The sequence below is a fragment of the Hominimerdicola alba genome (assembly GCF_900112155.1).
Lineage (GTDB): Bacteria > Bacillota > Clostridia > Oscillospirales > Ruminococcaceae > Hominimerdicola > Hominimerdicola alba_D.
In genome coordinates this window covers 1-57,671 of record NZ_FOKQ01000022.1, presented here as the reverse complement: position 1 = coordinate 57,671, position 57,671 = coordinate 1, and the positions used below count along the sequence as shown (strand labels likewise).

Genomic DNA, 57,671 nt, shown 5'->3' with positions numbered 1-57,671 from the left:
TTTCTGGCGTTGTCCTTGTCTTCGTCCTCAAAAAAAGCATAGCGAAGCTTTTCCTTTTCCACCGCCGCAGAACGTTCATCGTAGTCGCCGTCATTATAGGCTATGCTGCCGTCACGCATCTCAACGATGTTGTTTGAGAAAAATCGCCAGTGCTCCACCGAATCATTATAAGCCACACCTCTTTCGCGGCTTATGCGCCAGCAGCCGTCAGCGCCGTCATCTTCACGAAAGCCCTCAGCCATTTCACGGATAGTGCCGAGGAATGGCAGTGCATACTCATATCCCAGTGCTTCAAGGGCTGTTACAAGCTCTTCAAGCTCTTCCTCAGACTGTACGTGTATAACGAACTCAGCGCCCTCGTTTTTCTCAAGAAGTTCTCTGAAATTGTGTATTGCCATTTTATCTGTCCCCGCGGCGCAGTTTCTTAAAGAAATTGCCTGTCTTAACGGGCTTTTCTTCGGGGGTGCGAAGTTCTTTCAGATCAAAGTCAAATATCATACAGCAGATGTTATCGTCCTTGTCAAATCCCCAGTATATCGGGTGATGTCCGCCGCCCTCGCCGTTGAAGAATATGGGGAAATGAGCGTCATCGACTTCAAGATAAAAATCGATAAGACCGCTGCAAAGGGGCTCTTCGGGACAGGTGCTGTTTTCCAGCAAAAGCTTTTTGCCCTCTTTTTCATAGTAATCATTATCACCGTAGTTTTCACTGAGATGTTCCAGCAGATCGGGCATAAGACCCTGATCGGCAACGATTATGGGAGATGCGGTGCAGGATTCATAAAAAGGGATACAGCCCACTTCAAGATCGCTTATGCAGTCAAGTTCCTCAGCAGTGCCGATGAGTGCCAGTTCGTACCGTAGGGCGGGGGCTTCGGAGAATACTATCCTCACAGCCGCGTTCCTGCCTGTGGAAGACTTTGCCAGTTCCACGGGATGTGTACCCGCAGGGGCTCTGTAATAATACTCTATATGTCTGCTTTCGTCCCCGATGCTTTCAATGGGACAAGCAACTATCCTTCCCGATGTAAGTGTGATACTGCCCGCATTTTCAGTGCCGAGGGTCTGAAAAAGCTCTTCATAATCCTTGACTGCCGCGATTTTTTTGCGGTGCTTTTTTACCATCTTCATATATATTTCTTCATCTACCATGATGATCCTCCTCTATGTTGTGGGTCATATATCATGCTATATAAACCGAATAATATCCGTCTTTTATCTCGGCGCTTCCCGAAGTTCTGTTATGCTCTCTGAAAGGCAGTTCGCCCACTGTCACGGAAGATTCGGCTGAATAACTTACGCCGTTTTCAGATATCGTGAAGTCGATATCCGCATCCACCCTCTCGTACCAGTCAAACTTCATAACGCGAATCTCTAAAGGCTTGTCTGCGCCGTCTATCTTCAAGAAATATTCGCCGTACTCGCTTGCTTTTGCCGATATTTCGACAGTATCGCCGTTAGCTTTTACGGTAAGATCATCTTTGCCCGGGACGCGGTTATCCATACTTATTTCGAGGGTATCGGCTTTAACGCCCTCGACCCGTATCTTCAGCTTTATCCTGTCACCTCGGTAAAATCGTGGCATAGTCAGCACCCCGACGACCGCAAGCACAAGTATTATCAAAACTACCGAGATAACTATCGTTTTTTTCTTTGATCTCATTGTTTTCTCCGTGAAAAGCTCTATATCTTTGAACTGCATAACTATCTCATATGCCGAGCTTATTATGCTGTGATTCTAGTTATTAAAATTGTAAAAAAAGTATAGCTATATTATAATGTATAAATTTCGTTTTGTCAATATATTACAACAGTCATCAGTGCCTTACTATGCAGAACGTCAGTTTTTTATGGCGAAAAAACACGCGGTTTATGCGACTGCGTCGGCATATGACTCTCGGTCAGGGTGCAAAAGTGATGTGGCAAGAGTGCTGTAAATAAAAGAGCGAACTTCCCGACCTGTAAAAACAGCGAGGCACGTGGTCGACGCAGTCACCGCTAACAAAAATTCGAGCGTATGCAAAACTAATGCATACGCTCAAACTATGTCCGTAAATTATTGCCGAGCCTACTTGGTCGAAAGTTCGCTGTTCTCTTATAGTTCGCTTTGCATTTTGGTTTCAAACCTTGATGCGAGTGCTCATCCGCAAGCCTGCTAGCGCGAGGCATATGCCGACGCAGTCGCATAAACCGCGCGCTTTGATTCGCGGCATAGTTTGTTTGATGCACTGGTTTGTCGCCGCCAATGCTTGAGCCAAAGCTCTCTTCTTTGGCAGTTTTACGCCCTGTTATGTCATCGCGTTTACTGTTTTTTCGCAGTGATGATATATCCTCCGCAGTTATCCAGCGAGATATCGCAGGTACAGTTTTCGGGCAGCAGCAGTGTATCGCCTTTCTGACGGGTTATGATATAATCCTCATATGCATAGAAACTGCCGTACTCCAGACCGTCGATATATTCTTCAAAGGTCAGACCGTTAGCAGTGATTATCTTTGCATGTGGCTGACCAACGTACCTGAAATGCCACGGCTCGTAATCTATGCCTGTAACGATCCTGCCATAGGATGGGTATCTCACGATGAAGCCATATTCGGGAGCGTGTTCGGTAAGGTATTTGCCTGCGGGGCATTTGTTGATGCTGCTGCCTGCAAATCCGCTGAAATAGAGATCCTGTGCAAGACCTGTCTCGTGCTCGGAGCAGTGTGCAGGCATAGCTTCGTTACTGCCCTGATTTTCATAAAGTTCCTGCTGTTCCTCGGGTGTGCGGTAGGATGACATCACATACAGCGGTTCACCGCAGTTATCCATAATAGCTTTCGACAGTGCCGCATAGCTGTCAACGGAAGCTGTTGACATCATCACGCCCGAATCCTTATATTCGCATATGGAAGGCTTATAATACTGATCCAGAGGGTGGTCTTTATTTACCAGAACAAGTGTATTACCAATTTTAAGATCTTTCACAGATGCGCTCTTAAGCGTAAGTTCATCGGCAGGCACCTCATCAAGATGATACTCTACCCTGCCGCGGAAAAGCGCAGTTACCTTTCCTGCAATGTTGAATTTGTCGGGCTTGATGATGACCACCATCGCCGCTAATAAAATGAGTACAATTATCAAGACCGTAACAAAAGGTGTTACAGCCGATCTTCTTTTTTTCATAATGTCGTCTCCGTTTCTTTGTTCTTATATAGTATCTTTTTCTTCGGGTTCTTCTTTATTTATAAGAGGCATGGACATGATGGCTTTGAACATATCGCCGTCCAGCTCTATCTCAAATCTTCCGCCGCAGGCTTCGGTAAAGCTTTTGGCTATTGAAAGTCCGAGACCGCTTCCGCCGTCTGTCCTCGACTTGTCACCGCGGACAAATCTTTCTGTTATCTCGTCCGCGGTAAAGTCGATAGGGTAAGAAGAAATGTTCTTGGCGGTAAAAACAATGTTTTCGCCGTCACGTGTAAGCTCCAGGAAAATGCGCGAACCGTCCATTGAGTATTTCAGCGCATTGTCGATAATGTTTTGCAGCACGCGGTAAAGCTTGTTTCCGTCGCCCATAACAGGGGCAGAATCCTCGGTGACGTTTATCTTGAACGTCTTTTTGCTTTCTTTTATCTTGTCGTCCGCGTCTGCAAGGCTCTGGTTGAAAAGCCTTACTAAATCAAGCTCCTCCATATTGACATCAATGCCGCTGGTCGCCTTGGCAAGGCTGAAAACATCGGCTACTATGCCTTTGAGCTTCTGGGATTTCTTATCAAGTATCTGAACATAGCCCATGGCCTCATCATCAAGCTCAGTCTTTTTAAGAAGGTCGATATAGCTTATTATGGAAGTCAGAGGTGTTTTCAGGTCGTGGGAAACATTTGCCACCAGTTCTATCTTCATGCGCTCGGACTTTATCTGTTCCTCCACCGCATCACTTACGGTATCGGATATATTTTTCAGCATATCCGAAGGTCTGCTTAGTTCCGAAAGAGGCGATATCTCTTCCTCAAACGGAGTGTTGCGGTTGAGTTCCGTGATGCGTCTGTCCAGCTTTGTAAGATCACACGAGAGAAGCATAGCCCTTATCTGCGAATAAATAAAATACAGCGAAGATATGCCGCATATCAAAGAAGCCGCTATCAAGTATGACTCTTCATTTTCACCTATCGCAGCGGGAAGTACCGCCGCCGACACCAAAAATGCCGCAAGGCTCACTATCGAGCGACGCATAAGACCGCTTCCCGCAGGTCTGTTCCTGCGTGTTTCATACATTGATGTCGAGAGATATTTCTCACTCAGCTTTTTCATCAGCTTAGGTAGTATAAAACTGCTTCTGAGTTTTCTTTGAGATCTCAGCTTGATGCCGTGGGTGATGCTGTGTACAGCCACACCTGTCATCACAGCATATGCCGCCCCAAGTACCATATATCCGAAACCCGTGTCATCATTCAGCACATCGGAAGCTTCATTCATCCTCCAGTACAAAAATCTCATCTCAGATGATACCACCATTATTAAGAACCATGCCAGGATGTAAAATTCACATGGTATCATATCTGCAAAAGAACTTGTATGTTCTTCTGCCAGCCCCCTGACAACAGCCGCTGCAATAAGATAAGCTATCAGCACCAGTGCCAGTACTCCGCATTTGATCGTAAGCGCTCTTGTTTCGTAATACACATCCCACAGATCATTGTACTTGCCGGTCAGGGACCTGAAATAACTTTCACGGGGCGATATGAACACCGTCAGCCCCTCGGTATCTCCGGCAACAGCAACATAATCCGGCATATCACATATAGGCAGGGTCGAATAATATATACCCGAACCTTCTGCTGTGTTTGACTCTATATCTACCCATTCACGCCTTGCCGTGAATCCCACCTCTGTGTTTTCGGGATATTCATAAAATTTTATTGGTGACTCATTGCAGAAATTAAAAACATACCTTCCGTATGAATCGCTGTACCATCCGCCCAGCGGGAGATAGTTTTCAGGATAGGATTCATTCACATCCCTTAGTTTTCCATTCTCTTCAGCGACCTGATAGCTGTAATAATCCATCGTCCCGGATGATTGCATCTGCGATGATATAAAATCACCCGTGCGCAGGATATAGGTATATTTTTTCGATTTCAGCGCATCCAGTCTCTGTTTCTCGGTCTTGCTTTCACCAAATATTTCAGACGAGATATTAGTGACGTAATGTACATTTTCCTCACCCGACACTGTTTCCACCGATGTTGTCTCCTCATCGGTCACAATTTCGTCCGCCTGTATTTCGGGCACAGTGTAGGACACATAGTAATCAAATGTATCCGAATACGGCACTATGCCGTCATCTGTCTTTTTGTAGCTGTATCCATTGTAATCGAAATAGTACAAAAGATCGGACTTTACATATTTATTGCCTATATAGTTGCCACTGCTGTCAGTATTTGCAAGCTCGCACACACCCAGTATGCAGAGCTGTTCATACATATTTTTCAGCTCTGTACAGTATTCATCCGAGCTGTCAATACTTCCGTCCATATTCCAGCCCAGATCCGACAGCCTGCCATTTATACGGCTCATATACATTTCACCGAACAGCGCTACACCCGCTGCCACACAAGCCGTAATGAACGCCGTCACCCTGGCTGCCTTAGGAAAAAATTTAGATATTTTTTTCGATCTTGTACCCAATGCCCCACACCACTTTCAAATAACGCGGCTCCTTCGGGTCGATCTCTATCTTTTCCCGAATGTGCCTTATATGTACCATTACTGTGTTCTCCACCGCATAAGCGTCTTCGTTCCACACCTTGCGGTATATCTCTTCTGCGGAAAATACGTGACCTGCGTTCTCCATCAGCAGTTCAAGTATTTTCAGTTCCGTTGCGGTCAGCTTTACCGGCGAGCCGTCTACCGTGATAGATTTTTCGCCCTTATCCAGCATAAGACCGCCTATTTTAATAACGTCCGTTTTATTTATGCCGCCTATGTCCCCCAGCTGCATATACCGCCTGAGACTGCTCTTAACGCGGGCTGTCAGCTCCATAGGGTTATAAGGTTTGGTGATATAGTCGTCAGCGCCCATTGAAAGTCCGAGTATCTTATCTGTATCTTCGGATTTTGCTGACAGAACTATTATCGGGATATTCCGCCTGTCTCTTATCTTCATTATCGCTGACAGTCCGTCAAGTCTGGGCATCATAACGTCTATCAGTATAAGCTGTATGTCGTTCTCCGAAAGCTTCTCCAATGCCTCGATGCCGTCATACGCCCTGACAGTTTTGTAGCCCTCAAGCTCCAGCAGCTTCGCGATAGCTGCCACGATATCTCTGTCATCATCTACGACAAGTACTGTTGCTGAAATATCTTCCATATCTTTTCCTCTCCTTGTATGCTTATATAATAATACATCATTCTTAATTTCAGGTGAATGTAATTCTTAAGATTAACTTAAGTTTGTAGTTCTGACAAAAACTTCACCAGAGCTAATACTATATTAAAGGATAACATATTTTTATGAAAAAAGCAATGCCGCCAAAACTTGATACAGGCAAAAAAATAAAGCCCGACACCAAGCCGAGCCGCCTAAACGTTTATTTGCTTTGTACGCCTGTTTGCGAGCTTTCGCCCCTCGTTCCTCGGGTCGAGAAATCAACGAGCGTACCGCCGTTGATTTCGGGCGCGGCAATATCTCACGCAGACAGAAAGAGCGTGGACGCTTGTTTTGTCCACGCTCGATTCTTTTGTTATTGCCGCGCCTTTTTCGGAAGTGCGCTGTTCTCTTATAGCTTGCTTTGCATTTTGGTTTCTTGCCTTGGTGATTGAGGGCTCTGCCTCTAACAGTCAGCTTTGCTGACTGTGGCTCCCGCAAGCCTGCTAGCGCGAGGCATATGCCGACGCAGTCGCATAAACCGCGCGCTTTGATTCGCGGCATGGTTTGTTTGGTGCGCTGATTTGTTGCCGCGAAATCGAGCTGTCAGTTCGTCAACTTGCTTTATCTTCTTGACTAACTCAATGAAATCATGTATATCCGAGCATTCCTGCTGTCAATAGTTGTGCGAACAAACTCTTCTTCATTCATGGTAACTGTGTCGAGAATCCTGTTCATTTCACTGCCTATCAAACCCATATGCGGTTATTTCCCTAAAACAATGTGCCAATATTGTTGAGTATGAATAGTTTTTCAATGTTGTATCATCTACACTATACTGTAAAAAATCTGCATAAAAACAAGTTGAAATAGAATATACTTCATCTGAATCATCGTATACACCACTGACATCATAATATAGTGATGTGTCGTTTTCGTCAAAATGTTCGACATATTCGTCTTCAACTGAATCGGTAATTCTAAAAGCAGATATATATACAGTAAATTTTTTATGTTTATGATTCGGTGTAATAGAAAGCAGCTTATTATATAGTTCAGCGTATTTATCTATATCTTCAGAGCCATAAATTTCTGTATCCTTTCAGATATCTCAGCAAATTCAGTTTGTTTTAAAATATCATATATAGTCATTTGTGTGTCCTTTCAAAGATTTCCAAAATAATTTATCCATGGCAAGGCAAAATTGCTCGCAATAATAATACGTAGAGACTAGTATATCATGTTCAATATTGAATGTCAATAAAATAACTCACGATTTAGAATTATATACTTAATGTTTTATCCTTATTAGTAATTACAATATAAATTACACAATAAGCTTTATGTACAAAAATATTCGCACTTCACATTTGGCTGAAATTCATCAATCTCGATGTTAATATATAAAAACAGCCACACCCGAAGATGTGGCTGTCGATCCGCTGTTAATCATCTGTATCTGTTTGGTATGGATAGATTACTTCTTTAGCGCTAGTCTGATAAGGTTCCTCTCCTTGGCAGTTTTCAGAAACAAAGCTTAATGATCTCTTTCATCACACTGTTATCATTATTTGACCCCGTGGAGAAATTAGCCGCTTTCTTCACCAGCGAATGGGAATTCTCCATGGAAAAGCTGTAGTAAGAATTTTCCAGCATCTCGATATCGTTGAGATAATCGCCGAATGACATGGTCTCGCCGTAATCAACCCCCAGCCTGTCCTGCATCTTATGAAGGGCAGAACCCTTGGTTATGCCGTGGTTCATGATATCCACCCAGCGGTCTCCCGAAAGCTGAACGTTGAAATAATCGCCGTAGCGGGCACGAAGCTTGGGATAAGCCGTATTTTCGATGCTTCCCTTTCTTTCAAAAACCGCAACCTTGAATATCTCGTCATCAAAAGCGGAAAGATCTTCCATATACTGTTCGTTGACGTAGTACTTGCGTATCTCTTCAAGTTCAGCAGCTTCTCTGCCGTTGTGCCATGTGCCGTGCTTTCCGCACAGAAGTATCAGCAGATTCTGCTCTTCGCAGAAACGCACCATATTATGTACAGCGTCATCAGGCAGTACCGACATCGATACTACCTCGCCCTTATCATAAACATAAGCGCCGTTATCGCAAATAAAAATAAGATCATCCATGTAACTTTTGAACTGCTGTTTCAGCGTACAGAAGCTTCGTCCGCTGGAAACCGCGAAACGTATATTTCTGCTGTTCAGATTCTGTAATACGGTGTCAAAATTCTCAGGCAGGCGCTTGCTGTCATCGAGCATTGTGCCGTCAAGATCGGTGGCTATCAGCTTTATCATGATTACCTCATTTCTGCCCTTAAAAGGGACGTTTCCGCCGTTCGCAAACAAAGATATTATAAAGTATTCCGACAAATAAATCAACACTTTTTTATGCACTTTTCAAAACTTTGTAGACATCTATATATTTGACATCACAAAGCGAAAATAGTTGAATATTTTGCATAAATTCCCACATGGCACATACTATTTATATATAAGAATATTATCCCTGATGTGACAATCTTCTGAAATATGGCTCTAAGTAATTGACATTCGTGAAAAATGTGTTACAATTATTATGATATATATAGCTGTCGGGCTTTTGGGCAATTGTCTAAAACGCTGAAAATAAAAAAGGATTCTTGACAATTGTCACAAATGGGATTAAAATAGTATTCGCAAAAGAATCATAAGAATAAACAGCGTGAGTTTTCATTCAGTCCGTCAAAGCCAAAACCACAGAGAACAGGACATAAATGAGAACTATTTATTTTGTTTATCAACGGTAGATCAAGGAGAATCAGATAATGAAATTTTTGAAGAAAATCGGCAGTAAGCTGAAGAACTTTTGCAAAGATAACCCTCTTCTGCTTTCATTCGTTGCCATTTCGGTGATCAACGCATTTTTGCTGAGAGTATTCACCGTGAAATTTGCTTATAATCAAATAAAACCGCTTCTGGCAGATATCGCAGCGATGCTTCTGATGGGCGCTTTCTCGTTCTGCTTCAAAACGCTGAAAGGGCGATTCAGATATCTTATGACTATGAATGTCATAAACCTGATATTCGTGGCAGGCAATTCGATATATTACTCGAATTTCAAGTCCTTCCTGTCATTCTCGCTGCTTTCCACAGGTTCACAGCTTCCGGGCGTTATGGACGCGGTCGTCAAGAACATCATGGAAGCCAAAGACCTGATATACCTCTGGTCTATACCGGCGCTTGCGGTGGTATACCACTTCTGTAAGAAAAAGACCCGCGAATACGAATCGCAGACAAAGCAGAAACAGAAGCGCAGCAGAAGCTTCGGTTTCACGGCTGTATGCGGTCTGGTACTCCTCGGAATATTCGCCGCTACCCTCACAGGTACAGATTATTCGAGACTTCGCAAGCAGTGGAACAGAGAATACGTACTGGGTACTTTCGGTATGTACGTCTACCAGACCAGCGACGCGATATCAAGTGCATATTCCAGGATAAATATGGTATTCGGCTATGCCGAGAAAAAGGAAGCCTTCGATGAGTTCTACGACGAGAAAGAAGAAAACAGTGCGGAGAACGCCGCAGGTGCAAAGAACGAGTATACCGATATATTCAAGGGCAAAAACGTGATCGTTATACACGCAGAAAGCATACAGCAGTTCTGCATGGATACCTACATAAACGGCGAGGAGCTCACTCCTAACCTCAACAAGCTGGCAAAGGAAGGTCTTTATTTCAAGAACTTCTATGCACAGGAAAGCGTAGGTACCAGCTCGGATTCAGAGTTCACCTTCTCATCGTCCCTGATGCCAGCTTCAAGCGGTACAGTGGCTATAAACTACTGGGACAGAGATTACGCCACCACCCAGAAAATGCTGAAGAATATGGGATACTATACTTTCAGTATGCACGGCAACAACGGCTCCTACTGGAACAGACTGAATCTTCACAGCTCGCTGGGATATGACAAATTCTACAACTACACCGATGATTTTGTGATAGATGAAACTATCGGTCTGGGTCTTTCGGATAAGAGCTTTTTCAGACAGGCTGTGCCGAAGGTCAAGGAGATAGATGTGGAGCATGATAACTGGTACGGCTGTTTCATCATGCTGACAAACCACACTCCATTTACGGATATCGAGCGTGTCAGCGATTATGATATCTCATTCAGATATAAGATGTATAACGAGGATACCGGTCTTTACGAAGATATATCCGCACCTTTCCTGGAGGGTACAAAGCTTGGCTCCTACTTCAAATCGGTTCACTACGCCGACGAAGCCCTGGGACAGTTCCTTGCCGATATGGATAAGGAAGGTCTGTTGGAAAACTCGATAATAGTGCTTTACGGCGACCACGATGCCAAGGTAAAGGCTACCGAGTATGAGTACTACCTCAACTATGATCCATTTAACGAGACCGTCCTCACCGAGGAAGATGCAGGATATATCCCTGTTGATGACTTCTACTATAACATCAACCGCAATACACCCTTTATAATCTGGTCAAAGGGCGGCGAGTACAAACCCAAGCAGATAGATCAGGTAATGGGTATGTACGATATCCAGCCCACCCTGGGAAATATGCTGGGATTCGATAATAAGTACGCTCTGGGTCACGATATATTCTCGATACCCGAAGACGAGGAGAATGTGGTTATATTCCCCAACGGCAATTTCATAACCGATACCATCTACTATGACAGCCAGAAGGCCATGTATTTCGACCTTGAAGACTACAAGAACGTTATGACCCATGCTTCATGCAACCAGGTGTATAAAGATACCCCGAACCCAATATTCGATCCTTTGAAACACGGGCTGTTCAAAGTATCCTCAGACGATGATTACTGTGCTGACACCTGTGAATCACGCATAAACGACGGCATTGTAGACGACGAATATATACAGTCCTACGCAGGCTATGCCGAGGAGATAATAGATATATCCAATGCGATAATCTACTACGATATGATAACAAAGACCGAACAGGGCTTTGAGCAGAGCGTAGAAGCACAGTTTGACAGCGATAGCCGCACAGAACTTTTCACACCGCCCGAAGTTGGCAAGCGCCGCACGGGAATACCGATGTAAAAAGCGATTCGGCGGAAACTGCTAAAGAGACAAAGCGCGCGGTCAAGCGTGGCGCGGCAACAAACCTGCGCACCAAACAAACTGAGCTGCGAATCAAGCTTTTGGTCAAGCTTTTCACGAAAAGCTTGCGGATGAGCACACAGTCAGCAAAGCTGACTGTTAGAGGCAGAGCCTCTCGGTCAAGGCACAAGAGCGACGTGGCAACAAAGCTATAAATAGAAAAGCAACCTATCGACCAATAGGCGCGGCAATAACAAAAATCCGAGCGTGGACAAAACAACAGTCCACGCTCTTTCTGTATGCGTAAATTATTGCCGCGCCCGTCATCGGACAGCGAAGCGTTTCCGATGACTCGCCCCGAGGAACGAGGGACGACACCGCACAAACTAGCAATAGCAGCAAATTATCCGACTACCCCAACAAATCCCGATCTATTACAGCAACAATACTACACCGGCACGAGAGGCGCTCTTTGGTAATGCGGATATCCATAAACATACCTGATAATACCACAGCTATCAAAAGTATGCGACCGCATACCATGGCATACCACCGCATTCTTTCGCATGAGTTTCATTCAACGTGGTATCCGCTCAACGTAAATGCACAAAAAAATACGCCTGCGTAGCAAAACGCAAGCGTACTGTTTACCATTGTTTGCAAGCACAAGCTGAAATTATGCTCTTTCAACCTTGCCCGAGCGCAGACATCTGGAGCAAACGTAAACATGTGTGGGAGTGCCGTTAACAACAGCCTTAACTCTCTTTACATTGGGCTTCCAGGTTCTGTTGGTTCTTCTGTGAGAGTGAGATACCTTTATACCGAAAGTAACACCCTTTCCGCAAACTTCACATTTTGCCATATCGGTGCGCACCTCCTTTGCACGAAATTTAAGCTGACCGATCTAAGCCGACAGCTTAAATCCAATCACATGATACTAGAGTATTATAACACATATCACACAAAATTGCAAGCCCTTTTCACAAAAAATTTAAAAAACTGCCGATTTGATGAAAAATGACAAAAACAGTCCCTTTGCACTTGAAATATTCTTGTAGATGTAGTATAATATATAATGTATTTGTGTATCAACAGACAAGTTCTGCCCAAGCTAAAAAGTATCAGACGGGCAGATATGACAGATGAAATGAGGAAAGTGAAAATGACAATAGACACACTGCTGAAATACGGATCACGTCTTATAATACTTATGATGTGTATACCCATACATGAATTTGCCCACGCATGGGCTGCAACAAAGCTGGGTGACGATACACCAAGCTATCAGAAAAGACTGACCCTGAACCCTCTGGCACACCTTGACCCCATAGGTTCCTTTGGTATACTGCTCTGCGGTTTCGGATGGGGCAAGCCCGTACAGGTAAACCCGGCGAGATTCAACAGAAAGATATCCATGAGGGCGGGTATGGCGATAACTGCTGCGGCAGGTCCTTTATCGAACCTTATAATGGCTCTGATAGGAACCATAGTATATAAATTTCTGCTTGGCGCGGCTTTTTACGGAAACGGCAACGAGGCTATAGGATGGCTGTATCTGATATCGCAGTACTTTGTATTCATAAACATCGGTCTTGCGGTATTCAACCTGATACCTGTGGCACCACTGGACGGTCAGAAGATATTTTCATACTTCCTGCCTGAAAGGATAAATGCCAAGATTGAGAACTATCAGTTCTATATATCAATGATAGTAATGGCTCTTATTCTTTTCAGCGACCTGCTGAACGGTCCTGTATGGTGGATGGAATCAGGTATATTCTGGTTGCTTAACAAGATAACATTCTTTATCGATCCGCTGGTAAACATGATATTCAAATAAGGCAGGGATAGACGATGTCAACAGCCAGATTCAAACTGGATATGTTCGAGGGCCCTCTCGACCTGCTTCTGCACCTTATCAGCAAGCACAAGCTGAATATCTACGATATCGAGATAGCTGTGCTGCTGGAGCAGTATCTGGAATATATGGCAGGTCTTGAAAAAGAGGATTACGAGGACGCAGCCGATTTTCTGGAAATGGCTGCAAGGCTCATATATATCAAGACAGCTTCTCTTCTGCCTAAGGATGAAGAGGGCGAAGAGCTGAAAAAGGAACTTCAGGGCAGCCTGATAGAATATTCGCTGTGCAAAATGGCGGCAGCGCGTCTGAAAGAGCAGTATGCGGGTGGAGATATCTTTGTGAGAGAGCCTGTAAAGCTGCCTGTTAAGAAGACTTTCTCTGGTGAGAAAGACCCACAGGAGCTGCTTGCGGCATATCTCGGCATGAGCGAGAAAGCCCGTCACAGCAAGCCGCTGAAAGCGGAGATGTTCAAGCCTATACTGTCGCGGAAGATAGTATCCGTGACTTCCAAAATAATCCACGTGCTTAAAATGCTGATAACCCGCGGCGAATGTTTTCTGGACAGTATGTACGACGGCTGTGCGGACAAAAGCGAGCGGGTAGCGGTATTTCTTGCAGTACTGGAACTTACAAGGTCAGGCAGGATATTCCTGAACGACGACAATACCCGCGTATACATGAATTCAGCTTCCAAAAAGCGCAAGATATCATCTGACTTTGACGAAGCAGAGATAGCCGCCGAAAACGGCGATGAAAACGCATTCGCGGACGAGGACGAAAAATCTTTCGGTGATGAAACTTCCAAGGACAGCGAGGAAACTATTTCCCGTGAAGATACTCCCGCGATCGAAGAACGCGAGGTATCGGAGGAAGAAAACTCCGACAGAGCTCGTTTCTCAGAGATAAGCCCCTATGGGCAGGATCTTCGTGTGCAGGAGAGCACTCCCCTGCCATATAATAAAATGTACGAGCCACCCGAGAGGACGGTCTACAAGAGCGAAACAAGACAGCGCGGCACTCTGCCCGTGTTGAAAATAGAGCTTTCCCCCGAACTGCAAAGGATAGTAGATTCGGGCAGAAGGGATATGCCCGCGGATATGGCGGAAGAGGAGATCAAGGCGGAGATATCTGCTGAGAATATCGTTCCCGAGATCAGGGCAGAAATAGCCGCTGAGAGTGTTGAAACCGAAATCAAAACGGAGAATGCTGAGCCTGAAATCAAGGCTGATATGGCAGTTGAGGGTGGCGAGACCGAGGTCAAGGCAGAGGTTGATCCTGTGGCTGACGAATCTGGTATCAAAGCGGAGAACACTTTCGAAAACAGTGCTGAGATCACTGATTTGAACGCTGAAACAGAGGTCAAAAATGAAACACCTGCTGAATCAACCGAACCGGTAATCAAAACAGAGGATTCTGCCGATAACATCGAAGCAGAAGTCAGGGCAGAAATACCAACCGACACAGCCAAAACAGAATTCGGTTTGGAAATGCCTGTTGAAACAGCCAATTCGGATATAAAGGCGGAAACAGCTGTCGATACCGCTGTAAATGAGATTCAGACAGAAGCACCCGCAGAAACAATACCTGCGCCAAGCCCCATCGCGGAGATCAACACAGAAGTCCCCGAAACAGCGGCTTACATACCAAACAGTGAGGATATTGCCGATGACGTACCCACTGTTTTCAAGATCAACCGTTTCGGCACGAGGTATTACTGGGGCGCACACAGCTGGGCTGAAGGTCGGCTGAGACTGGGATAAGGATAGATTTATGGAGATACAAGAACTTTCAAATACACTGGAAGCCGTGCTTTTCGCTTCGGGTGAGCCCGTGGAGTGCAAGCGTCTGTGCGAGGCACTGGGCACGGATATCACTTCCATCGAAGATGCTGCGGCGATGCTTGAAGAAAAGTACGCAGATAACAGCGGCATCGAGCTTTTACGTCTGGACAGCGCTTTTCAGCTGGCAACAAAGCAGGAGTATGCACCGCATATAAAATCGGTGCTGGAGATAAAGCGAAACTCCGCTCTTTCCCCTGCGGCTATGGAAGCCCTGACTATCATAGCGTACAATCAGCCCGTTACAAAGGCTTTTGTTGAAAGCGTCCGTGGTGTGGATTCATCGGGCGTGGTTAATTCGCTGGTGGAGAAAGGTCTGCTTTGCGAGGCAGGAAGACTTGATCTTCCGGGACGACCCATAGCCTATGCCACCACCGAGACTTTTCTCAGGGCATTCAGACTTTCAAGTCTGAAAGACTTGCCGCCTCTGCCCGAACAGAGCGGACAGGTCACGATAGATGAAGTTATTGAAGCGGCACAGGCAGCTGAAGACGGGGAATAACCCCCGCACTATAAAGATATAAAGAAAGACAGGCGGTGACAACAACGATCATTTTAAAAATATTACTGATAATAATAGCGGTCATTGTTATCCTGCTGCATTTTTCGGTGATAGTATTTGTGCGCGGCGGGACAAGCGGAAAGTTCGAGATACGGGTGAAGTATATGGGCATAACCCTTTATCCGCGCAAGAAGAAACCTAAAAAGCCCAAGAAACAGCGGCGCAAAAAAGCCCGCAAGGAAGACAAAAAAGAGGAAGATATCCTCGATGAAGCCCTTGAAGAGAGCGCTGAGGAAGTTCCCACATTTGAGGACGTTCAGATAGTGACCGAAGAGGAGGATAACTCCGCGGTTGAAAGTATTTCGGAGGACAAGCCATCGGAAACGGTGACTGAAACCGTGGCGGAAGAATCGGCTGAGGAAGAAACTTCGGCGGAAGAAACAGCTGAAATTTCCGAGGATAAACCCGAAAGCACCGAATCTGACGGCAAGAAGAAAAAACGCCGTAAAAAGAAGAAAAAGGAAAAGAAAAAAGAAGAAAAGCCCAAAGACGATGACTCGGAGAGCGAGGAAAAAGGCAGTAAGCTCGATGGGCTGAGAAAAAAATGGGAATTCATAAAGCCTTATATCCCGCCTGCATTGAAGTACACCAGGAAATTCATGAAAGCGATACGCATCGAGGATATAAGGTTACAGATAGAAACAGGCAAAGAGGACGCCGCGGAGAGCGCCACATTCTACGGGAAATTACAGGCGGCGCTGTTCAATACCCTCAATATGCTGGCGATGATATTCACGGTGAGGGTTAAAGAAGCGAACGTCAAATGTCTGTTCAATGTCAAAAAGCTTGATGCCGAGGGCGAAGCTACGGTGAAAGTAAGACCTTCCACCATGATAGCAATAGCATTCTGCCTGCTGTTCTGTGCGGCCAAGATTTTTATACCCTACAAGATAAAACAGCGCAGAGCCCGTAAAAAGGCGAAGAAAGAAGCAAAGAAAAAAGCGGAAGTTTCTGCCGTGACGGAAGAAACTGCATAAAGAAAGGTTGTTAAATATGAACGAGAGCACTAAGATAGAAGCACTGGTAAATACTGCCATGTCCAAGGTTAAGGAACTTGCTGACGGCGAAGCAATCGTCGGAAAGCCCATAGTTACAGGGGACGGCACTACTATCATCCCTGTATCAAAGGTAAGCATCGGCTTTGCATCGGGCGGTTCCGACCTGCCTACAAAGTCCACAAAGGATACTTTCGGCGGCGGCTCGGGCGGCGGAGTTACCATCACTCCTATGGCTTTCATCGCGATATACAAAGGCGAGGTCAAGCTTTTGCAGATAACCTCAAATTCACCTCAGGGCAACGCTATCGTTGATATGGTGCCCACTGTCATCGACAAGATAACCTCTTTCATCGACGGCAAAAAGGGCGGAAAGAAAGCATCGGAAGAGATAGTTGACGATTACGCTGATTTTGAGGAATAATAAGTAAACGACATTGATACCGCCAACTATTGATATTATCTCTAAGCAGGTTATATAGAATTGTGTGTCAGCGGGATAAACAAAATTTCCAGTGTCGTTTAGTATAAAAACAAATTTTTCCGATAATTTTTCAGAGCGATGCGGATAAACTACTCCCGAAAGAAAATTTCGGGAGAGTGATGATATGAGGCGTGACAGGCTGGGATTCTTTGCAGGCGCGGCGGTGCTGGCGATGCTTATGATATTCACCCTGAGTACGATAGGTGCAAAGGCTGACAGGCTTTTGCAGATATCCGCAAAGGCGGCGATAGTTTACAACGGCAGTACAGGTGAGGTTCTTTTTGAAAAGAACGCAGACGAACGACTGCCAATGGCGAGCACCACCAAGATAATGTCGGCGCTGATAGTACTTGAGCAGGACGGTCTTGATGAAAAATTCACTGTGGACAGCAGTGCTGTAATGACCGAGGGCAGTTCAATGGGACTGCGTGAGGGGGACAAAGTATCTCTGCGCGACCTTGCCTGCGGTATGCTTCTGCCCAGCGGAAATGACGCGGCAAATGCGGCGGCAGTCCGTGTGGCGGGCAGTATCGACGGTTTTGTTCAGCTTATGAACGCAAGGGCTGAAAAGCTGGGTCTTGAAAACACCCATTTTGTCACGCCCTCGGGGCTTGATGATTACACCGATGATCACTATTCCACAGCCAGAGATATGGCGATACTTGCGGCAGAAGCTATGAGAAATCAGGATTTTCGCGACATTTGCGGACTTCAGCGAGTAAAGCTGGAATTCGGCGACCCACCCTATGAAAGATGGCTGGTGAACACCAACAAACTGCTGAAAAACCACGGCATCACAGGGATAAAGACAGGCTTCACCGACAAGGCGCGAAGATGCCTTGTATCATCCTGCATGAGGGACGGCTGTGAGCTTATATGCGTGACCCTGAACGACCCAGATGACTGGAAAGATCATATGGCGATGTTCGACTATGGATTTTCGCAGGTGGAGCAGGTAAGGCTTTGTCCGAAAGATGACGGTGCTGAACTTATGACAGCTGATGGCAGGCGGTTGAAGTGCAAAGTCCCCGAAATGGTTACTGCTATGACCTCAGAGGGTGCAGAGCGTGCCGAGAGCCGCGTATACCTGCCGCAGTTCATCTATGCGCCCGTAGAGAATGGCGATAAAGTCGGGGAGGTAGTTTATCTTCTTGACGGCAAAGAGATAGGCAGGCGGGATATAACAGCGGCTGAGGATATCAGCGCTCCCGCGGCGGAAAACAGCTTCATCATAGTAATTTTCAGAAAGTTCAGACAGTTTACAGGACTGTGATACAAATAGCAAAAGCGGAAGATGAGGGCATTGACTGCCCTCATATGATGCGGTACAGAAAGGCAAGATCATTAAATTATGGGTATTCCCAAAAGAACAAAAAAACTATTCGTTATCCTTATTTTACTCATTGTGTTAGTAGCAGTGTTGTTTTTTCGGTTTTCATCAAAAATCAAAGAAGATCAATGGAAAAAGGCGGAGGATACCGCAAAGCAGAAAACTATCGAATACGTAGAGGATAAATACGGATTTAAAGCTGATGTCACAAATATTATTATATATCACGATGGAACAGTATTTGATGACCAGAAGCACACTACTCCTACAGGAACTGCGCGACTTGAACTGGAACATGACGGCAAGATATTTAACGTTCAGATCAACTACGAAAAGAACATCGGTTATGATGATTACCAGTTTGACGATATAAAACAGGCTTTGGAAGAAAGGCTCAATAGCGAGATACCGGGCGGTGAAGCGGAATCTATCAAAGTTAGTTCCAAAGGCGTTGAAAATGATCCATATTTAGTAGAGCTTGATGGTATGGTTTCAAAAGAAGCCTACTATGACGGTAATGATCTTTCAAAAGTGATAAATAATACAGATATCACCATGACTGCGTTATATACTGATACCGAGTTCCATGAATGCCCACTGTTTGAGGAAATAAAAGCCAATAAGGATAATTCGTTATTTTTGATATCTTTCAAAACCGATGATATAAAAGAAGAGTGTGATAAAAACATTTCTATTCACAGTTTTGAAGATTATACTGCTTATGCACCCTACATAAATGACAGATGGGTAGTGACAGATTCAAAGAGCGAACATCTTGAACCATATTACCTTCGTGACTGCGGTGATTTTCTTTTGTATGGAAAAGATCTCGATGAAGATGCTGAGGTAAACGTCATCGAAAAAGATTCGCAGACCATGGTCGATACATTTATCGACGAGATGAAAAAAAGTTATGAAAAAGCAGGATACTCCTCTCCCGATACTGATTACAGACCTATTTCAAAAGGCTACAGCTTTGAAATACCTACCGGTAAACACGGAACACTATTTGCCTTTTATCCGAAGAAAGATCTGAAAGTTGATGAAGACCATTTTATTATGGCAATTGGATCAGACGAGTTATTAATGACCCATGAATGCGGAGATTATATTGTGACAGACCTTTGGATCGAAAATGAATTCTGCATGGTTGAAACACCCAGCAAGTTCAAAACCGAACAGGATGCAAGTGAAAACTCCGATGCCTAGTCGGGAATTAAAGGAGAAAATATGGAATATATTAATTCAGAACAGCTGGAACTCAGGCTGCGGGCGCTGACGGTGCTGGATATGGCTATGACCAATGATGACTGGCTGCGGCTGATGTCTGCGGGGCGCGAGGGCGACCTTATCTGGCATATACTGGATAACGGCGGCGGAGACCGTATGTGGGTATATATAAAAGGTCAGAATATAGTCATAAAGGGCTTTGACCATGAAAGCAACCTGAATCAGCTTGCGGCTGATATACCGAATTTCGGGTTCTTTGAGCGAGTTTTCAGGGGTATGCCCAGCGTACTGATCAGGCTGTTTGAACAGGACGAGCTGGACGAAACTACTTTCTGCCTGTGGACGGCAGACGGCGGCATTACATGGAACGAAAATCCCGAAGATGGCAACGATGGCGGAAAAGGCTGGCTGCTGGGATATCTTACGGACGACGCGAAAGAGTTCCACCAATGGGCAGAGGACTACTACGGTAAAGAACTGCCTTTTGAGATAACAGAAAAGCTTGTGCTTGAGGGCAAACTCTCAGCGGATGAGCTTAAAATATTGGGAGCTTCGGATGATGCTTTACAGGAAATACAGGGATACGAGGAGATATGGGCGCGGTAAAGCCCACATATCTTTTCGGGATAAATATAAGTTAAGGAGTAAATATGGAGAAGATAAGAATACAGAAGATAATAGCCGAAAGCGGTTTCTGCTCCCGCAGAAAGGCTGAGGAATACATAGCAGCGGGCAAGGTAACGATAAACGGAAGACCCTGCACACTGGGTGACAAGGCACTCCCCGGCAAAGACCTGATAGTCGTTGACGGCATAAAGATAGCCCAGCCCAGAAAGAGGACTCTCTATTACATAATGCTGCACAAGCCCCGCGGATATGTTACCACCATGAACGACGAGCTTGACAGAAAGTGCGTTACCGACCTGCTGCAGGGTCTGCCAGAAAGAGTATACCCTGTGGGAAGACTGGATAAGAACTCCGAGGGTCTGCTGCTGCTGACAAATGACGGCGCTTTCGCTAATGATATCATGCACCCCTCAAAGCACGTAAGCAAGACCTACCGTGTCACCGTGCGCCCCGATATCAACGATGAACAGCTGGTAAAACTGGCTTCGGGCGTTGAGATAGACGGCAGAATGACAGCGGAATGTTCCGTTGTAGTGCTCGATAAGCAGCCAGGAAGAGTTGTTCTGCAGATGACTATCCACGAGGGCAGGAACAGACAGATAAGAAAAATGTGCGAAGCAGTAGGACTGGAAGTTGCAAGGCTGAAGCGTACTGCTGTGGGCCCGCTGAAATTGGGTATGCTGAAACCCGGCGAATACCGCGAGCTGAAGCCCGATGAACTGCGCGCTATAAGAACGGCAATAACCAAAGGTAAATAACAGATAACGGAGGTGCTGTCCTATGAAGAAACGTATCACGGCTTTTGTAACAGCCTGCGCTGCGGTGTTTGGTCTGTGTTCCTGCAGCCTGAAAGAAAGGGATATGGTGGAGGAGGAAAAGAAACTCCCCGTACCGCCGAAGCTGGTATTTCTTGGTGATTCCATAGCTGCGGGCTACGGTCTGGAGGGCTACGACAAATCCGATCTCTATCACTGCAACTCCTACGCAAATATCATCGGCAGCGATTATACTTCGGCACTCGCAGATGAAAAATGCGGATTCATTATGAAAAACGATGCAGTTTCGGGTGATACCTCACAGGATCTTATCGACCTGCTGGACAGCGGAGATATCGATGAAGACCTTAAAGACAGCAACGCTGTGGTAGTATCCATCGGCGGAAACGACATACTGCATATAATTTTCTCGGCGGCGGAAGACCTTGGCTGGGATAAAGAAGCAGGTGATTTTGACTTCGACAGGATAAATTTCAAGGATGCTTTATCAAGTCTGACTTCCATGAGTGACGAGATAGATGATGCACTTAAAGGCTACGAGACCAATCTCACCGTGATAGAACAGAAGATCCGCGACCGTACTGACGGCGAGATCTACATACAGACTCTCTACAATCCTGTGGAGTATTTCTCTGACTGGAAGATGCTGGTAGATTATGCTGACGGCAAAATAGATACTTTCAACAAGATAGTCAAGGACGGCGCTGAAAAGGACGGCAAGCATCACTACACCGTAATTGACGTGGGAAGCCGTTTTGAGGGTCAGAACGCTGATCTGACCAATATGTCGGATTATGATATCCACCCCAATGCAGAGGGACATAAAGTCATCGCCGAAATGGTAGACGCTGAACTCCGCAAGGGGGATTACAGCTACACCGTAACTGTTCCGGGCGAGGCACACTGGACTTCTGCAGCAAAGGGACTGTTCGTCGGTATCGCTGCTGTTGCAGTAATACTCGTGATCGGCGTAGTGATATTTGTTATGAAGAAAAAACAGAGATAACGGCAGTTTACAGCCATAGCATTTCAGGCAGAAATGTCGGAAGTGCTATGGCATTTCTGTTTAGGATATAAGGAGGAATAAAAATGACTGAGAACTTCCCTTTCAGTGATGCCCCCGATACTGCCTGCTTGACCTGCCGTCATGTACTTGAAGAGCGAAGCCCCATCGTTTATATTTCTCACGATGAAGACGGATGCTGGCAGTTTCTCTGCGGTGAAGAACACACCGAAGACGATGCGCGGGTGGTATCACTGGCTGAAATACTTGATATAGACAGTTCTGTGGCTGACTTTGCAGACCTTGATTTCGGCGGATATGCGGAGCGTTCCGCCGATTGACAACCATACGCAAAAGTGCTAAAATTATTACATATTACGCCGACAGGAGGTTTGACCTATGGATATCGATGAAAACAGGATAGCAGACCTGGAGATATATCTGACACGTATGCAGCGCTCTATCCTCGATAAAATGTTTTTTATAGATAAGGTGTTTGAGCCTTTTAAGTACATACTGGATTTTGGCTGTGCCAACGGCGAGCTTATAAAAGCCATGCAGCCCATGTTCCCTGATTACAGCTACATCGGCTATGATATCAGCAGTGAGATGATATCTGCCGCGAAAGAGAACGTCAGTGATGCAGAATTTTTCGATGACTGGGACAAGATAGGCATACCTTTCGGGGAGAGTCTTATAAATATTTCAAGCACCATTCACGAGGTCTACTCATATGGCTCTGAGGAAGATGTACGCATATTCTGGGAGAGGGTATTTGACAGCGGTTTTAGGTACGTGGCTATACGTGATATGAGCTGTCCTGCAAGCATGGCTGAAACTCCCTGCGATGCCGAAAAACTTGATATCATCATGAACAGCGGCTATGCCAAGTGGCTGGAAAGTTTTGAGAATGTCTGGGGCAAGGTACACACTCAGCGCGATCTTGCGCATTTTCTGCTGAAATACAAGTATACCCAGAACTGGGACAGAGAAGTTCACGAGAACTATCTGCCTATCTCCACGGAAGAACTCATCAGCCGCATACCAGATGGATACAGGGTGGTTTACAGGGACGGATTCACTCTGCCGTATATCTCGTGGCAGATACGCAAGGATTTCGGGTTCGACTTTACCGATAACACCCATATAAAACTAATTCTTGAAAAGATATAGCGAGGTCAATCATATGACAAAAAAACTTTTTGATGATGGTATGCTGTTCTGTTTCAGCGCCGTTGTCACACAATGTAAGGAAGTAAAAAACGGCTACGAAGTGGTACTTGACCGCTCTGCATTTTTCCCCGAGGGCGGCGGACAGGCGGGAGATGTGGGCACTCTCGGCGGTGTAGAGGTCATTGACACCTACGAAAAAGATGGCGAGGTGGTGCATCTGTGCAAGTCACCGCTGGAAGTCGGCGCTGAGGTGCGGGGCGAGATAGACGAAGATATCCGTATAAGGCGTATGCAGAATCATTCCGGTGAACATCTGCTGATGGGATTTATCCACAACAAGCTGGGCTATGAGAATGTGGGATTTCACATGGGTTCGGACGAAGTTCTGCTTGACCTGAACGGTGTTATATCCCCCGAGGATATCCGTGAATGTGAACAGAGGGCAAATGAAGCTATAGCACGGAACATCCCGATAACCATAAGCTATCCCGACAGTGATACCCTTGCGGAGCTTGAATACCGAAGCAAGCTTGAAATGACCGAAAATGTCAGGATAGTCACGATAGAGGGCATTGACAACTGCGCCTGCTGTGCGCCGCATATGCCGTCTACAGGCGGTATCGGCATTGTAAAGGTGATATCATCCGAGAGCAACCGCGGCGGCACAAGGCTGCACATTCTCAGCGGACTTGATGCACTTGATCTTATCAGGCAGAGGATGGAAAGCAACGCGGAGATTTCCCATCTGCTTTCGGCAAAGCCCGAAAAGACCGCTGATGCTGTGGAAAAGCTGCTTAACGAGAACATAGCTCTCAAAAGGCAGATCACCGAAAACGAGAGACGTGCTGCTGAGGAGATCATCAGCGGGTTGAAAAATGACAGCAGAAAGAGTTTCTGCGTTTTCACACGTGGGCTTGGCAGAAACACTATGCGTGAGATAGCCAACCAGGCTGTTAAGCTGACTGACGGTGCGGTGGCTGTTTTTTCCGAAGAACAGGGTGGTTTCGGATATATAATCGCTTCCGAGAAGCTTCCGCTTCGCACCATGGCAAAAGATATTAACTCTGCGCTTGGCGGAAAAGGCGGCGGTTCGGACTTGATGATACAGGGGTCTATTACTGCGGGACGCGGGGAGATCGAGAAGTATTTTTCGGAGTTGGATATATAAGCGTTGGCTTGGTAGTTTTCGCCCCTCGTTCCTCGGGTCGAGTCATCGGATTCGCTATCGCTGTCCGATGACGGGCGCGGCAATAATATCCGCACATAGTTTGAGCGTGGACGGTTGTATTGTCCACGCTCGATTTCTTTGATATTGCCGCGCCTTTTTTGACAGGGCGGGAAGTTTGATTTTCTCTTATAGTTCGCTATGCATTTTAGTTTTGCGCCTTGATGCGAGGGCTCTGCCCTTAACAGTCAGCTTTGCTGACTGTGGCTCCCCGCAAGCCTGCTAGCGCGAGGCTTGACCGCGCGCTTTGATTCGCGGCATAGCTTTGATTAATGCACTAGTTTGCTACCGCGTTTTTATGTATGCTTTTCCCTTACAACCACTTCTTCTTTTTAAAGAATATCAAGCTAATGATAACAATAAGTACGCTCACCGCTGTAACAATGGGATACGCATACCTGAATCCAAGCTCAGGCATATATTTGAAGTTCATGCCGTACCACCCTGCGATCAGAGTCAGTGGCATGAAGATGGATGTGATAACCGTCAGGATGGTCATGATCCTGTTCTGCTTAACATCGAGTTTTGACTGGTAAAGCTCTCTGATCTGTATGGAATAATCACGCAGAGATGCGGTGATATCGTGAAGACGCGATATGCGCTGGTTGAACAGGTGGAAATATCTTACATTATCCTTTACGAAGAAGTTATTCTCGTTTTCTTCCAGTTCCTGCGCAAGATCCTGAAGCTGTTCGTAATGTATACGCATATCCCTGAGGTCGCTCCTTATTCGGCTGACTCTCAGCGACGGGTCGGTTTCAGAACCCTCCAGTATCCTCGATTCGATGGTATCAAGCTCCTTATCAAAATCCTCCAGCATAGCCTGATCTCCGGTGACTATCTGTTCGAGAAAATCATATATGAATCTTTCCAAGCTGGGCAGTACCCATTTTTTGGTGCGGGTTATGTTATGCAGTATCTTTTCCACCATTCCGCTGTCATCTATGAAAACTATGCCTTTTTCATCAAGTGCAAAGGCGAAATTCGTTTTTGGTCCCGATATTTTTCTGCGGTTGGGCACTGAAAAAGTACCTGTCAGAGAATCGTAGTTCACCTCAGCCTTTGTTGAATGTACCGAGGCAAGGTCAATATCCATTTCTATACCCATATCGAAAGTATCTTTATATTCTGCCCATTCAGCGGAAGTAAGCACCGCCACATATTTAGCTCCTTGTCTGCCGCTGTTGGTATCTTCTGCTTTTTCGAGAGTGTTTTTGATATAGTATAACATTTTGCTGTCCTCCGATACGATAAAATTACAGCGAACCGCCAATCATCGTCCGCTGTAAATATATTATAACACTTTATTCTAAAAAAATCAACAAAAAATTCTGCCGCGATGTTATTTTTTCAACCCCGCGGCAGAGTTTTTTTACATTATGATCTCCGACTGAAAATACTGTTCCTGAAAGTGTATCTTCTCAGATATTTCCTCTTTACTGAATGAAACATCGTTCGGGCAGACCACCCATTTTTCTTCCACATCATCAGCCCTGCGTACAACAGCTATTATCTTCCCCGTGAACTTTTCAACAGGTTCATCAACACCAAGGATATAAGCATCCTGTTCTTCGCCGTCGGGGGCGATGATGCCCTCGATATATCCGTAGTTTATGGGATAATACATATCCTTATACTCAGGGTGATAGCTTCCCAGTGGTCTGTCAACTGTAACTGTTACTATATCTCCTATCATTTTGCACCTCCGCAAAATATTTACCGACAGAAATGCCACAGCATTTCCGGGACGCATCTTGGAAATACCGTGGCTTGTGTTTTTATATCAGTCTCTTCTGAAAAGGTCTCTAGTGTAGACTTTTTCACACACATCGTCAAGACACTGGTCATATCTGTTGGCGATTATCGCAGCGGACTCCGACTTGAACTTTTCAAGGTCATTCACAACCTGACTTCCAAAGAAAGTTTCGCCATCTTTCAGAGTAGGCTCGTAGATTATGACTGTCGCGCCCTTTGCCTTGATGCGCTTCATAACGCCCTGAATTGAGCTCTGGCGGAAATTATCGCTGTTGGATTTCATAGTCAGGCGGTAAACACCGATGACCACGTTCTTTTCGCTGGTAGAATCCCATGAGCTGTTTGAGGAATAATATCCCGCCTTTTCAAGCACACGGTCAGCGATGAAGTCTTTTCTCGTCCTGTTGGATTCAACGATAGCAGACATCATATTCTGTGGGACATCTTCATAGTTTGCAAGCAGCTGCTTGGTATCCTTTGGCAGACAGTATCCGCCGTAGCCGAAGCTTGGATTGTTATAGTGACTTCCAATTCTCGGGTCAAGGCATACGCCGTTTATTATCTGCTGAGTGTCAAGACCTTTCATCTCGGCATAGGTATCAAGCTCGTTGAAATAGGATACTCTGAGGGCAAGGTAAGTATTCGCAAACAGCTTTACAGCCTCCGCCTCGGTAAAGCCCATGAACAGGGTGTCGATATCCTCTTTTAATGCGCCCTGCTGCAAAAGTTCAGCAAAGGTGTGAGCCGCCTTTACAAGAGCCTCGTTCTCCATATCCGTGCCGACTATGATACGGCTGGGATAGAGATTATCGTACAAAGCCTTGCTCTCACGCAGGAATTCGGGGCTGAAAATGATTTTCTCGGTACCGAATTTCTCTCTTACCGACTTTGTATACCCAACAGGTATAGTGGATTTTATCACCATCACCGCATTGGGATTGACTTTCATAACCAGCTCGATAACAGATTCCACCGCACTGCAGTCAAAGAAATTCTTCTTGGGGTCGTAGTTTGTGGGAGCTGCGATTATAACAAACTCCGCTTCCCTGTATGCGCTCTCGCCGTCAAGGGTCGCTGTGAGATCAAGCTCCTTTTCAGCCAGATATTTTTCAATATAATCGTCCTGGATAGGCGATATCCTGTTGTTTATCATATCCACCTTTTCGGGAACGATATCAACAGCGGTAACAGTGTTGTGCTGTGCCAGCAGAACAGCCAGCGAAAGTCCCACATAACCTGTACCCGCAACTGCTATCTTCATCTTAGTTTCCTCCCATGTAGAAATTCTTGTACCACTCCGCAAAACTGCGCAGTCCTGTACGCAGGCTGATAGTCGGTTTGAAACCGAAATCACGCTCCAGCGCCGACGAATCCGCGTAAGTCACAGGCACATCGCCGGGCTGCATGGGTACAAGTTCCTTGTGAGCATCAAAGTCATAATCCTTGGGCAGAACACCTGCACGCACAAGCTCTTCGCTGAGTATCTGCACGAAATCCAGCAGATTTTCGGGAGTGCCGCCGCCGATATTGTACAGCGCATAAGGCGGTACAGGCAGACCGTCCTCACCGTTTTTCTTTTCGGGAGCTTTCTGCATAACGCGGACTATGCCCTCAACTATATCGTCAACAAAAGTGAAATCGCGCTTGCAGTTGCCGTAATTGAATATCTTTATGGTCTCGCCCTTTACAAGCTTGTTGGTGAATCCGAAATATGCCATATCGGGACGACCCGCAGGGCCGTAGACCGTGAAGAAACGCAATCCCGTGGTGGGGATATTGTACAGCTTTGAATATGCGTGAGCAAAAAGCTCGTTGCTCTTCTTTGTCGCCGCATACAGCGAAACAGGGTGGTCTACCATATCATCGGTGCTGAAAGGCACTTTTTGGTTTCCGCCGTAAACGCTTGAACTGCTGGCATAAACCAGATGCGCCACAGGATTGTGACGGCAGGCTTCAAGTATATTGTAAAAACCGATCATATTTGAATTTATATAGGCATCGGGATTTTCGATGGAGTATCTTACACCCGCCTGCGCCGCAAGGTTCACAACTATCTCGGGGTTGTGTTCCTCGAATATCTTTGTGATGAGTGCCTTGTCAGCAAGGTCGCCTTTGTAGAACTTGAAAGTGCACTTGCTGTTCTTTTCAGCTTTTTCTATTTCGGAAAGACGGTATTCTTTCAGGCTGACATCGTAGTAATCGTTCATATTATCAAGACCGATGATGCACACACCGTCAAGCATACCGAACAGCTTTGTCACCAGATTCGATCCAATAAATCCTGCCGCGCCTGTCACGAATACAGTTTTTAAATTATTGTCAAACATTTATATGACCACCCGATTATTTTATTTCTTTCAGATATCTCGCTACTGCGTCCTGCCATGTGGGCAGAGGCTCAAAGCCGTTTTCAATGAGCTTGGACTTATCAAGCCTTGAATTGAAAGGACGAGCCGCTTTGCTCAGCCCGTATTCCGCAGTTGTCACAGGGGTGACTTTTGTATCATAACCCGCCTGCCTGAATATCTCGCAGGTGAAATCGTACCAGCTTATATATCCGCCCTCGTTGGTAGCGTGATAGTAGCCGTATTTATCACTTTCAGCCATATCCACCAGCAGTCTTGCAAGATCATAGGTGTAGGTGGGTGTACCTATCTGGTCATTTACCACACGTACCTCGGGGTACTTTTTGCCCACATTCAGCATGGTCTTTATGAAGTTATTTCCGTTAACACCGAAGACCCATGCTATCCTGACGATGAAATATTTTTCCAGAGTATTAGCTACCGCAAGTTCACCGTCCAGCTTGGACTGACCGTAAACATTCAGCGGAGCGTAGTCTTTGCAGTCAGGCTCCCAGGGAGTTTCACCCTGTCCGTTGAAAACATAGTCGGTGGAGATCTGTATCATCTTGCAGCCCAGCTTTTTGCATACATTCGCGATATTCTGTGGACCGTCAACATTTATCGCGCGGACTTTTGCGAGATTCTCCTCGTCCTCTGCCGCGTCAACAGCAGTCCATGCGGCACAGTGTACAACAGCATCGGGCTTGACTTCGGAAAGCACTTTTTCAACAGCCGCCGGGTCAGTAATGTCAAGTTTTACATACTCAAAGTCATGTGGAACACTATCGAGTATATCCGAGCCCACAGCCTCATGACCGCGCTTTGCCACCTCGTTCATAACATCATAACCGAGTTGACCACCAGTACCAGTTACAAATATTCTCATATATATCCTCCAGATGAAGTATTCTGCCTATCGCCGCAAACAGCTTATCCCTGAGATAATCCAGCAATATGCAGACGGCAAACAGTGCAAAAGAATACACGATTATCGAAGATATCACAACAGGCTGACTGTTGTGGGTCTCCATGAATTTCTTTACGGGATAGAAAACTATCGTGGGGTTTACCGTTATAAGGTAGACCGCAAGCACATATTTCGATATCCTGCTTGAAAATTCCGATATAGGTCCGTATGAATCCCAGAAAATAAACAGCAGACAAAGTGCCACAGCACCTAAGACTATAAGCGGGTCGTTGTAGCTGTAAATGTACCATGAAAGTGTGGAATGTGATTTTCTGTACATCACAAAAGCCGCAAATGCCACAGCCGCCGAGGTCGCAAGATATATGCCCAGATACAAAAGCTTGGATTTAGGCAGCTTTTCACTGTTCTTGCGGCACAGCATACCCACAAAATACATATACAGTCCGTGCAGGAATGTATGTCCTCTGCCGATGCCGTCCCAGTCGAAAATAAAACCGTATACAACTGCCACCACGCTGAGTGTTATCAGCAGTTTCTTCTGCTTTGAAGCATCAAGGGAATCGATAAATTCGTTGATGAAAGGCGCAAGTATGCAAAGCAGGAAATATGCGCCCATGAACCAGTACGTTGATATGGGGAACACCACGTTGAACAAGTATTTCATCGATTGCCCCGACATCAGCGTGAACTGCTTGCCAAAAAGCATGACCAGGTACCAGATGAATAAGTAAAATACCATCTCAACGTACAGCAAGACGATCTTTTTGGATTTCAGCTTGATGGAATAATAGCCGCTTATGAAGAAAAACGCATTAACGGCTATTATGCAGAATGAGTTCAGCAAAAACAGAGAAAAAGGAAATTGATCTCGGCTTACATTGCCTGATCCGATAGCTTTGAGATCCAATGCATGAACGATGATATGATGTGCAGTTATCATTATCATCAGTATACAACGAAGCAAGTCAGTTGAATAATTGCGCTTCGCGGACATTTCAGACCTCCGCACGATTACCGTACATTTTCTCGTAGTAGTTCTGATATTCTCCGCTGATTATAGTTTCCCACCATTCGCGGTTGTTCAGGTACCAGTCGATTGTCTTCTTGATACCGTCCGCGAATTTTGTCTCGGGCAGCCAGCCCAGTTCGTTGTGTATCTTTGTGGGGTCGATAGCGTAGCGCATATCGTGACCCTTTCTATCCTCAACGTGTGTGATAAGGCTTTCGGGCTTGCCCAGTTCTCTGCATATCAGCTTAACGATGTCGATATTTTTCATCTCGTTATGTCCGCCCACATTGTACACCTCGCCGACCCTGCCCTTGTGTATGATAAGGTCGATAGCGCGGCAGTGATCCTCAACATACAGCCAGTCACGAACATTCAGACCCTCACCGTAAACAGGCAGAGGCTTGTCAGCCAGCGCATTTGCTATCATCAGCGGTATCAGCTTCTCGGGGAAGTGATAAGGACCGTAGTTGTTGGAGCATCTTGAAATTGTCACAGGCAGACCGTAAGTTCTGTGATAAGCCATTACAAGCAGATCAGCACCAGCCTTTGATGAAGAATAAGGCGATGAAGTGTGTATAGGTGTCTCCTCGGTGAAGAAGAGGTCGGGTCTGTCCAGGGGCAGATCGCCGTAAACTTCATCGGTGGATACCTGATGATAGCGCTGTATACCGTACTTTCTGCAAGCGTCCATCAGCACCTGTGTGCCGAGGATATTTGTCTGCAGGAATATCTCAGGGTTTTCAATGGAACGGTCAACGTGAGATTCAGCCGCGAAATTAACAACGATATCGGGCTTTTCTTCCTCAAACAGCTTGTAGATAGCTTCCCTGTCGCAGATATCTATCTTCACGAATCTGAAATTCGGGTTCTTCATCACGGGTTCAAGTGTGCTGAGATTGCCTGCATAGGTCAGCTTATCAAGGCACACGATGCGGTAGTCGGGATATGTATCTAGCATATGGAACACGAAGTTCGAGCCGATAAATCCTGCGCCGCCTGTTACAAAAATAGTCATATCGATTCTCCTTAAAATTCAATCTTTGATTCTGCCAGTGAGGGGTGAACTTTGTCCTTTTCGCTGAGTATCAGTTCTCCCGCTTCAGGCCATTCTATACCGATGGCAGGGTCATTCCACATTATTCCGCCCTCGTCCTCGGGATGGTAAACGTCATCACATTTGTACGCAAACTCGGCATAATCGCTCAGCACAAGAAAACCATGTGCAAATCCACGGGGTATCATGAACTGACGCTTGTTTTCCTCAGAAAGCACCGCACCCACCCACTGTCCGTAGGTCTCACTTCCCTTTCTCAGGTCAACGGCAACGTCAAAAACCTCGCCTTTCAGCACACGCACCAGCTTTGCCTGAGGATGAGTCTTCTGAAAATGCAGACCTCTCAGCACGCCCTTGCGTGAACTGGACTGGTTATCCTGAACGAAGTTGTAATCAAGACCTGCCGCCTTGAAATCGCTCTCTTTATAAGTTTCCATAAAGTAGCCGCGGTTGTCGCCATAGGTCTTGACATCGATTATATAAACGCCTTTCAGCTTAGTCTCGTTGAACGTAAAATTACCCATCTTAAAAGCTCCTTAGTATTTTATCTTACCCTCTGCCACCTTTTTGAGGTGCGCACCGTAGGGAGATTTGCCGTATTTTTCGGCAGACTTCATCAGTCCGTCCTTGTCTATCCAGCCGTTGATGAAGGCTATCTCCTCGGGGGCGGAAATTTCTATGCCCTGACGGTTCTGGACCATCTGCACGAAGTTAGTTGCCTCCGCAAGACTGTCCATCGTACCTGTATCCAGCCATGCAAAACCTCTGCCCAGCAGCTGAACATCCAGCAGACCGTCATCAAGATACATCTCGTTGAGGGTGGTTATCTCCAGCTCACCGCGAGCCGAAGGCTTTACAGCATTTGCGCGGGCAGAAACTCCCTTGGGATAGAAGTAAAGTCCCGTAACTGCATAGTTTGACTTGGGCTCCTTGGGCTTTTCCTCAATGGAAACCGCCTGTCCCTTATCGTCAAATTCAACCACGCCGAAACGCTCGGGGTCGGGAACATAGTAGCCGAAAACCGTCGCACGTGCATTATTCTCGGCATTTTCCTTGGCGGTACGCAGGATACGTCCGAAACCGTTGCCATAGAAAATATTGTCCCCCAGCACCATAGCGCAGGCATCGTCGCCAATGAATTCTTCACCGAGAATAAAAGCCTGTGCCAGCCCATCAGGTGAAGGCTGTACCTTATAAGAAAGGCTGATACCGTACTCCGAACCGTCACCGAGAAGCCTTTCAAAATTCGGCAGGTCGGTGGGGGTGGATATTATGAGTATATCCTTTATACCGGCCAGCATCAGCGTTGACAAAGGATAGTAGACCATAGGCTTGTCATAAACAGGCAGAAGCTGTTTCGATGTTACCATTGTTAATGGATAGAGTCTTGTGCCGGAACCGCCGGCGAGTATAATACCTTTCATCTCGATCACTCCCATTATTAATGTATATATCAGCTGTGTATTTCGTCTGTGCAAAAGCGACAATTTGAAACACAGCCCGCCGTACTAATAATTATCCCTTATATTATACTATTTTTTAGCGTATATGTCAAATCCCTCTTGTAAAAATAGAATGAATTCTCGGCGCTGTTATGTCGATTTGAAACTGAAGGAGCTTCAAAAGCAGTAAATACCGCTTACATTTTCAGGTAAATGAACAGTAAATGAACAAAATCGATTAATTTCCAACACGCATGAATTATAGTAGACTTACAAATTTTTCGAAAACTTTAATCATATTTTCGATATTTCGTATAAGTATCCGAAACAGCAATTCTCACTTAAAATTCTGATATTTAATCAGGCATATCAGAATTTTAAACTCACCAAATATATCGATAAACACATATCTCCGCAGAAAATATCATGAATTTAACAAATCATATCGCGAACCTAACCATTAAAATATTATTACCAAATTCTACAAATATCAATCCTTGCTATATATCAAAATTCCTCTATCGACAAATTATTTTTTACTTAATCGTGTACGAAATTGCCAAATCTGCGAAAACAATTATCGGAGATTACCAAAACAATTACTTAAACATCAATTAATTATTTTATTCTTTGTATTAAGTTAATAAACAAGCCAAACATTTTTTATGTAATATTTCCGTTGAAACCGCCTCTGTTAGATGCTATAATATGGGACAGTCATGGATCATCCGATAAAACATTTATCGGATCGGACAAGTTCATATCACAGCATAAGAGAATCAGCAAACAGCTGTGACAAAGCTTTTCGGATATGATCTTTGGCTGCATAAGGAGACGCTTCGGGCAGAGAAAATGCCCGAACGTAAAAACGTTTTTTTATATGGAGGTCTTTTTAATGAAAATGACAAAAACAGCAAGCAAAGCAACAGCTATCCTTTGCGCAATGACAGTAATGATGCCCGCAGCAGGCGCAGTTCCTTCTGCAGTAGCAAGCTTCAGCAGCAGTGCAGTCGTTGCCAGTGCAGACTCTATCCCCGACTGGAATGCAACTAGCTACACAGGCGACCAGTTCGTAAATGTTGGCAGCAAGTTCACATTCAAGGTAACTCTTGGTCCTTGGGTAAAGAACGCTAAGTTCCAGTGGCAGGTAGCTTACTACGGCACTAACTACAGCTGGCAGAATCTTTCAGGCATGACCACTGATACCCTGACAGGCACCATGACAAGCAAGCTGAACGGCGCTCACATCAGATGTGTAGTTACCGATACCGACAGAAACCTCGTTGAGGAGACCAGCGCCAGAACTCTGAGTGCAGCTCAGGCTTCCGCTAAGCTGGGTACTCCCGTTCTGCAGAGCAACGGCTACTACAAGATCCCCCTGACCATAACAGGTCTGAGAGACAACGCTATCGGCACTTTCTGCCCGGGCTTCAAGGTAACTACCTCTTCTATCGATGCTATCAAGTTCGAGTACAACGATGACAACTGGGCAGTAGCAGGCGACAACATGGGCGCAGGCTTCTTCCAGCAGAATAACCCCATCGACGACGACAACGACGGCAACACCGACAGAGTTGAAAAGGTGCCCAACTACTATCGTCTGCAGTATGCAACTGTTATGACTCCTGCCGTCCTGGGTTCTGACAACGTATTCGGTTATCTGTACGTTAAGCCCAAGTCCGGCGTTACAAGCCTTAATATAGATATGGTAGAGGATCAGACCTCTTCTCTGTACGGCAGCGCTGACAAGTACGAGGGCACCATCATTTACGGTATGTCCTATGCAGGTACTTCCATCGGTTCTTCCGGCAGCTCAGCTACAGTACCTTCTAATATAAAGGTAAATTACAGCACTCAGTATCATCAGGTACAGTTCGTTTGGGATAAGGTACAGGGTGCTGACAAGTACGGCATCGCTGTATACCTGGCAGGCAAGTGGAGGATCCAGACTTCCAACATCACTACAAACAGCTTCGTAACTCCTAAAAATCTGACTCCCGGCATGACCTACAAGGTCGCTATCGCTGCAAGAGTAAACGGCACTTGGGATACCGCAGGCGCTATCAAGAACGCTGTTACCGTTACCGTTAAGTAATATTAACACAAGCGATCATGATATGATATCAGACCGACAGCTTCTTCAAGAGGCTGTCGGTTTCGTTTGTTCAGTGCTTCAATGACGTTATATAAAAATTTTATCTTATATAAAATATACTAAGCTTCCCCAAAAGTGCCTAAATAAAAGTTGTATTGTGTACAAATTGTTAGAATATATATAATTATACTAATGTGATAAACGCCAGCCAAAATATTTATTTATTTTAACTATTGCAAGCGTTTGGATGATATGATATAATTAAATAAGTTAAGAAATCGGTTCATAGGGAGAATAGGCTTTATAGAATTGGCGGTTTTTGGAAAAACTGTATAATGACCCGATAGTACTTGACGTAAACACTAAATTAATATGGAGGTCTTTTAGATGAACATGACAAAAGTTGTAAGCAAATGCGCAGCAGTTCTTTCAGCAGTAGCAATCATGGGATCTACCGCTGCAGGCATTGTTCCCGCAACATTCGCAAATGCTGGCAATGTTATCGTAGCCAGCGCAGCTGATATCAGCGATTTCGAGTATGATGGCACATATTTCACAGGCGACCTTTACTGTGCAGTAGGCAGCTCTTTCACAATGGAAGTTATCCTCGGCACTCAGGATAAGGCTTATGGTACCAACGGTTTTACTTATGAGTGGTACTACAGCTCCAGCGCTACCAAGGGCACAAACAAGATCGATCAGTTCAACTGGACAAAGCTGAACTATACTACAAAGGCTATCACCGTTAACATGACTTCTGCTATGAACGGCGCGCACATCTACGCTGTTAAGGTCAACAAGTCTACAGGTGAGAGGACCCAGACTCCTATGAGAACACTCTGCAGTGTAAAGGCTAACCTGCAGCTGGGTACATCCACTGTCAGCAATTCTTACGTTACTGTTCCCGTATACCTCAGCGGTCTGACAAACAACCAGATCTCTGCCGGTACTATGACTCTGAACGTAGACAAGAACGTATTCGAAGACGTAAGCTTCTCTTTCGCATCAAGCGCTCTGAGCAGCCTGGATAACTACGCTAGCGGCGAGTACACCAGCGCATTCTACAATGTATCTTCCGCTGCAACACTCAGCGGCAACCTGCTGGGTACATTCACACTGAAGGTAAAGAGCAACGCTAATCCTAACGGTTCCAAGCTGACCCTCAATATCGACAAGCCCACCCTGACAGGCGACGCTATCAGTGGTAACCTCGTATACGGCATCAATACTGCTACTGCAGTTGTAGGTCAGTCCTCTACTACTTCCGACACTGTTCCTAAGAACTTCAGAGCTGTTACCAACTCTCAGTATCACCAAATCCAGTTCGTTTGGGACAAGGTACAGGGCGCTGACAAGTACGGCATCGCTGTATACCTGGCTGGCAAGTGGAGAGTTCAGACTTCTAACATCACTACAAACAGCTACATCACTCCTAAGAACCTGACTCCCGGCATGACCTACAAGGTTGCTGTTGCTGCAAGAGTTAACGGTAAGTGGGATACCACAGGAGCTATCAAGAACGCTATCACTGTTACTGTTAAGTAATTCGTACAAGCGGATTGATCATGATAATCAAAACGGCAGCTTTTTCGGAAGCTGTCGTTTTTTGCTATCGAATAACCGCATTAAAAAAGGCATCTTCCGCGGAAGATGCCTTTTTATCACGTATCACAGTTCTTTTATCATTTTCTTAATGTTATCAGCAAAGATATCATAGGTAAAATTATCCAGCACTCTTTGCCTGCCGGCACTGCCAAACTTTTCCCTCAATTCGGGATCGCCTGCCAGCTTTTCAAGAGCATCAGCATAAGCCTTGCTGTCAGAGTTTGGACATTCAAGACCCGTAACGTCCTTTACATTTACATAGTTGACTCCGCTGCCGGGGATAGTGAAAGTCACCGCAGGCTTGCCGAAATACATACCCTCTGCCAGCGCGATGCCGAAAGCTTCGTTCTTTGTTACCGACGGGAAGCAGAAGATATCACAAGCCATCAGACAAGCGATAAGCTCGGTGTCGCTGATCTTTCCAAGGAAATGCACCTTGCTGTCGCCAGATGCTTCTTTCATCAGCATACCTGTCAGCTCGCCCTTGCCACCGATAAGGATAGCAAACTTGTCATCAAGATAACGGCTCGCCTCGACCAGCTTTATAAAGCCCTTGTAAGGGATATGTCTGCCCAGTCCGAAGCAGATAGTCTTATCCTTGTACTTGTTGCGAATCTTAGCCGCAAGTTCCTCTATCTCGGGTGTAACTTTCAGTCGTTCATTGTTGATGCAGTTGGGTATTACTGTACACTTGTCTTTGAAACGTCTAAGGAAAGGACTTCCCTTTATGTAGTTAGGGCTTGTGGCGATGATCCTGTCAGCCCTTTCAAGCAGTTCGATGTTCTGGCGGTAAAAAAACTTCGAGAGCATCTTCTGCTTTGTGATATCCAGATGCCAGTAGACCACCAGTTTGAAATCCTTCTTTTTGTATCTCAGCAGCAGCTGCGATACAAAGGGGTTTGGATAATGGAACACGATGATATCGGGCTTGTAGTTCTCCATCACGTTTTTGAGTTCCTTGTAGTAAGTCACGGAAAGTGCCTGAGAAGCCACTTTTGCCACCGAGCCGCAGCGAATGACCTCAACACCGTTAACGTCATCATGAACCGTCTCGCCCCTGTGGGTCGTCACGCCGTCCGTGGTGGAATCTTCATTAAAGCAGATGATCTTCTGCTCATAATCCTCCCCTTTCAGCGCCAGAGTTATGTCAGCCGCGACCTCCTCAACTCCGCCTATAAAGGGATAATAGTATTTTGAAATATGTAAGATCTTTTTCATAATCGAAGCCTCTACATTAATTATTTCATCGACATTTCGATGCTTTTCGCTTTGCTGAGCATGGGCTTTTCCACATACTTTGTCAGCAGATGAGCCAGACCCAGACTTGCCGCGAATTTTATCACAATGAACAGTACCAGCTTTATCACCGAACCGTTCGTAATAATGATCTTTTCAAGGATGATATGCGGTATATCAGACACCAGGAAGAATGAGAATCCCACGCTACCCAGCTTGTTCATAGCCTCAACCGAGACCTTGTACTTATCCGCAAGCACGAACAGTGCAATACCTATCACATACGCCGCAATGTATCCGATCGCATCCCATTTGTACGCAAGTATTACGCTGGGTACAAAAGCGACCGCATATATTTCCAGATATCTGGAAACACCGTGGATATCGCCGTATGAAATGCTGTTGTTACCACCGTATTCCTTGTACTGTATACCTATCAGACCAAGCAATAACAGCAGTCCGAAAGCAGTCGGGAACGGCTTGTCTGTTATAAATCTCAGCAGCGAGATAAACACCGTAAATCCGCCGCCAGCGATAAATATATTCTCAATGGTCTTTTCACTGGCATACTCGAAGAAATCCGCCGAAAGCACAGCCAGCGCCACAAAGAAGCAGACCTGTATGGGCATCATCCAGCTTGTACCGATTATGCAGTCCGACCCAAGAAATTCATTGAACAGCGTCATATTGAACAACAGGTCTTTCAGATGCCCGAAAAGACTCGCTCTCCACACGATTATCTTCGCGATGAACGTAGCTGTCAGTATCAGCCAGAAAACAGGGTACATTCTTACAAAGCGGTTGAACAGATACTGTTTTCTCGTTCTTTTCTGCCTTGCCTGTACCGCAAGATATCCCATGATAAGGAAAAATATAGCAACTCCGGCCCTGCCGATGATAAATCCCATCTGACCCGGCCACGGTATCGGCAGATGCGCGGTAAATACCAGCAATGCCGCAAACCCTCTTAGGGTAGATATCCATCCGTAATTATTTTCGTTGTTGCCGCTCATTTTTTCTTATCCTTACAATGTTCATTCTCGTATATGATCTTGTCCGTCCTGCTGATCTCTTCACCGATCTGCACCTCAATGAGGGACATATCTGTATCAGCGATGATCATGTGCTTCATGCCTGCCCTTGCTGTAACGGTATCGCCAGGCTTAACGGGTATCTCCCTGCCGTCAAGAATAAACCTGCCATCGCCTGATATAACAGTCCAGACTTCGTCACGATACTCGTGGCTCTGGTAATTCATATTGTTTCCCGCGAATATCTTTATCTTGACAGTCATAGCCCCGGGTTCTGTGTCGATGACCGTGTAGGTGCCCCATGATTTCTCTGCGTAGCGAACATCACCCGCGATCTTCTCAACATAAGGCTTCATATATCCGCTGCGCTCTTTATCCGATACAAGTATGCCGTCACCGCTGACAGCTATCACCATATCATGACAGCCCATGCACAGCACAGGTATACCCAGTTCATTGACCACCTGCGTATTATTACAGGTATCATCAAGGGTGACATCGCCCTTTGTAGCGTCTGCCATGACCTCAGCCATCATGTTCCATGTGCCGACATCTTTCCAGTCACCCGAATAACGCACTGCCTTTATAGAACTCTCCTTTTCTACTACTGCGTAGTCAAAGGATATTTTTTCCAGTGTATCATACTTTTCAAGTATCTTATCATAGCCCGAAAAGCCTGTTATCTCTTGTACCTTATCTAAAAGGTAACCAAGTTTGAAGGCAAACACGCCTGCATTCCATAGCGCACCCTGTTTGAGGTATTCCGCCGCAGTCGCCTTATCGGGCTTTTCCTTGAAAGACCTTACAAGGCTGACAGTATCCTTTTTCTCAGGTATGATGTATCCGTACTTATCAGAGGGATAAGTAGGCTCAATGCCCATCAGCGTAAGATTCGTATCACCGTTCTTAACATGGGCTTCCAGCGATTTTACGCACTCATAATAACTATTGTCAACATAAGGGTCAACAGGACATACTATCACGCACTCGTCCCTGTCGACTTTCTTCACATCGTGAAGATATTCCGACGCAAGTGCTATTGCAGGAAAAGTATCGCGCCTGCAGGGCTCTATACATATAGATACCTTATCGCTCAGCTGATTGCGTATAGCGCTTACCTGTGAACGAGAGGTCGCAATAGTTATCCCCGCATCACTTACAGATGTAATCTGACGATACACACGCTGCAGCATAGACTCATAATCGTCATCATCATTCTTGAAAAGACGTATGAATTGTTTACTTTGCACATCATTTGATAGCGGCCAAAGCCTTTTTCCGCTTCCGCCGGACAGTAAGATTATATTCATTCCATATCCCCCGGTCCAGCTTGTTATCATCCATTGTCAGGATCTGGCAATAACAAGCTATTACGCGATATCAGCCCCTTTTCTGTGAATTCACACAGCATCAACACACCTTAATAATGGGTTTGTGATATCGTTTACATAAATATTCCTTTTTATTTTAGGATCACACTGATCTATAACAAATCAGTGAAATCACATATATTATATATTTAATATTGTACTGCATTTCGTTCGATATGTCAAGTAACTCACGTTTAATTATATCGGTTATTTTAACCAATTAAGATAACTAAAATACAATATCCACATTCTTCCATGTTAAAATATTATCCTGTCCCCCATTTAACATTATTGATAACAAAATAACAGCGCTATTTTCTGTGTTTTACACATAAATTGCGCACATGTAGTAAGTAAATTAGTTTTAAATTCATTAAATTTATGCACAAATCATTTCCGCAAATTTACGTATATATATAATTTTGAAATTGTACTAAAAAAAACCTGTGTATATTATTTATAGTGATGAAAAAGATTAAAAATGTTGACTTTTGCTTATATGCGTGATATAATATATTTAACAAAAAGCAACCTGTTGATCTTCAAACAGGCCGCATACATCGCTTAATTAAGCTGAATCAGACTTAAGAGGCGAACATCATTTATACATATGTATATAATATATGTAACTTCGATTTATAGTGAGGTCGTTTCATTAGCGCAGGGCAACCGGAACACAGTCCGGACCTTATGTCAAAGCACATCATTCGCAAGTATGGCTCACAATGCCATCGGAAAACCTTGAGACTATTGAAAATGGGGAGAAAGAAATGATGAATTTAAATGCACAAACAGATACAAGCATTCTGGCAGGCAGCATAGAAATGACATCTTACAGCGAAACAGCGCTGCAAGAAAGAGAAATTACCGTTTCACACGGCATACTCTACAGAAGAAAACCTTTATATGAAAAAATAAAGAGAGCGTTTGATGTAACATCTTCACTGATAGCACTCCTGATGCTGTCACCTCTTATGCTGGTAGTCATGGCTCTGATCGTTATAGATGACTTCGGCAGTCCTTTTTATATGCAGGAAAGAGTGGGAAAAGACGGCAAGATGTTCAAGATCTACAAATTCCGCTCAATGTACAAAAAAGCTGATAAAAAGCTGGAGGAACTCCTGGCACAGGACGAATGTAAGGGCGCTACCTTCAAGATGAAGAACGACCCCCGCATCACCAAGATAGGTCACTTCATCAGAAAGACCTCTATCGACGAGCTTCCTCAGCTCATCAATATCCTTAAAGGTGAGATGTCGATCATAGGACCCAGACCCTTTATCCCCAGAGAGCAGGCAAATCTTCCTGATGACAGACTCCTGGTAACACCCGGTCTCTCCTGCTACTGGCAGATCGGCGGAAAGAACTCCCTTACAACAGAAGAGCAGATAGAGCTTGACAGAAAGTACATAAAAGAACGCTCTGTTCTTGTGGATATTGGTATTATAATAAAGACCGTTTTGTTCGTTTTAAAGATCGGCAATTCCTAAGTCTGACTAGATCCGGTGCAAGTCCGCTGTGATTTTGCACCGGTTTTTTTATGTTAAATAAACAACATTTTGATTTCACACCAATTTGAAGTTCATGAAATTTTAATGTTTGCCACTTGAAAAATTTTATCAAAATTTGGTATAATTTATAGAGTCTGAATTATTGAATTTCACCTAGCAGATAATTGCTGTATCAAAAATAAAAGATTAATCTAGGAGAACCGCTATGAAAAAAGTTGCTGTTGTCGTATGCCCGAATATAAGGAATTTTGGAAGCGTTTTGCAGTCATACGCCACGCAGAAAGCTGTTACAAAGCTCGGTTATGACAATGAGTATATCAAATATGTAAAGACCAAAAAGACAGCTTACAAGTACCTTATACAGCTGCTTATCCCATCCATTATGGCGGAAAGATGGTCTTTTGTAAAAAGAAAGTTCTTCCAGAAAAAGAACGGTGAACTCATCAGCAGACGCAACAAAGCCTTTGATAAGTTTGTTGACAAGTATATGGTGGCTTCACCGAAGTACGTGGGGTACGATCAGCTGAAAAAAGCCGCTGGCAAGTACAGCATGGCGGTGCTTGGCAGCGATCAGGTGTGGAACCCCATCAACAGCGGTTCGGATTTTTATACCCTCAACTGGCTTAACAGCGGCACAAAGCGCGTGGCTTATGCCCCAAGCTTCGGTGTTTCCGAGGTTCCAGCGCTGCTGCGTGATTTCTATAAAAAATTCTTGAACAAGTTCGATCATATCTCTGTCCGCGAAAAAAGAGGTTCGGTCATCGTAAAGCAGCTGACAGGCAAAAAAGTCCCTGTGGTATGCGACCCCACACTGCTCTTTAATGCAGAGGAATGGGACGATATCCAGCCCGAAAAGCCCGTAGCTGATGGCAAATACATCTTCTGCTATTTTTTGGGAAATAGAAGAGAGCCCCGCGAATGTGTGCTGAAGCTGGCTGAAAAGACAGGTCTGCCTATCGTTATGATGCCATTTTTCGGTGAGATATCGGAGTATGACAATAAACTCAATGCGAAGTTCGTGGATAACCCCGATCCCTCGCATTTTGTAAGTGCTATAAAAAATGCTGAGTATGTATGCACGGATTCCTATCACGGTACGGTATTTTCCATTATTTACCGTAAAAACGTGATGGTGTTCAGGCGTCACAGCGCTGACAGCAGCAAGGATACATTCTCCCGTCTTGAATCTCTGCTTTCCATCGCAGGCATGAAAGACCGCGTGGTGAACGATGTCTGGGAGGACAGGTTCATCACCGAAAGCATTAACTATGATGAAGTGACTGAAAATATCGACAAATTAAGGAAATATTCCTGGAACTATCTTTCAGACTCACTTAAAAACTGACGGAGAGATCAAGCCAGGAGGATCAAACAATGAATATTTCAGAGCGTGTCAAAAAAGACTGCTGCGGCTGCAGCGCCTGTATGAACAGCTGTCCCAGGGACTGTATAAAAATGACCCCCGACAAGGATGGATTTTTATACCCCGAGGTATGCGAGGTGCTGTGCGTTGAATGTAATAAATGTGCAAAGGTATGTCCTGTTCTTAATGAGGATACACCCGCTAACAAGCCCAAAGCCTATCTTGTAAGGAACAAGAGCAAGGAACTGCGCAAGACCTCAACTTCAGGCGGATTCTTTGCGGCTGCCGCAAAATATGTCCTCAGCGAAGGCGGTGTCGTTTTCGGTGTGGGATTCGATGAGCATTTCCATGTAAGACACAGCTACATCGAAAATTTAAAAGAGATCAAGAAATTCAACAGGTCTAAATATGTCCAGAGCGAAGTGGGACATACTTACAGAAAAGTCAAGGAATTTCTGGCTGACGGCAGAAAAGTGCTGTTTTCCGGTACTCCCTGTCAGGTGGAAGCCCTGCTGAATTATCTGGGCAATGATCCCGATGATCTCTATACTATGGATATCATCTGCAAGGGCGTTCCCTCGCCTAAATTCTGGAAGAAATACCTTTCATGGCATAAAAAGAAGAGCGGCAAGGATATCCGCGAGGTAAGGTTCCGTGAAAAGACCTACGGCTACGGCAGCACTACCATGAGAGTGGTATACAGCGACGGCACCGAGTACGACGAGCCCTACGACGTTGACCCCATGCTTCAGTTTTACAGCAAGGAGATGATATCAAGACCTTCCTGCTATGACTGCAAATCCAAGGGCAAACACAGGCGCAGCAGCTTTACTGCGGGCGATTACTGGTATGTCAGCGGTGCAGCACCAAGAATGGATGACGGCATAGGCGTTTCGCAGGTACTGGTAAACAACGAGAAAGCCGCTGCCGCATTTGAAGAGATCAAAAAATATCTGGACGTAGAACCTCTGGATTTTGATAAGGACAGCGCAATAAACGGCGGCATGATGGTAACTTCTGCCAAGCCAAACCCACGCAGGGAAGAAATGTTCGCAGACCTGGACGGAATGTCCATGTCAGGACTGCAAAAGAAATACTTCCCCTCTACCTTTAAACTGAAAAACAGGATAAAGCGTAGGATTCGTCCCATAATGTACAATATGGGAATCCTTAAAATATATAAAAAAAGCATGAGAAAGCGCCAGAGCACAAAAGGCTCAAAACGCTGAAAATCGGAGGCATGGTGAAATGAAAAAAGTTTCGGTATATACAAGGGGCTTCACCCACGCGGCAAGCTATTACAGGATCTTGCAGTATACTGAAAAGATTAAGGACGCCAAGATCACCAACAGATTTACCGTCACAGATAAAATGTTCAGAAAGTATTCCAACTCTCCGACTCTCATCTGCAAGATACAGTACCACCTGATGATATTTTTCAGAAATTTCCGCAATTTTGCCGCTGATATGATAGCCAAGCCCGATATCGTGGTGATATCCCGCGCGGCAGTACCGAAGGTATGCGTTTTCCCCATAAGCCTGATGTATGAGCATATCCTGAAAAATTCAAAGGTGATATGGGATTTCGATGACGATATTTTCGGCATAAACGAGATCACAAAAGCCGAAGCAAGGCTTCTGATGAAGCACAGCAACAAGATAATCGTCACCAGCGAATATCTGAAAAAAATGCTGACTTCCCGCTGTAAAGAGATAACCTCTTTCCTGCCGACAACCGACGGCGACATGCCTGTCAAGGACAAGGAGACCGTCAACAGGGAAAGAGAAGCATCTTACGGTGAAAAGGTTAATATCCTGTGGGTAGGCTCTTCTTCGGGACTGAAACATATAAGAAACGTTGTTCCCGCCCTTGACAAGGCCGCAAAGGCTGTAAAGGAAAAGACCGGCAAGACAGTCACACTGACGGTCATATGCAATCTCCCGCTGGAATCGGAAACTAAGTATCTTAAAATCGAAAATATCCTATGGGCGAGAGATATCGTCCCCGCAGAGATGCTCAAAGCCCATATCGGCATTATGCCCCTGCTGAACATCAAGCGTTCACTGGGCAAAGGCGGATTCAAACTGGTGCAGTATATGGCAACGGGACTTCCATCAATAGCTTCCGATGTGGGATTCAACAGCAATGTTGTCATAAATAACGAAACAGGTATCCTCGTTGACGATAAAGACGATACCGACGGCTGGGCAGATGCTGTTATGCAGCTTTCAGTCGATATTGATAAATGGAAAAACTTTAGCAGGGCTTCTATGGAAAAATGGGAAGAGAACTTCTCCTTTGACCGCAATATGGAAGCATGGCACAAAATGCTTACCAAATAAAGCCCCGCAAAAAGGAGTTACTTTAAATGAAACTGGTTTTTATACACGACGGACCTCTGTTTTACGATAAGGACGGCAATTACTACGAATTTGCCTATCATGAGCTGTATGAAAGATATTCATATCTGGCTGATAAAATAACCTTCATGATACGTACAAAGCCCGTGGAGGGCAAAAACTTCACACTTGTGCCTCCACAGATAAAGGTCATAAGCGTACCTAATTTCAAAAGCCCCAAGACTATCCTTGTAAACAAGCCCAAGGCTGAAAAGATAGTTGAAAAGTGCGTAAGAGAGAACGATTACTTCGTACTGAGAACACAGAGCTCCATCGCACAGCTGGCAGTGAAGTATATCAAAAAGTACAACAAGCCATATATAGTTGAAAGCGTTGGCTGCTCCTGGGACAGCTACTGGAACCACGGTCTGCTGGGCAAGGCAGTTGCGCCTTATATGTACTGGAAGACCCGCAGCATAATCGGTCAGGCGAAGTACGTGTACTACGTTACAGGAGAATTCCTGCAAAGACGCTACCCCACCAAGGGCAAGACCGTCAGCTGTTCAAACGTTGTAATAGATGCGCCGCAGAAAGCCACACTTGAAAAGCGCCTTGAAAAGCTGAAAAGCTTTGACCCCAAGAAAAAGCTGGTGCTCGGCACTGCTGCCGCTCTCGATACCCGCTATAAGGGTCAGGAGTACGTTATACGTGCAATAAAGCCCCTGACTGATATGGGCTACGATGTGGAGTATCACCTTGCAGGCGGATATAACGGCACAAAGCACGACTATTTCCTCCGCGACCTTGCAAAGGAACTTGGAGTTCTGGACAAGGTTAAATTCGTTGGCAATCTCTCGGCAGATAAAATGCCTGATTACTATGATTCTCTCGACCTCTACGTACAGCCCAGCAAGCAGGAGGGTCTGCCCAGAGCCGTTATCGAGGCTATGAGCCGCGGCTGTCCCGTTATAGGCACAAGCATCGCGGGCATACCCGAGCTTATACCAAAGATATGCCTTTTCAGAAAAGGCAGTACCGATGAGGTAGTCAAGGCAGTACAGCGTGTGCTGGGTACAGATCTTGATAAGCTGGCAAAAAAGAACTTCAAAAAATCGGAAGAATTCTGCAGAGAAAAGCTCGTTAAAAAGCGCGAGAAATTCTATGATGAATTCCTTGCCGAATACAGAAAATGATCATAAGGGTGGTTTGATCTATGGCTCATGCCGCAGGGATAGTGCTTTATAATCCCGATATAAACAGGCTGGAGGAAAATATCTCGGCTATCGCTCCGCAGGTGAGTGAACTCATACTTATCGATAACGGTTCAAAAAATATCGACGAGATAGCGGAGCTTACCGCAAAATACCAGAATATCACTTATGTGAGGAACGATGATAACTACGGCATAGCAAAAGCCCTGAACCAGATCATCGATAAGGCTGAAGAACTTGGGGCTGAATGGGTGCTGACTCTCGATCAGGATACCGTCTGCCAGCCCGATATCATCGAAACATACGACAGCTTTTCAAAGCGTGCCAAGGATAATGTTGGCATCATCACATCAATGTACAAAGACCGCAGCGTTGAAGTTGATTTCGGCTTGACAAAGGACTACGAAAAAGTCAGCTTCTGTATAACCTCGGGAGCTTTCAATAACATAAAGTCTATAAAAGCTGTAGGCGGATTTGATGAAAAGCTGTTCATCGATATGGTGGATTACGATATCTGCTATGCTCTCACCCGGGGCGGATACAAGATAATCCGACTCAATTATACAGGATTCCTGCATGAAGTGGGAAGAAGTACCTCACGTAAGTTTTTCGGAAAGGATATCATAATATTCAACCACTCCCCTTTGCGGAAATACTACTGGGTGCGCAACAGCATCTACCTGAAACGTAAGTATAAGCTTGGTTTCAAGTCCGATGTGAGAGTTGTAAAAAGAATGATACAGACACTGCTTTATGAAGATGATAAATTCCATAAACTGAAAAGTATGTTCAAAGGCGTGGCTGACGGATATAAATTGTAAAAGGAGAGATAGCATAAAATGGCTGCCATCGTAACGGTCTGCATTGTAAGCTTCAATCATGAAAAATGGCTTCGAAAATGTCTGGGGAGCATCTGCACACAAAAAACAGATTTTGAATACACGGTGCTTGTCCACGATGACTGTTCCACTGACGGCTCAATAGCTATCATAGAAGAGTTCGCAAAAAAGTATCCCGATAAGGTGCATACTATCATACAGGAAGAGAACCGTTACAGCAAGGGCATAAACATCGTGCAGAAATACGTAATACCCGCTATACAGACAAAGTATTTCGCTATCTGCGAGGGTGACGATTACTGGTGCGATGAAAATAAGCTGCAAAAACAGGTAGACTACCTGGAAAAACACCCCGAATGTAATATGACATTCCATAACGCAAATGTGGTGGATACCGATGATAACTATCTCAAAACTTTCTATCCCCGAAAGATGTGGAACGACAAGAAGCTTTACAAAGCCCTTGAAAAGCCCGAAGGCACCGATATATCGGTAGCTGAACTGATAAGGCTGGATTTCACTCCCACAGCATCTATCGTGGGCAGAACAGAGAATCTGCGTCCTATCCTGAGCTTCTCAACTTCACTTGATCTGGTCGTAAGACTTGTCACCACCTATGACGGCTGTGCCCATTACTTCAACGAGATAATGAGCGCCTACCGTACAAACAATCCTAACTCCGCCTCGGGTTCCATAAAGACAGATCCCGAAAAGCTGAAAAAGAACTTTTTCGACCGTCACTGCGGTCTGCTTAAAGAGTTTGACGAGTTCACCGAAGGCAAATATCACGATGAGATAGAACATATCATTAAACGTAAGGAACTGATCTACTATCAGCACCTTAACGACCTTAAAGGAATGAAAGCATCAGGGGTATACAACGAACTTACCCCATACGAAAGGCTGAAATATGATATAAAAGACAAAATGCCTTTCATAACCGATCTGAAAAAGAAACTAAAGAGATCATAATAATGCTTTCGGCACAAAAGTATTAGAGTAATAAGTGAAAATCCATATCGGGTTTTCACGTATGCCGACTGCAGATGGTAAAGTATGCATCTGCAGTCGGCATACGTCAGAAAACCGATCTACGATTAATATAATTATAGGAGAGATCTAATGAGTATTAGTGCAAGTACTATTCTATATCTTACTGTCTTCACTCTTACGTGCTTTTTCACCTATAAGGCAGAAAGGAAAATCGATCTACATATAAACACAAAGAAGAAGAGCGCCAAGCGCCTGGCGATACTTTATTCCTTCATCGCCCTCTTCATACCTTCACTTCTTGCAGGTATGCGTGCGGATACCGTTGGTAAAGACGTTCTTGAATACGCCATAAGAACTTTCGACCTTGCAAATACGTCTTCTTTCACCGATACGTTCAAGCTTACTACCGAACCGGTGGGATATGCACTGCTTGCGTATATCACATCGATTTTCGCCGATGATGCGGGCGCTTTCCTGTTCACCTCAGAGGTGATGGTCATTGTCCCGATCTACCTGATAGCCTATAAATACCGTTCTGTAACACCTATGTGGCAGACGATGCTCGCTTATATGTTCCTGTTCTACAATAACTCATTCAACGTTATGAAACAGAGCGTATCAGCCGTATTTGTCATGCTGTTCTACATATACATGAATGAAAAGAAGTACCGTAAGATGGTCGCGTGCTTCCTTGTTGCTTTCTCATTCCACTTCTCGGCAGTATTCGGTCTTGTTTTCATATTTATAGTTAAGTTCCTTAACGGCAAGAAAAACAAGGAAACAAAGATCACTTTCATAGTCACCGTTCTCCTGATGCTCGTGAACCTGAGAGCGATCAGCCGATTCCTGCTTGCATATTCAATTCTGCCTGAAAAGTACGCAAAAAATATCGAAGCCGTATTCAGCTCGGATACTAACGTTTACCTGCGAATAGTTGGCTTCAACAAGCACGTTTTCTTTGACTGGGTATACAGATTGCTGCTTCTTGTGATCCCGCTGAGGATCATCAAAAAGATCAAGCCTGACTTTGATAGAAATATCAGAATGCTTCCTGTACTGGGATTTGCTTTCTACACATACGTCCTTGTATTGTTCAGGACGATATACGGAATAAGAATATCGCTCTACTGCGATATGTTCACTATACTGACCGTGCCTATGTTCACATATGCGTTCAAGCGTAAAAAGATCGAGGACAAGATCAAGGTCAACGCTGCGCTTATTGGTATCATGGGATGGTATTGGTTCGTGTGGGTAATGCTCTACGGCTGGTCAGGATCAAATCATTATATATTCAGATGATCAGGGATATGTAATGAAGCAAAAAGGAGAAATTAGTTTTGGATTTTGAAAAAGATAAGATAGAGCTGGAAACCAATAACCAAGCTGATAATGCAAATAACCAGGCGGAAAAATCGGTAGTTATAAAATCTTTGTTTTTTAAATTTCTTGAACGTGCTGGCTATCAGGGTATCGCCTTTATAGTACAGCTGGTACTTGCAAGGATACTGGGTCCCGGTAAGTACGGAACCATCACCCTGCTGGCGATATTTATAAGCATATCACAGGTATTTGTACAGAGCGGACTTAACACCGCACTGATACAGCGCAAAGATGTCAAGGAAAATGACTATTCCTCCATATTCTATGTCAGCCTGTTTATCGCAGTGGTGCTTTACGGCGTACTGTTTATAACAGCACCATTTGTTGCTGACTTCTATGATAAGCCCCAGCTCAAAAACCTGCTGAGGGTGCTGGCACTGGTACTCATACCGGGTGCATTCAACTCTATACAAAACGCAAAAGTCGCAAGAGAGATGCGTTTCAAGGAGCTTATGTTCTGTACACTCGGTTCTGTACTAATATCAGGTACAGTAGGCATAGTCATGGCTTTAAGCGGATGCGGCGTATGGGCACTGGTTGGACAGCAGCTCTCAAGCCGTGTATCTGTATGTATACTTCTTCTCCTCATCGTTAAGTGGAGACCCAAGCGTGTCCTGGAATGGGACCGCGTAAGAGTGCTGTTCTCTTTCGGCTGGAAGCTTATGGTATCCGCCCTGATAGACGTTATCTACCGTGAGCTCCAGAATCTTGTAATAGGAAAAAAATACAAAGAAGAACAGCTGGGATACTGTAACCGCGGCAAGCAGTTCCCAGAGATAATCATAAACAATATCAACGGCTCTATTCAGGGCGTTATGCTGCCCGCACTTTCAAAACATAACGGCGATAACAACAAGATCAAAAGCATGATGCGAAGATCCATCGTTACCAGCTCTTTCCTGATATTCCCCGTATGTATGGGCATAGCAGTGGTAGCCGGTCCGATGATACATCTACTGCTGGGAGATGAATGGATGCCTTGCGTGCCGTTCTTGCAGTTATACTGCTTTATATACGCATTCTGGCCGATACATACTGCAAATCTGCAAGCCATCAACGCCCAGGGCAGAAGCGATATGTTCCTGAAGCTGGAAGTCTTAAAGAAAACATACGGTTTATGTATACTTGTTTTCACAGTGCTTAAATTCAATACACCGCTGGCTATCGTTATCGGTCAGTGCTGTTCCACAGTGCTTTCATGCTTTGTTAACGCCTCACCAAACAAGAAGCTGCTGAAATACGGCTATACCGAGCAGATGAAGGATATACTCCCCTCACTGGGCATTGCAGCGGCTATGGGCGCAATGGTATATTCCGTAACATTCCTGCACATGAATGATGTACTGACACTGCTTTTGCAGATACCCCTGGGTGTCATATCATACGTAGCGCTGGCAAAAATATTCAAACTGGAATGTTTCGACTATATCCTTAAAATGGTAAATAAGATCAGGAATAAATTTTAAATAATTTCCGGAAAAGAGGAAAAGCAAAGTGAAAAAGCTGTTATTGCTAGGCGGTTCAGCGCAGCAGGTTGTTGCTATCGAGACCGCTAAGCGTCTGGGCTGCTATACTGTTCTCTGCGATTATCTTCCCGATAATCCGGGTCAGTACGCTGCCGATAAATTCTATCTCGTAAGCACCACGGACAAAGATGCCGTGCTTGAAGTTGCAAAAAAGGAAAACGTTGACGGCGTTCTCGCATACGCTTCCGACCCCGCTGCACCTACCGCAGCTTACGTAGCCGAAAAACTCGGTCTCCCCGGAAGCCCCTACCGTTCTGTTGATATCCTCTGCAATAAGGATAAATTCAGGGCATTCCTTGCCGAAAACGGATTCTGCACCCCTAAAGCCAAAGGCTACGATGATCTTGCCGAGGCTGAAAATGATCTTAACAACGGCATGTTCAGATTCCCCGTTATAGTCAAGCCCGTCGATTCTTCCGGAAGCAAGGGCGTTGGCAGGATAGACGATGTCAGCGAGATAAATGAAAAAATAACCTATGCTATGTCCTTTTCAAGAGGTCATAAAATTATCGTCGAAGAATTTGTGGAAAAGTTCGGCTACCAGATAGCAGGCGACGGTCTCTCCATCGACGGCAAACTCGTTTTCAGATGTTTTGCCAACGACCATTTCGACCCGAAATGCGAGAACCCATTCGTCCCTGTTTCAGCAAGCTTCCCCTACAATATGCCCGACGATGTACAGACCAAGATACATAACGAGATACAGCGCCTGCTGACTCTCCTTGATATGGGCACTACCACATATAATTTTGATATGCGTATCGACAAGGACTATAATGTCTACCTCATGGAGGTCGCACCCCGTGACGGCGGAAATTATATACCCGATATCATAAAGTACTGCACAGGCGTTGACCTTGTGGAGTGTTCTGTAAAAGCGGCTATGGGTATGTCCCTGAGTGATGTTAAGATGCAGCCCTATGACACTTTCTACGCTTACTACGCAGTACACAGCTATCAGAGCGGCGTTCTGAAGTCAATAGATATCGCCGAAGACGCAAAAAAGAAGATCGTTGAAGATCATATCATAGTAAAGCCCGGTGACAAGATCACCACATTCACAGGCGCGAACACCACCCTCGGCATACTGCTGATGAAGTTCGACAGCCTTGCTGAGATGCTTGATATGATAGACGATTCAGAAAAATGGATTAGTGTAAAGGTTGACTGAGATGAAAGAAATAGGCGGATATATCGAATTTGAAAACTACTTCGGCACGGTTTACCACGAGGGGGCTGTCCCGCTGAACTGCGGCAGGAACTGCCTTGCCTACCTTATCGAAACCGAGGGTATCAAAAAGATCAGACTGCCATATTTTCTTTGCAGCTCGGTCAAAAATGTCTGCCTTAAATACGGCACTGAGGTCGGATACTACCCCATAGACGAAGATTTCCGACCGATCATCGAAAGCCCACTTGCACCCGATGAATGGCTGTATATCGTAAACTACTACGGTCAGATATCCAATGAGGAAGTATCCTTCTTAAAGCAGAAATACAGCCGCGTGATTTTTGATAACTCACAGAGCTATTTTCAGCGCCCCGCTGATGGTGTGCCTACGCTGTACACCTGCCGCAAATACTTCGGTGTGCCTGACGGCGCTTTCCTCTACACAAGCCAAAGACTCACCCGCGATATCCCCACAGATGAGTCATTTGAACGCATACATTACATACTGGGCAGGTACGAAAGAACGGCAGGCGAATTCTATAAGGAATCCTCCGATAACAACCATTTCTTCGCCGATGAGCCCATAAAGCATATGTCTAAGCTCACAGCCGACTTGCTGAGGTCTTACGACTATGACCGCATAATATCCCGCAGAACGGAGAATTTCAAGCTTCTTCACGAAAAGCTCTGCGGTAAAAATAAGCTGAAACTCACTATCCCCCGGGGTGCTTTCATGTATCCGCTCTATATCGAAAACGGCGCGGAGATCAGGAAAAAGCTCCAGCAGATGAAAATATTCGTGCCTACTCTATGGGGCGATGTCTTTGAAAACTGTGATAAAAACAGCATGGAGTACGATTACGCTGAAAATATCCTCCCCCTGCCCACAGACCAGAGATATGATGATGATGATATGAAATATATTCTTGAAAAGCTTCAGGAAACAGGAGTACTATAATGGATCTTAAAGGTAAAAAACTGCTGATACTCGGCGCAACTACCGTCGAGATCGAGATAATAAACGAAGCAAAAAAACTCGGCGTGTACACCATCGTGACAGACAACCACACCGACTGGTCTCTGGCACCCGCAAAGTATGTGGCTGATGAAGCCTATGATCTTAGCTGGTCGGATATGGACGCGCTGGAAAGACTCTGCAAAGAAAGAAATGTTGACGGCTGTCTTGCAGGATACAGCGAAAGGCGTGTAGAGTGCCTGACAGAATTATGTAAAAGAATGGGCTTTTACTGTTACACCGAGGGTGCTGATCTGGGAACGATATTCAGCAAGGATAAATTCCGTGAAGCTTGTATAAATGCAGGTATCCCTGCAACTGCTGCATACGATATCCTTGACGAAAATATCCGTTTTCCTGTTATCGTCAAGCCTGTTGATAATGCAGGCAGCAGAGGAGTATCTGTCTGCAAAGACCGCGAAGAACTGAAAAAAGCATACGAGACTGCCTGTAAAACTTCCATCAGCGGACGTGCTATCATCGAAGAATTTCTTGACGGTGATGATCCAAGATACGAACCTGTATTTTTCTACACTATCCATAACGACACAGCAACACTTTCCAACTCGCTTGACAGGATCATGGTAGATTTTGGATTCGGAGAAGGAATAATAAAGCAGGCTGTCGGAAATGTATACCCCTCACGATATCTTGAAAGCTTTATAGAAAAACAGGACGCTCAGTACAGAGAATTGTTCCGATCACTGGGTATGAAAAATGGTTATGCGCTTATGCAGGGCAAGATGAAAAACGGCAATTTTGTTACCGTTGATCTCGGTTACCGCCTTGAAGGTTCACTTTCTTTCCATTACTCCGACTTCATCAACGGCATGAACGTGATACAGATGATGATACGCCATACACTGACAGGAACAATGGGCGATGACAGTATTATCAACGAGAAAGATGATCCCCGCTTTGATAAAACAGGCGTTACACTTACACTGCTTGCCACCAAAGGTACGATTGCAAGTATCAGCGGACTTGACGAGATAAAGAACGAAAAGTGCGTTATCTATGTTTGTCCCAAAATGAAAGTCGGTACTGTGTGTAAACTTCCTGCGGATTACTCCCAGGTGTTCGCGCGTATCTATCTGTGCTCGGATAGCAAACAGGAGCTCCGTGATACTATCGATAAGATATACAGCACCGTCAAAGTACTTGATGAGGACGGAAATAATATGCTTATAGGGAGATATGATGCAGATGAACTCAAATGATAAAAACTACACTAAAATGATAGATAAGTACGTCACAGGCAAAATACTGGTGACACGTTCTTCAATGCCCGAGTACGAGGAGTACTGCGAGGAGATACGTGATATCTGGGACACTCGCTGGCTCACAAATATGGGTCCCAAGCACAAAAAGCTGCAGGAAGACCTGAAAGAGTATCTCGGTGTTGAGAAGCTCGATCTGCTGACAAACGGTCATATGGCGCTGGAACTTACAATGCAGGCGCTGGGTCTCACAGGCGAGGTCATCACAACTCCCTTTACCTTTGCATCAACCACCCATGCCATAGTAAGAAACGGTCTGACCCCTGTTTTCTGCGATATCGACCCCGATAACTTCACCATCGATACTACTAAGCTTGAAGCGCTTATCACTGATAAAACATCTGCCATCGTACCCGTTCACGTTTACGGAAATATCTGCAACGTTGAAGAGATACAGCGTATAGCCGATAAGTACGGTCTGAAAGTCATCTACGATGCCGCACACACCTTCGGCGAGAAATACAAGGGTAAGGGTATAGGCTCTTTCGGCGACGTTTCCTGCTTCAGTTTCCACGCTACAAAGGTATTCAACACCATCGAGGGCGGCGCGGTCTGCTTTAAGGATCCCGCTTTCGGCGACGCTATATACGACTTGAAAAACTTCGGTATCCACGGTCCCGAGGCTGTGGATGCCGTGGGCTCAAACGCTAAGATGAACGAATTCTGTGCTGCTATGGGTATATGCAACCTCCACCACGTTGATGACGAGATCAATAAGCGCCGTGCAGCTGTTGAACGCTATCACGAAAGACTGGATAACGTCGATGGCATCAGGCTGAACAAGACTTCCCCCGATGTAAAGCCAAATTACGCATACCTCCCCGTTATCATCGAAGCTGAAAAGTTCGGCTGCGACCGCGACGAGGTCTATAACGTACTGGCGAGCCACAATATATACGCTAGAAAGTATTTCTACCCGCTGACAAACACTTTCGATTGCTTCAACGGCAAATTCGACCCTAATTTGACCCCCAACGCATTAAAGATCAGCCTCTCGGTACTCACCCTGCCCCTCTACGCAGACCTCGAACCCGAGCAGGTAGACCTCATCTGCGATATCATTATTTCTTGCAAGAAATAGAACAGCGACGCTGCCAAGGAAGAGAGCTTTTGCTCAAGCTTTTCGCAAAAAGCTTGCAGGATATTTGCACAGTCAGCAAAGCTGACTGTTGGCAGAGCCCTCAATCACCAAAGCACGAAACCAAAATGCACAGCGAACTACCCGCCAAAGAAAGGCGCAGTCACCGCTAACAAAAATTAGAGCGTGGACAATACAAATGTCCACGCTCTTTCTATCTGTGAAAAATTATTGCCGCGCCGTTATCGGACAGCGTAAGCGTTTCCGATAACTCGACCCGAGGAACGAGTGGCGAAAACTACCCACCACCGTTTTCTTGACATACTACAATAAATATGGTAAACTGTACGCTGTAAATGCAGCTAAATAGCACGAGAAATTTCAACCGATACTCTGCCATTCAAACAAAAATCTAACAGAACGGAAAATAATATGAAAACACAATGGCTATTTTTCGATATAGGCTCGACCCTTATCGACGAAACAAAAGCATATGAGCACAGGATACTCGATGCCATCGAAGGCACAGACATAACCTTTGAGCAGTTAAATGAGAAGCGCAAATTCTTCGCCAAACAGAACCTGCGCGGCGACCTGGAAGCAATAGAATACTTCGGACTGAAAAGAACACCATGGCACAGCGAGGACGAATATCCATACCCTGACGCAGAAAAAGTCCTTGCATATCTCCATGCAAAGGGATATAAGCTTGGCGTAATCGCAAACCAGCCCACAGGTACTGAGGACAGACTTCGCAGCTGGGACTTGCTGAAATATTTCAGCACAGTAGCAGCTTCATCCGAACTGAGTATATCCAAACCAGACAAAGCCATATTCCTCAAAGCACTGGAAATGTCAAACTGCACCACAGAAAATGCCACCATGATCGGCGACCGCCTAGACAATGACATCTACCCCGCAATAGAGCTTGGCATGAAAACCATATGGATAAAGCAGGGCATAGCAGCCTATCAGCAGCTAGATCCCACAAAAGCCGCTCCCGATCAGATCATCAATAGCTTGAGTGAGCTGACAACTATTTTATGAAACAAATCAGGAAGAATCGAGAATATCGTTTCTTCCTGATTTATTTATATACAAAAAATACTCCGTGAAGAAAAATCACGGAGTAAATAGCGCCACCTGTTGGACTCGAACCAACGACCCTGCGGTTAACAGCCGCATGCTCTACCGACTGAGCTAAGGAGGCAGATATACCAAAACACTCCGAAGAGTGTTTTGGGAAGAGCCGGCGACAACTTATTTTCCCGGGCGGTCGCCCGCCGAGTATTTTCAGCGAAGATGAGCTTAACTTCTGTGTTCGGCATGGGAACAGGTGTGACCTCATCTCAATGATCACCGACTATAGATTGAGGACAATAACCTCAAAATTGAATAATGAAACATTTAAGGACTAACATAATTTAGGACAAGCCCTCGACCAATTAGTACACGCTAGCTTAATGCATCACTGCACTTACACTTTGTGCCTATCAACCTTGTAGTCTTCAAGGGGTCTTACTCATAAAGATGGGATATCTTATCTTAAGGGC

The 57,671-nt window shown here is 45.2% G+C and carries 49 protein-coding genes, 1 tRNA gene, 2 rRNA genes and 3 pseudogenes (1 of these 55 running past the window's edge); 31 read left to right on the top strand and 24 right to left on the bottom strand.

Annotated features, from left to right (window positions below):
- From BM265_RS12460 to BM265_RS12430, 8 genes are all read right to left on the bottom strand, one after another.
- A protein-coding gene (locus BM265_RS12460) for a hypothetical protein (RefSeq protein ID WP_074962138.1) crosses the window boundary here: on the bottom strand, positions 1 to 398 show its 5' portion. The gene continues 73 nt to the left of window position 1, outside the view; the window shows 398 of its 471 coding nt (coding positions 1–398); its start codon is at positions 396 to 398; its stop codon lies off the left edge, out of view.
- Position 399: 1 nt separating this feature from the next.
- Positions 400 to 1,152: a DUF4241 domain-containing protein gene (locus BM265_RS12455; RefSeq protein ID WP_074962137.1), complete on the bottom strand. Its 753-nt coding sequence runs from the start codon at positions 1,150 to 1,152 to the stop codon at positions 400 to 402.
- 31 nt (positions 1,153 to 1,183) lie between these two features.
- The gene (locus BM265_RS12450) at positions 1,184 to 1,663 is read right to left on the bottom strand and encodes a hypothetical protein (RefSeq protein ID WP_143098724.1); all 480 of its coding nucleotides are present in this window, start codon (positions 1,661 to 1,663) and stop codon (positions 1,184 to 1,186) included.
- A 639-nt stretch (positions 1,664 to 2,302) separates the two neighbouring features.
- On the bottom strand, positions 2,303 to 3,163 hold the full coding sequence (locus tag BM265_RS12445; RefSeq protein WP_074962135.1) for a M15 family metallopeptidase: 861 nt from the start codon (positions 3,161 to 3,163) through the stop codon (positions 2,303 to 2,305).
- A gap of 24 nt (positions 3,164 to 3,187) precedes the next feature.
- On the bottom strand, positions 3,188 to 5,554 hold the full coding sequence (locus BM265_RS12440; RefSeq protein WP_177219592.1) for a sensor histidine kinase: 2,367 nt from the start codon (positions 5,552 to 5,554) through the stop codon (positions 3,188 to 3,190).
- Between the two features lie 82 nt (positions 5,555 to 5,636).
- Positions 5,637 to 6,347 carry a response regulator transcription factor gene (locus BM265_RS12435; protein ID WP_081358459.1) on the bottom strand — a complete coding sequence of 237 codons (711 nt, stop codon included), beginning with the start codon at positions 6,345 to 6,347 and terminating at the stop codon, positions 5,637 to 5,639.
- 736 nt (positions 6,348 to 7,083) lie between these two features.
- A complete protein-coding gene (locus tag BM265_RS21085; RefSeq protein WP_431767993.1) occupies positions 7,084 to 7,416 on the bottom strand; it encodes a DUF6557 family protein in 333 nt (110 codons plus the stop codon).
- 452 nt (positions 7,417 to 7,868) lie between these two features.
- A complete protein-coding gene (locus tag BM265_RS12430; protein WP_074962149.1) occupies positions 7,869 to 8,654 on the bottom strand; it encodes an HAD family hydrolase in 786 nt (261 codons plus the stop codon).
- Positions 8,655 to 9,163: 509 nt separating this feature from the next.
- Between BM265_RS12430 and BM265_RS12425 the strand changes: the two genes are divergently transcribed.
- A complete protein-coding gene (locus tag BM265_RS12425; protein WP_242940846.1) occupies positions 9,164 to 11,434 on the top strand; it encodes an LTA synthase family protein in 2,271 nt (756 codons plus the stop codon).
- A 676-nt stretch (positions 11,435 to 12,110) separates the two neighbouring features.
- Here BM265_RS12425 and rpmB read toward each other — a convergent pair.
- Entirely contained in the window at positions 12,111 to 12,296 is a 186-nt protein-coding gene (gene rpmB, locus BM265_RS12420) for a 50S ribosomal protein L28 (protein WP_013499373.1), read from the bottom strand.
- Positions 12,297 to 12,596: 300 nt separating this feature from the next.
- Between rpmB and BM265_RS12415 the strand changes: the two genes are divergently transcribed.
- The 13 genes from BM265_RS12415 (at position 12,597) to BM265_RS12355 (ending at position 24,481) form a co-directional block, all read left to right on the top strand.
- The gene (locus BM265_RS12415; protein WP_074962132.1) at positions 12,597 to 13,274 is read left to right on the top strand and encodes a site-2 protease family protein; all 678 of its coding nucleotides are present in this window, start codon (positions 12,597 to 12,599) and stop codon (positions 13,272 to 13,274) included.
- 14 nt (positions 13,275 to 13,288) lie between these two features.
- The gene (locus tag BM265_RS12410) at positions 13,289 to 15,055 is read left to right on the top strand and encodes a segregation and condensation protein A (protein ID WP_074962131.1); all 1,767 of its coding nucleotides are present in this window, start codon (positions 13,289 to 13,291) and stop codon (positions 15,053 to 15,055) included.
- Positions 15,056 to 15,065: 10 nt separating this feature from the next.
- Complete coding sequence (gene scpB, locus BM265_RS12405) at positions 15,066 to 15,635, top strand: SMC-Scp complex subunit ScpB (protein WP_074962130.1); 570 nt, start codon at positions 15,066 to 15,068, stop codon at positions 15,633 to 15,635.
- Positions 15,636 to 15,670: 35 nt separating this feature from the next.
- Positions 15,671 to 16,672: a hypothetical protein gene (locus BM265_RS12400; RefSeq protein WP_074962129.1), complete on the top strand. Its 1,002-nt coding sequence runs from the start codon at positions 15,671 to 15,673 to the stop codon at positions 16,670 to 16,672.
- Between the two features lie 16 nt (positions 16,673 to 16,688).
- Positions 16,689 to 17,114 carry a GerW family sporulation protein gene (locus tag BM265_RS12395; protein ID WP_074962128.1) on the top strand — a complete coding sequence of 142 codons (426 nt, stop codon included), beginning with the start codon at positions 16,689 to 16,691 and terminating at the stop codon, positions 17,112 to 17,114.
- A 184-nt stretch (positions 17,115 to 17,298) separates the two neighbouring features.
- Positions 17,299 to 18,447: a D-alanyl-D-alanine carboxypeptidase family protein gene (locus tag BM265_RS12390; protein WP_074962127.1), complete on the top strand. Its 1,149-nt coding sequence runs from the start codon at positions 17,299 to 17,301 to the stop codon at positions 18,445 to 18,447.
- Positions 18,448 to 18,525: 78 nt separating this feature from the next.
- Positions 18,526 to 19,713, top strand: coding sequence for a hypothetical protein (locus tag BM265_RS12385; protein WP_143098723.1), 1,188 nt, complete (start codon positions 18,526 to 18,528; stop codon positions 19,711 to 19,713).
- A gap of 21 nt (positions 19,714 to 19,734) precedes the next feature.
- The gene (locus BM265_RS12380; protein WP_074962125.1) at positions 19,735 to 20,340 is read left to right on the top strand and encodes a hypothetical protein; all 606 of its coding nucleotides are present in this window, start codon (positions 19,735 to 19,737) and stop codon (positions 20,338 to 20,340) included.
- Positions 20,341 to 20,384: 44 nt separating this feature from the next.
- Positions 20,385 to 21,119: a pseudouridine synthase gene (locus BM265_RS12375; RefSeq protein ID WP_074962124.1), complete on the top strand. Its 735-nt coding sequence runs from the start codon at positions 20,385 to 20,387 to the stop codon at positions 21,117 to 21,119.
- Between the two features lie 22 nt (positions 21,120 to 21,141).
- A complete protein-coding gene (locus tag BM265_RS12370) occupies positions 21,142 to 22,143 on the top strand; it encodes an SGNH/GDSL hydrolase family protein (protein WP_074962123.1) in 1,002 nt (333 codons plus the stop codon).
- A gap of 83 nt (positions 22,144 to 22,226) precedes the next feature.
- Positions 22,227 to 22,481, top strand: a complete 255-nt coding sequence (locus BM265_RS12365; protein ID WP_074962122.1) for a hypothetical protein — start codon at positions 22,227 to 22,229, stop codon at positions 22,479 to 22,481.
- 58 nt (positions 22,482 to 22,539) lie between these two features.
- Positions 22,540 to 23,313 (top strand): class I SAM-dependent methyltransferase, encoded by a 774-nt coding sequence (locus BM265_RS12360; RefSeq protein WP_074962121.1) that lies wholly within the window; start codon positions 22,540 to 22,542, stop codon positions 23,311 to 23,313.
- A gap of 13 nt (positions 23,314 to 23,326) precedes the next feature.
- A complete protein-coding gene (locus tag BM265_RS12355) occupies positions 23,327 to 24,481 on the top strand; it encodes an alanyl-tRNA editing protein (protein WP_074962120.1) in 1,155 nt (384 codons plus the stop codon).
- 370 nt (positions 24,482 to 24,851) lie between these two features.
- Here the strand turns inward: BM265_RS12355 and BM265_RS12350 are convergent, their stop codons facing one another.
- The 9 genes from BM265_RS12350 to rfbA all read right to left on the bottom strand — a co-directional run bounded on the left by BM265_RS12350 (position 24,852) and on the right by rfbA (position 33,053).
- Positions 24,852 to 25,769, bottom strand: coding sequence for a magnesium transporter CorA family protein (locus tag BM265_RS12350; RefSeq protein WP_074962119.1), 918 nt, complete (start codon positions 25,767 to 25,769; stop codon positions 24,852 to 24,854).
- Between the two features lie 141 nt (positions 25,770 to 25,910).
- Positions 25,911 to 26,234 (bottom strand): inorganic diphosphatase, encoded by a 324-nt coding sequence (locus BM265_RS12345; protein ID WP_074962118.1) that lies wholly within the window; start codon positions 26,232 to 26,234, stop codon positions 25,911 to 25,913.
- Between the two features lie 87 nt (positions 26,235 to 26,321).
- Entirely contained in the window at positions 26,322 to 27,554 is a 1,233-nt protein-coding gene (locus tag BM265_RS12340) for a nucleotide sugar dehydrogenase (protein ID WP_074962117.1), read from the bottom strand.
- Between the two features lies 1 nt (position 27,555).
- A complete protein-coding gene (locus BM265_RS12335; RefSeq protein WP_074962116.1) occupies positions 27,556 to 28,620 on the bottom strand; it encodes an NAD-dependent epimerase/dehydratase family protein in 1,065 nt (354 codons plus the stop codon).
- Between the two features lie 16 nt (positions 28,621 to 28,636).
- Positions 28,637 to 29,524, bottom strand: a complete 888-nt coding sequence (rfbD, locus tag BM265_RS12330) for a dTDP-4-dehydrorhamnose reductase (protein WP_074962115.1) — start codon at positions 29,522 to 29,524, stop codon at positions 28,637 to 28,639.
- Positions 29,481 to 30,560 (bottom strand): acyltransferase family protein, encoded by a 1,080-nt coding sequence (locus BM265_RS12325; protein WP_074962114.1) that lies wholly within the window; start codon positions 30,558 to 30,560, stop codon positions 29,481 to 29,483. Before BM265_RS12325 ends, rfbD begins: the two co-directional genes overlap by 44 nt.
- A gap of 1 nt (position 30,561) precedes the next feature.
- Complete coding sequence (gene rfbB, locus BM265_RS12320) at positions 30,562 to 31,590, bottom strand: dTDP-glucose 4,6-dehydratase (protein WP_074833930.1); 1,029 nt, start codon at positions 31,588 to 31,590, stop codon at positions 30,562 to 30,564.
- A gap of 11 nt (positions 31,591 to 31,601) precedes the next feature.
- Positions 31,602 to 32,153, bottom strand: a complete 552-nt coding sequence (gene rfbC, locus BM265_RS12315; protein ID WP_074962113.1) for a dTDP-4-dehydrorhamnose 3,5-epimerase — start codon at positions 32,151 to 32,153, stop codon at positions 31,602 to 31,604.
- A 12-nt stretch (positions 32,154 to 32,165) separates the two neighbouring features.
- Positions 32,166 to 33,053 carry a glucose-1-phosphate thymidylyltransferase RfbA gene (rfbA, locus tag BM265_RS12310; protein WP_074962112.1) on the bottom strand — a complete coding sequence of 296 codons (888 nt, stop codon included), beginning with the start codon at positions 33,051 to 33,053 and terminating at the stop codon, positions 32,166 to 32,168.
- A 1,843-nt stretch (positions 33,054 to 34,896) separates the two neighbouring features.
- On the opposite strand from rfbA, the pseudogene BM265_RS20720 reads away from it, so the two are divergent.
- The 3 pseudogenes from BM265_RS20720 to BM265_RS21080 form a co-directional block, all read left to right on the top strand.
- Positions 34,897 to 35,166 (top strand): annotated as a pseudogene (locus BM265_RS20720) (glycosyl hydrolase); the annotation flags it as partial.
- A 387-nt stretch (positions 35,167 to 35,553) separates the two neighbouring features.
- Positions 35,554 to 36,324 (top strand): annotated as a pseudogene (locus tag BM265_RS21010) (cohesin domain-containing protein); the annotation flags it as partial.
- 138 nt (positions 36,325 to 36,462) lie between these two features.
- A pseudogene (locus BM265_RS21080) lies at positions 36,463 to 36,711 on the top strand (glycosyl hydrolase); the annotation flags it as partial.
- Between the two features lie 123 nt (positions 36,712 to 36,834).
- On the opposite strand, the gene BM265_RS12295 reads toward BM265_RS21080, so the two are convergent.
- The 3 genes from BM265_RS12295 to BM265_RS12285 are packed head-to-tail and all read right to left on the bottom strand — an operon-like array spanning position 36,835 to position 40,348.
- Positions 36,835 to 37,989, bottom strand: coding sequence for a glycosyltransferase (locus BM265_RS12295; RefSeq protein WP_074962109.1), 1,155 nt, complete (start codon positions 37,987 to 37,989; stop codon positions 36,835 to 36,837).
- 20 nt (positions 37,990 to 38,009) lie between these two features.
- Entirely contained in the window at positions 38,010 to 39,020 is a 1,011-nt protein-coding gene (locus tag BM265_RS12290; protein WP_074962108.1) for an acyltransferase family protein, read from the bottom strand.
- Positions 39,017 to 40,348, bottom strand: coding sequence for a sugar phosphate nucleotidyltransferase (locus BM265_RS12285; protein WP_074962107.1), 1,332 nt, complete (start codon positions 40,346 to 40,348; stop codon positions 39,017 to 39,019). The genes BM265_RS12290 and BM265_RS12285 overlap by 4 nt, the downstream gene beginning before the upstream one ends.
- Before the next feature lie 830 nt (positions 40,349 to 41,178).
- Between BM265_RS12285 and BM265_RS12280 the strand changes: the two genes are divergently transcribed.
- The 14 genes from BM265_RS12280 (at position 41,179) to BM265_RS12215 (ending at position 57,165) form a co-directional block, all read left to right on the top strand.
- Positions 41,179 to 41,898 (top strand): sugar transferase, encoded by a 720-nt coding sequence (locus BM265_RS12280; RefSeq protein ID WP_081358458.1) that lies wholly within the window; start codon positions 41,179 to 41,181, stop codon positions 41,896 to 41,898.
- 226 nt (positions 41,899 to 42,124) lie between these two features.
- Positions 42,125 to 43,264, top strand: coding sequence for a polysaccharide pyruvyl transferase family protein (locus tag BM265_RS12275; RefSeq protein WP_074962106.1), 1,140 nt, complete (start codon positions 42,125 to 42,127; stop codon positions 43,262 to 43,264).
- 29 nt (positions 43,265 to 43,293) lie between these two features.
- The gene (locus BM265_RS12270; RefSeq protein ID WP_074962105.1) at positions 43,294 to 44,511 is read left to right on the top strand and encodes a Coenzyme F420 hydrogenase/dehydrogenase, beta subunit C-terminal domain; all 1,218 of its coding nucleotides are present in this window, start codon (positions 43,294 to 43,296) and stop codon (positions 44,509 to 44,511) included.
- A 19-nt stretch (positions 44,512 to 44,530) separates the two neighbouring features.
- A complete protein-coding gene (locus BM265_RS12265) occupies positions 44,531 to 45,625 on the top strand; it encodes a glycosyltransferase (RefSeq protein ID WP_074962104.1) in 1,095 nt (364 codons plus the stop codon).
- Positions 45,626 to 45,651: 26 nt separating this feature from the next.
- On the top strand, positions 45,652 to 46,815 hold the full coding sequence (locus BM265_RS12260; protein WP_074962103.1) for a glycosyltransferase family 4 protein: 1,164 nt from the start codon (positions 45,652 to 45,654) through the stop codon (positions 46,813 to 46,815).
- A gap of 20 nt (positions 46,816 to 46,835) precedes the next feature.
- On the top strand, positions 46,836 to 47,654 hold the full coding sequence (locus BM265_RS12255; RefSeq protein WP_074962102.1) for a glycosyltransferase family 2 protein: 819 nt from the start codon (positions 46,836 to 46,838) through the stop codon (positions 47,652 to 47,654).
- Positions 47,655 to 47,672: 18 nt separating this feature from the next.
- A complete protein-coding gene (locus tag BM265_RS12250; RefSeq protein WP_074962101.1) occupies positions 47,673 to 48,644 on the top strand; it encodes a glycosyltransferase in 972 nt (323 codons plus the stop codon).
- A 150-nt stretch (positions 48,645 to 48,794) separates the two neighbouring features.
- Positions 48,795 to 49,967 carry an EpsG family protein gene (locus BM265_RS12245; protein ID WP_074962100.1) on the top strand — a complete coding sequence of 391 codons (1,173 nt, stop codon included), beginning with the start codon at positions 48,795 to 48,797 and terminating at the stop codon, positions 49,965 to 49,967.
- Positions 49,968 to 50,005: 38 nt separating this feature from the next.
- Positions 50,006 to 51,514 carry a lipopolysaccharide biosynthesis protein gene (locus BM265_RS12240; RefSeq protein WP_081358457.1) on the top strand — a complete coding sequence of 503 codons (1,509 nt, stop codon included), beginning with the start codon at positions 50,006 to 50,008 and terminating at the stop codon, positions 51,512 to 51,514.
- A gap of 28 nt (positions 51,515 to 51,542) precedes the next feature.
- Positions 51,543 to 52,745: an ATP-grasp domain-containing protein gene (locus BM265_RS12235; RefSeq protein WP_074962099.1), complete on the top strand. Its 1,203-nt coding sequence runs from the start codon at positions 51,543 to 51,545 to the stop codon at positions 52,743 to 52,745.
- 1 nt (position 52,746) lies between these two features.
- Positions 52,747 to 53,703 (top strand): hypothetical protein, encoded by a 957-nt coding sequence (locus BM265_RS12230; RefSeq protein WP_074962098.1) that lies wholly within the window; start codon positions 52,747 to 52,749, stop codon positions 53,701 to 53,703.
- Complete coding sequence (locus BM265_RS12225) at positions 53,703 to 54,980, top strand: ATP-grasp domain-containing protein (RefSeq protein WP_074962097.1); 1,278 nt, start codon at positions 53,703 to 53,705, stop codon at positions 54,978 to 54,980. The genes BM265_RS12230 and BM265_RS12225 overlap by 1 nt, the downstream gene beginning before the upstream one ends.
- Positions 54,967 to 56,121 carry an aminotransferase class I/II-fold pyridoxal phosphate-dependent enzyme gene (locus tag BM265_RS12220; RefSeq protein ID WP_074962146.1) on the top strand — a complete coding sequence of 385 codons (1,155 nt, stop codon included), beginning with the start codon at positions 54,967 to 54,969 and terminating at the stop codon, positions 56,119 to 56,121. Before BM265_RS12225 ends, BM265_RS12220 begins: the two co-directional genes overlap by 14 nt.
- Before the next feature lie 429 nt (positions 56,122 to 56,550).
- A complete protein-coding gene (locus BM265_RS12215) occupies positions 56,551 to 57,165 on the top strand; it encodes an HAD family hydrolase (RefSeq protein WP_074962096.1) in 615 nt (204 codons plus the stop codon).
- A gap of 90 nt (positions 57,166 to 57,255) precedes the next feature.
- On the opposite strand, the gene BM265_RS12210 is transcribed toward BM265_RS12215, so the two are convergent.
- From BM265_RS12210 to BM265_RS12200, 3 genes are all read right to left on the bottom strand, one after another.
- Positions 57,256 to 57,328 (bottom strand) — tRNA-Asn (locus BM265_RS12210).
- A 37-nt stretch (positions 57,329 to 57,365) separates the two neighbouring features.
- Positions 57,366 to 57,482, bottom strand: a 5S ribosomal RNA gene (gene rrf / locus BM265_RS12205).
- A 61-nt stretch (positions 57,483 to 57,543) separates the two neighbouring features.
- Positions 57,544 to 57,671: ribosomal RNA gene (locus BM265_RS12200) — 23S ribosomal RNA — on the bottom strand; the annotation flags it as partial.

Excerpts from the sequence above, each read along its gene's own strand:
- BM265_RS12455 (WP_074962137.1), bottom strand. The coding sequence starts at position 1,152 with ATGGTAGATGAAGAAATATATATGAAGATGGTAAAAAAGCACCGCAAA.
- BM265_RS12450 (WP_143098724.1), bottom strand. The coding sequence starts at position 1,663 with ATGAGATCAAAGAAAAAAACGATAGTTATCTCGGTAGTTTTGATAATA.
- BM265_RS12445 (WP_074962135.1), bottom strand. The coding sequence starts at position 3,163 with ATGAAAAAAAGAAGATCGGCTGTAACACCTTTTGTTACGGTCTTGATA.
- BM265_RS12440 (WP_177219592.1), bottom strand. The coding sequence starts at position 5,554 with ATGAGCCGTATAAATGGCAGGCTGTCGGATCTGGGCTGGAATATGGAC.
- BM265_RS12435 (WP_081358459.1), bottom strand. The coding sequence starts at position 6,347 with ATGGAAGATATTTCAGCAACAGTACTTGTCGTAGATGATGACAGAGAT.
- BM265_RS12430 (WP_074962149.1), bottom strand. The coding sequence starts at position 8,654 with ATGATAAAGCTGATAGCCACCGATCTTGACGGCACAATGCTCGATGAC.
- BM265_RS12425 (WP_242940846.1), top strand. The coding sequence starts at position 9,164 with ATGAAATTTTTGAAGAAAATCGGCAGTAAGCTGAAGAACTTTTGCAAA.
- rpmB (WP_013499373.1), bottom strand. The coding sequence starts at position 12,296 with ATGGCAAAATGTGAAGTTTGCGGAAAGGGTGTTACTTTCGGTATAAAG.
- BM265_RS12415 (WP_074962132.1), top strand. The coding sequence starts at position 12,597 with ATGACAATAGACACACTGCTGAAATACGGATCACGTCTTATAATACTT.
- BM265_RS12410 (WP_074962131.1), top strand. The coding sequence starts at position 13,289 with ATGTCAACAGCCAGATTCAAACTGGATATGTTCGAGGGCCCTCTCGAC.
- scpB (WP_074962130.1), top strand. The coding sequence starts at position 15,066 with ATGGAGATACAAGAACTTTCAAATACACTGGAAGCCGTGCTTTTCGCT.
- BM265_RS12395 (WP_074962128.1), top strand. The coding sequence starts at position 16,689 with ATGAACGAGAGCACTAAGATAGAAGCACTGGTAAATACTGCCATGTCC.
- BM265_RS12390 (WP_074962127.1), top strand. The coding sequence starts at position 17,299 with ATGAGGCGTGACAGGCTGGGATTCTTTGCAGGCGCGGCGGTGCTGGCG.
- BM265_RS12385 (WP_143098723.1), top strand. The coding sequence starts at position 18,526 with ATGGGTATTCCCAAAAGAACAAAAAAACTATTCGTTATCCTTATTTTA.
- BM265_RS12380 (WP_074962125.1), top strand. The coding sequence starts at position 19,735 with ATGGAATATATTAATTCAGAACAGCTGGAACTCAGGCTGCGGGCGCTG.
- BM265_RS12375 (WP_074962124.1), top strand. The coding sequence starts at position 20,385 with ATGGAGAAGATAAGAATACAGAAGATAATAGCCGAAAGCGGTTTCTGC.
- BM265_RS12370 (WP_074962123.1), top strand. The coding sequence starts at position 21,142 with ATGAAGAAACGTATCACGGCTTTTGTAACAGCCTGCGCTGCGGTGTTT.
- BM265_RS12365 (WP_074962122.1), top strand. The coding sequence starts at position 22,227 with ATGACTGAGAACTTCCCTTTCAGTGATGCCCCCGATACTGCCTGCTTG.
- BM265_RS12360 (WP_074962121.1), top strand. The coding sequence starts at position 22,540 with ATGGATATCGATGAAAACAGGATAGCAGACCTGGAGATATATCTGACA.
- BM265_RS12355 (WP_074962120.1), top strand. The coding sequence starts at position 23,327 with ATGACAAAAAAACTTTTTGATGATGGTATGCTGTTCTGTTTCAGCGCC.
- BM265_RS12350 (WP_074962119.1), bottom strand. The coding sequence starts at position 25,769 with ATGTTATACTATATCAAAAACACTCTCGAAAAAGCAGAAGATACCAAC.
- BM265_RS12345 (WP_074962118.1), bottom strand. The coding sequence starts at position 26,234 with ATGATAGGAGATATAGTAACAGTTACAGTTGACAGACCACTGGGAAGC.
- BM265_RS12340 (WP_074962117.1), bottom strand. The coding sequence starts at position 27,554 with ATGAAGATAGCAGTTGCGGGTACAGGTTATGTGGGACTTTCGCTGGCT.
- BM265_RS12335 (WP_074962116.1), bottom strand. The coding sequence starts at position 28,620 with ATGTTTGACAATAATTTAAAAACTGTATTCGTGACAGGCGCGGCAGGA.
- rfbD (WP_074962115.1), bottom strand. The coding sequence starts at position 29,524 with ATGAGAATATTTGTAACTGGTACTGGTGGTCAACTCGGTTATGATGTT.
- BM265_RS12325 (WP_074962114.1), bottom strand. The coding sequence starts at position 30,560 with ATGTCCGCGAAGCGCAATTATTCAACTGACTTGCTTCGTTGTATACTG.
- rfbB (WP_074833930.1), bottom strand. The coding sequence starts at position 31,590 with ATGACTATTTTTGTAACAGGCGGCGCAGGATTTATCGGCTCGAACTTC.
- rfbC (WP_074962113.1), bottom strand. The coding sequence starts at position 32,153 with ATGGGTAATTTTACGTTCAACGAGACTAAGCTGAAAGGCGTTTATATA.
- rfbA (WP_074962112.1), bottom strand. The coding sequence starts at position 33,053 with ATGAAAGGTATTATACTCGCCGGCGGTTCCGGCACAAGACTCTATCCA.
- BM265_RS12295 (WP_074962109.1), bottom strand. The coding sequence starts at position 37,989 with ATGAAAAAGATCTTACATATTTCAAAATACTATTATCCCTTTATAGGC.
- BM265_RS12290 (WP_074962108.1), bottom strand. The coding sequence starts at position 39,020 with ATGAGCGGCAACAACGAAAATAATTACGGATGGATATCTACCCTAAGA.
- BM265_RS12285 (WP_074962107.1), bottom strand. The coding sequence starts at position 40,348 with ATGAATATAATCTTACTGTCCGGCGGAAGCGGAAAAAGGCTTTGGCCG.
- BM265_RS12280 (WP_081358458.1), top strand. The coding sequence starts at position 41,179 with ATGATGAATTTAAATGCACAAACAGATACAAGCATTCTGGCAGGCAGC.
- BM265_RS12275 (WP_074962106.1), top strand. The coding sequence starts at position 42,125 with ATGAAAAAAGTTGCTGTTGTCGTATGCCCGAATATAAGGAATTTTGGA.
- BM265_RS12270 (WP_074962105.1), top strand. The coding sequence starts at position 43,294 with ATGAATATTTCAGAGCGTGTCAAAAAAGACTGCTGCGGCTGCAGCGCC.
- BM265_RS12265 (WP_074962104.1), top strand. The coding sequence starts at position 44,531 with ATGAAAAAAGTTTCGGTATATACAAGGGGCTTCACCCACGCGGCAAGC.
- BM265_RS12260 (WP_074962103.1), top strand. The coding sequence starts at position 45,652 with ATGAAACTGGTTTTTATACACGACGGACCTCTGTTTTACGATAAGGAC.
- BM265_RS12255 (WP_074962102.1), top strand. The coding sequence starts at position 46,836 with ATGGCTCATGCCGCAGGGATAGTGCTTTATAATCCCGATATAAACAGG.
- BM265_RS12250 (WP_074962101.1), top strand. The coding sequence starts at position 47,673 with ATGGCTGCCATCGTAACGGTCTGCATTGTAAGCTTCAATCATGAAAAA.
- BM265_RS12245 (WP_074962100.1), top strand. The coding sequence starts at position 48,795 with ATGAGTATTAGTGCAAGTACTATTCTATATCTTACTGTCTTCACTCTT.
- BM265_RS12230 (WP_074962098.1), top strand. The coding sequence starts at position 52,747 with ATGAAAGAAATAGGCGGATATATCGAATTTGAAAACTACTTCGGCACG.
- BM265_RS12225 (WP_074962097.1), top strand. The coding sequence starts at position 53,703 with ATGGATCTTAAAGGTAAAAAACTGCTGATACTCGGCGCAACTACCGTC.
- BM265_RS12220 (WP_074962146.1), top strand. The coding sequence starts at position 54,967 with ATGAACTCAAATGATAAAAACTACACTAAAATGATAGATAAGTACGTC.
- BM265_RS12215 (WP_074962096.1), top strand. The coding sequence starts at position 56,551 with ATGAAAACACAATGGCTATTTTTCGATATAGGCTCGACCCTTATCGAC.